The following is a 57,671-nucleotide window of genomic DNA, read 5'->3' on the forward strand; positions in this document are numbered from 1 at the left end:
TAATATCTAAGGTAGCAAATCAATACCAAACTGCTTTAACAATAAAGAAAACAACCAAAAACAAATTACCACTGCTATCGAACTTATAAGTAACGATAACCAAAAACTGTAGCGTTGCATCAGCATTGGAAAAAGTAAAAACATAGGTAATGTGGGAATTACATACCAAAAAGTGTACCACGCATGGTTTGCTATTTTCTCAGCAGGTTGTTTTTCAACATATAACCAAATCATTGTTAAAACTGTAACTGTAGGTAAGGCTACTATCATTGCACCCAGTTTATCACTTCGTTTCGCTAGTTCAGAAGCTGCGACAATTTTCGTTGCAGTGATCAAATACTTAGTTATTAGCCATGCCATGAATTGCTTCTCACATTAAAAACCGATTGCCTGTCGGTTTTTAATGTGGCAATATTACCAACGAATTTTTAAGAGTAACGTTTTATGCAGTTAGGTGAACTGGAAAAGTTAGTGCTTCAACATTTCTGGAATGTGAAAGAAGCGGATGCAAAGCAAGTACATAAAGTACTGGGGCTAGCTCGTGGTAATTCTTTAAATACCATCCAAAGCACGCTTGATAGATTATTTAAAAAAGAGCTGCTTAACCGCACTAAACAAGGCCATGCCTACTGCTATTCAGCTAGAGTAGATAGAGAGGGTTTAATTGCTCAGCTTATTTCAAATGTGACCAGTGACTTTGTTGAAAATGGTGAAAATAGCTTAATTGCAGCGTTCAGTTCAGCGTCAGCACAGCTTAATGACGAACAACTTGATACTCTTGAGCAACTGATTGAAAGACAACGCAAAATCAGAAAGGGAAAGTCTTAACTATGTTGGTTGGAGATATAGCAATTGCGTTAAATTTACTCAGTGTTGCAGTGCTTGCATTTGGGATCGGTATTGCTAGTGTTGCTGTTGTATCTCGTTTTGTTCTATCCAACCTCAAAAAAACTCATTTTAGCACTCAAATATTTTTATTATGGTCGCTGGTTAGTGCCCCTTGGTGGATAGCTATTTTCTGTATCGGCTATTTCTCGCCATACAAAATTAGTTTTGTTAATTCAACGTGGTTCGAGGAATTCGCTCACTGGCATCATATCTATATTTTTAGTTTTTCTAGTTGGCATTCTATAACACTATTTTTAGCTACAATTTATTTAGTTTGGCGCGTAATTAAGACAATCTTTGATAGAACCAAACAGTCCGTCGCATTATCGAATTTGCTAAGCTTTACTCATGCACAAAACGCTATAACGACTAATGGAAATCAATACTTATTGATGCCAGTTAAAATTCCAGTCGCATTTACCACAGGGTTCTTATCACCCAAGATCTACGTATCCACGGGGCTACAACGTCAAATTAACGATGAACAACTCAATATCATTGTTAATCATGAACTAGCCCATGTAACGGCAAGAGATCCCTTATTCAAAGTACTATTTACAGCACTTGCCAGCTTCTATCCATCACGTATAAAACAAACTTTAATCGAGCAATATGTATTATTAACAGAGAAAATAGCAGACTATGAGGTCACTAAAGAGTATGACAACCTAGATGTCGCACAGACATTAATTGATGTCGCTAGGCTTCAAAAAGCACTTCCTACTGATTACGATCAGGCGTCTGTTAGCTACTTCGGACATGATCACACGAGTCTTCGTGTTGAGCGGTTATTAAATCCAATAAATAAACCGTCACTTTCTACTATCATCGTAGCACTAGCATTATTGGCAACTATGCCAGTACTAGCGGCATCCACTGTCGATAGTTTTCATCATATTATTGAAACTTTTTTCATCCATTAATTAAGGATAGGGAATGAGATTTAACCTTTATAAAAGCAACGAAAAAAAACCGATAGGCTATCGGTTTTTTGTTCTTGGTTTGGCCGTAACAACAGGGCTTGGTTTAACAATGCCTACTCCCTCTTGGGCTAATTCGCAAACCCAGCAGCAAATACAGTCATCACATCAGATTATTAATCTGAGCAAAGCTGTGACCATGACCCTAGAAAGTCATCCTGAATTAAAAGCGCTGGTAGCTAAAGAAGCTGTGTGGCAAGGCAATATTGAGCAAGCTGCCATTGGAGAGCGCCCTCAAATAGGTCTAATGATTGAGGATGCGTTAGGGACAGGTGAGCATAGTGCATTAAAAAGTATGCAATCAACGCTTACATACTCTTGGCTCCTTCAACAAGAGCAAATTGAAGGCAGAGTAAATGCGGCAAAAAGCCAAGCAAGTGCAGTACATCTAGAACAGAAAATAAAAGCACTCGATTTATCTGCGATTGTTGCCAAGCTGTTTGTTGAAATCTTGATACAGCAAGAGCGTTTAAAACTTAATAAATTAGCGGTGTCTCAAGCACAGGAAGTGGTTGACGCAATCGATAAAAGAGTAAAAGCTGGCAAAAGTTCTAATGTTGAAATGAGGTTGGCTCAAGCTGAGCTGGTTCGAAGAAATCTAGCGGTTGAAGATTTAGAGTACGAATTAAAAGCCAGTCATTATCAACTGTCATCCCTATGGGGTAAGCCTCAGGCAGAGCTTAAGTTAACAGGTAACTTAATGCTTAAACCGGAAATACCCTCAGTAGAAGGCCAGCTAACCAAACTTAAGCAAATCCCGCAAATACAACAGTTTGTTAATGAACAACGAATCGCCCAGTCTCAAATGGAACTTGCACGTATTGAAGCAAAACCTCAGTGGCAATTTACTGCGGGATTAAGGCGATACGAAACGACCGATGATTTTGGTTTAGTGGCGGGTATCTCTATTCCTTGGGGAAGTGAAAATAGAAATGCAGGAACAATAGCTGCCTTACGTGCAAAGCAAGATGTGCTGGCAAGTCAGCAACAAGCCTTAATGCAGAAACTGGATGCACAGCTATATGTGCTACTACAAGAAATGGCGTATTCCCACCATGTCATTGAAACAATTCAAGCACAAATTATTCCCGAACTAGAAACCGCATTGAAGGAAGCAAGTCAGGCATTTGATATCGGAAAGCTGAGCTACAACCAGTGGAGTGATATCCGTAGAGAGCTACTTAGTGCCCAAAATCAGTTACTTGATGCTTATCAATCTTTGCACTTACAACATATTGAAATTCAACGTCTAACTGGCGTGTCCGTTAGTGATAGCGAGTAGAACAGTGAGCAATCTTATGAAAAATAAAAATATTCTGTCGTCATTGAGCTTGGCGATTATTATCGCATTAACAGGTGTCGCTGCACCTAATGCTGTTGCGGCATCAACACCTGCGGCTGAACAAGCTGAACCAGAGAAAGGTCCACACCGTGGCCGCATGTTACGAGATGGTGACTTTGCCATTGAACTATCTATTTTTGAAACAGGTGTACCGCCAGAGTTTCGCGTTTGGGCGACTAATGACGGACAGCCTATCGATCCACAGAAAGTCGATTTAAACGTAAAATTAATTCGTCTAGGCGATGGCACTGATGATATTAACTTTAATGTCCAAGGTGACTTTCTTCGTGGTGATATGGTGATTTATGAGCCTCACTCTTTTGTTGTAGCCATTGAAGCCACTTATCAGGGAAAAAAATACAACTGGCGATATGACAACTTCGAAGGTCGCACCACGATTGAGCAGGCAGTTGCCGATGCAATGGAAATCAACACTGAAATTGCAGGCCCAGCAACCATTCATCAAACCATACCCGCTTATGGCAAATTAAGTTTACCTGTGGATGCTAAGCGAAACATTGCAGCCCGTTTTGACGGTGAAATCACCAAGTTGCATGTCAATTACAGTGAAACCGTTAAAAAAGGCCAAACGCTATTCACTGTAGAAAGTAATGAAAGTCTTAAACCCTACGTTATCAAAGCACCAGTTAGCGGTGTCGTTACTCAGTTATTTGCAAACGCGGGTGAGCAAACAGGTGGTAGAACCTTACTGACCATTACCAATTTCACTCGCCATATCGCCAAATTAGCGGTTTATCCTTCGGACTATGCCAAGGTGAAACTGGAAACGCCAGTAACGCTAAACGTTGAAGGTCATGAGGAAAGCTTTGCAGGTAAGGTGACATTTATTGAGCCTAGCGTAAGAGATGATCAGGCAAGAATAGTTTGGGTCGAATTAGCTGATGGTCACTTTTCTGAAGGAAGTTTTGTAAAAGCTGACATAGAAGTTGCCACTATTGACGTGCCACTGGCTGTAAAACGTGTTGGCTTGCAAGGCTTTAGAGACTTTACTGTCGTTTACGCCAAAGTGGGTGAGCAGTATGAAGTTCGTATGCTTGAGCTGGGTCGAGCAGGAGGCGAATGGATTGAAGTATTAGGTGGCTTAAAAGTAGGAACGGAATACGTGACTGACAATAGCTATATCTTAAAAGCCGACATTGAAAAGTCTGGCGCGTCACACGATCACTAGGAGCGTAACAATGTTGGAGTCAATTTTACGCTTTTCAATAAAGCGCAAATTCCTTGTGATGGTGATGGTGTTAGCTGTGTCAGGTCTGGGAATTTGGAATTTTACCAAACTACCGATTGATGCAGTGCCCGATATCACCAATGTGCAAGTCATGATCAATACCGAAGCGGCTGGTTTTACTCCGTTAGAAGTTGAGCAAAGGGTAACCTTTCCGTTAGAAACTGCGTTGTCGGGTTTACCGGGGTTAACCTATACCCGCTCAGTTTCTCGTTATGGCCTATCTCAAGTGGTTGCAATATTCAGTGATGATACTGATGTCTATTTTGCTCGTCAGCTTGTTAATGAGCGTTTATCAGCGGCACGCGCTGAATTACCGCAGGGCTTAGAGCCTCAACTTGGGCCAATTGCTACAGGTCTAGGTGAAATATTTATGTTTACCGTTGATGCTGAGCCTGATGCGACACATGTTGATGGCACGCCTATTACACCAATGGATTTACGAACCGTACATGACTGGACCATAAGACCACAATTAATGCGAGTGCCGGGTGTAGTAGAAGTGAACCCGATAGGCGGATTCGAGCGTGAAATATTAGTCGCTTTCAAACCTGAAAAGTTACTTGCTTTTGGGCTGTCACAAGCCGAAGTGGTTGATGCAATTTCGAAAAACAATCAAAACCAAGGCGCAGGCTTTATTGAGCAAAATGGCGCACAGTGGCTGTTAAGACTACCCGGTCAGGTTGCCGACATGGAATCAATTGGTAATATTCCACTTAAGTCGGTTGATGGTTCATCACTTTACATTAAAGACGTAGCCGATATTGAAAATGGCAAAGGGCTAAGAACTGGCGCTGCTACACAAAATGGTCGTGAAGTGGTGATGAGTACGGTATTTATGCTTATTGGCGAAAATAGCCGCACCGTTGCCCATGCCGTGGGAGAAAAACTCAAAGAAATTAACGCCACTTTACCAGAAGGCATTGTCGCAACCGCTGTTTATGATCGTACTAAATTAGTTGATAAAACCCTACAAACGGTTCAACTTAACCTGACAGAAGGGGCGGTTCTGGTAATCGTTGTACTCTTTGTCTTGTTAGGGAATTTCCGAGCGGCATTTTTAACGGCCTTAGTGATCCCTTTTGCTATGTTAATGACAGTGACAGGTATGGTGCAAACTCGCGTGAGTGCAAACCTGATGAGTTTAGGCGCGTTAGATTTTGGTTTGTTAGTCGATGGAGCCATTATCATCGTAGAAAATTGTCTTCGCAGGCTAAGTCAGGCGGGAAACAATCCTTTGCCATTAAAAGAACGCATGGAATTGGTGTTCGAAGCAACGAAAGAAGTCATACGCCCAGCGTTATTTGGCGTGTTTATTATCACCGCTGTTTACTTACCAATTTTTGCCTTAGAAGGCGTTGAAGGCAAAATGTTCCACCCGATGGCGATCACAGTGGTTATCGCGTTACTTAGCGCTATGGTGTTATCGGTTACCTTTGTACCAGCTATGGTTGCGTTGTTATTTAAAAAGCCTGTGAAAGAAAAACATAGCCCAATAATTCGTGGTGCTGCTGTTCTTTACAAACCCTCTTTGAACTGGGTATTAAAAGCCCGTTGGTTAGTTGTTGTAGCCGCAACAGTATTAGTTGGCTTTTCAGGTTATCAGGCAACTAAGTTAGGCAGTGAATTTGCGCCTAATTTGGATGAAGGTGATATTGCCATGCACGCGCTGCGAATTCCGGGTACGTCACTGTCTCAAGCAATCGCGCTTCAGGAATCTTTAGAAGATAAAATTAAACAAATGCCAGAAGTTGAACGCGTGTTTGCCAAAATAGGCACAGCCGATGTTGCAACTGATGCCGTACCGCCAAGTGTTGCAGATAACTTTATTATTCTGAAACCTCGCGAGTTATGGCCTGATCCAGATAAAACAAAAGCACAAATCGTAGAAGAATTAGCAGCGCTCGTTGAACCTATTCCGGGAAACCGCTATGAGTTCTTGCAGCCAATACAAATGCGTTTCAACGAATTATTAGCTGGGGTCAGAGCTGAGCTTGCGATAAAAGTATTTGGTGATGACTTTGATACCTTGGCTACCTTAGGGGATGAGATTGAAGGTGCAATCACTCAAGTTGAAGGTGCCGTAGATATACAAGTAGAGCAAACCACTGGGTTGCCGATGCTTAGCCTAGTGCCTAATCGCGAAAAACTGATGCAGTTTGGCATTAACATTAGCCAAGTACAGTCGCAAGTGGCAACAGCTATGGGCGGTACAATCGCAGGTAAGTTTTATCGAGGCGATGTGCGCTCAGATATTGTAGTAAGGCTTGCAGAATCTAAGCGAAATAATATTGATGAACTGCCCTATTTGCCTATTAGACTAGCAGATGGTCATTCAGTACCACTTAAAGAATTGGTTGATATAGAGCTGATATCTGGTGCTAACCAAATAAATCGTGAAAATGGTAAGCGTAGAGTTGTTGTGACTGCCAATGTTCGTGGTAGGGACTTAGGTAGTTTTGTTGCAGACATCCAAGCAGCCATTAATGAAAATGTTGAAGTACCTTCTGGTTATTGGGTGGAGTTTGGCGGTACTTACCAAAAACTTCAATCCGCTTCAGAGCGCCTAAGTATTGTTGTACCAGTTACTTTAATCATGATCGTTGGTTTATTAATCCTCGCGCTTAACTCATTTAAAGATGCCATGATCATCTTTACGGGGGTTCCGCTCGCATTAACAGGTGGTATTGCTGCCCTGTTATTACGTGATATTCCGTTCTCAATTTCGGCAGCGGTTGGCTTTATTGCTTTATCAGGTATCGCCATTCTTAATGGCCTAGTTATGGTGTCGTTCATTAGAGAGTTACGTAAAGGTGGAATGGAGCTTAATAAAGCTATATATGATGGAGCTTTAACTCGTCTTCGACCAGTGCTAACTACGGCATTAGTCGCATCATTAGGGTTTATTCCAATGGCTTTAAACACGGGCATTGGCTCAGAAGTTCAGCGGCCTCTAGCGACAGTGGTCATTGGTGGCATTATTTCCTCAACGATTTTGACCCTGTTTGTCATCCCCGCCTTATACAGAATTTTACATAAAGAAAAGGAGTCTATTTTGACTGATGTTGAAGTATTGGAGTCGCAAGATGCCAAATAACATCATTAAAGCATTAACCTATTTAGCAATCGCGTTGCTGGCAGTTGTTAGCGTAGAGGCTTTTGCTCATGGTGTTGATGATACAACCAGAGCATTTTTAGAGCAAAATACAGGTGTTCAGTTTATTCCGTTTTTATACATAGGCGCTAAGCATATGATGACGGGCTATGACCACTTGCTGTTTTTAGTCGGTGTTATCTTCTTCTTGTATCGTAGCCGTGACGTACTGTTGTACGTCACCATGTTTACTATTGGGCATAGTACAACCCTGTTATTTGGTGTGTTAAGTGACATACAGGTCAACGCTTATTTAATTGATGCCATTATCGGTTTTTCCGTAATTTATAAGGGATTCGATAACTTGGGCGGCTTTAAGCGTTGCTTTAACTGGCAACCCAGTACTCAATGGGCTGTACTGATTTTTGGTCTGTTTCATGGTTTCGGTTTAGCGACCAAATTACAAGAATTTAACCTTCCAGAAAATGGTCTAGTGACCAATTTAGTTGCGTTCAATATAGGAGTCGAGCTTGGTCAATTTGCCGCTTTAGCGCTTATTTTAATTTTGATAAACGCTTGGCGAAAGTGGCCTTCATTCCAACGTTTTTCAACAGTAACCAATACCGCGCTAATGAGTGCAGGTGTGATGCTTATGGGCTTGCAGCTCACAGGTTATTTCACCCTTTAATCAAACTAGATAAATACAGAACATAGAAAAGAGAATTTTATGCAACATACAGTTAGTACAAAAACACTCATTAAGGCAAGCATTTCAGCAGTCGTTGTCGCAGCCATTGTGCTTATTACATTAATATTACCAGCCGAGTACAACATCGATCCTACAGGCATTGGCGGCAAGCTAGGGTTAACTGCGCTAGCACACGCTGCTGAAGCAGAGAAAACGCCAATAGAGGCGACTAAAGGCACTGATGACTTTCAAACGATAGAATTGACCGTCCCTGCGGGACGCGGCATAGAATATAAATTCTATATGAAGCAACATGACAAAATGACTTATGAATGGTTAACCGATGGTGCTCCATTGTATTTCGATTTACATGGTGAACCAGAAGGCGACACAACGGGATATTTTGAAAGCTATGTTATTGCCACTTCAGATGAAATGAAAGGTAGCTACACCACACCATTCGCAGGCTCTCATGGTTGGTATTGGAAAAACAATTCAGATAAGCCTGTTTCAATTCAGCTATTGGTTAAAGGCCAATATGAAGTGATTGGCCTTAAACAATAAGTAATACAACGTAACTCATTTCACAATAAACGGAGATTAATATGAACAAACTATTATCAATTATTACGCTTTGCGGTGCCTTGCTAACTAGTAATGTACAGGCACATGGAGATCATGGTGTCATCAGCGGTCAGAAAGCTGTTAGCATCGCTGCAACACATATTCAAAAGATGACGTTTAAAGACGCTGGTTTTGAAGTCGGTAAGTTAGATGAGTCATGGAAAAATATTGATAAGTCGCAACTTTCGATTGCTAGCGTTGAAGACAATTTCTATGTAGTTAGTGCATCTAACTCTACAACTGAAAGGAAACTATATTTCCAAGTCATTAAAAATGGTCAGGTCAAGGCAGTTAAATATATAAATGAATTTTAATTTTATTAGTATCAATTTGCTTTATTGTATTTGTTAAGAGCCATCGTTAGTGGGTGTTTCTTCATTAAATATTATCGCTTTTTCTCCTTCGATTTGTGAAGGTGCGTACGTTAAATGTCCACTATTTCCTAATGCATTTAAAATGAGACTAGTATTTGGTTTTCAGCTGCTAGATTAAAAGAACGGTATGTTAAGGTTTTTTGAGTTATTCGCTAGAATACCATAATAATTTTAAATGATTGCATCGGGAGGTTGAATTGAAGGGAACGTCTAACTTAACTATCGATTTAGCTAAATAAAAGCATTTAACCCTATTGGGAAAAGCTTTCACATGAGAAAGCTACTATGAACCAAGTGTGCAATTAAAAGTAAGGTTGCAATCCAGACTAAAATAAAGGCAATTGCGCTAATATAGCTGATTGGCCTTTCATTGCATTGTTGAGCTTTTATTTCTGCTGTTCGTAAGATTTTTTTTGGTGTTAAATAAATAATTAGTGCTAAACCAAGAGGCACTATTATAAAGTCATCAATCATCCCCAATATAGGTATGAAATCTGGAATTAAATCTATCGGGCTTAGTGCGTTAGCTGCGACTATAATTGCAATGGTTTTTATATACCAAGGTAGTGCTCGCTCGCGAGATATAAAATATACAACTAATGTTTGGCGCTTCAGTTCCCGTATTTTTTGTTTGAAATTTTGTAATATCATATATCACCCTTACCTACACAAGTTCATATTTGTAATTGATCGAAGATGAACTGACAGCTATTGGCAGATAAAAAGCCAATAGAGTAACAAGCTGAGTTATTCTTTTTTCAGAGAATACCAATGGTTTTTATATGCCAAACTTCCCCACAATACATGAGCCAATGCGATCTCTGAAGTGTCACGGTTAATATCTATTGGCGATATTTTGTTGAGTTCATAATTATATTGAAAGTTCAAAGGTGCTTTACTTGGCTGAAGGATGGTTACTTCATCATTAATCATATAAGCAAAATTCTCTGCATACTGCATCATTGCTCTGTTAGAAGCAGTCGGATCTGTAAGGTCTTGACCTAACATTGGTGAAATATTCTCTATACCCATTAATGACAAAAGTGTTGGCGCTAAATCTATTTGACTGACTATTCGCTTATCTAAAGTGGGTTCTTTACCTGAATTTAGGATCACGCCCGGAATGTGGAAATTGTTAATGGGAACAAGATCTTTGCCCGTTGCTCTTGCATCATGGTCGGCAACAACGAGAAATATTGTGTTTTCCCAATAGGCTTGCATCTTTGCTTTTGCAATAAATTGTCCTAACACATAGTCAGCATATTGTATGGCTTTATGACGCAGTAATTCTTTGCCATCATATTGTTGTAATTGTTCATCAGTGTATTGAATTGGTGAAACAATACTGTCAGGTATTTCAAAGGGATCATGGTTACTTGACGTAAATATGAAACTAAAAAATGGTTTTCCTTCGTTATGAAGCTTAGTTAATTCAATATCAGCTTGATTAAACAGATCTCCATCGCTTGCCCCCCAAGACGCTACAAATTGTGGGTTTTCAATATCATTAAAGTCAACAATGTCAGTAAAGCCGTTTCCTAAAAAGAAGCTTTTCATGTTGTCGAAATGACTTTCTCCGCCATATATGAATTGAGTCTCATAACCATTTTCTTTGAGCAGAGATGCAATAGTAAAGAAGTCCTTTTGCGATTTATCTAACTTAACAACGGCCCTAGAGGGAGTTGGAGTAAAGCCAGTTATAACCGCTTCAATACCTCTAACGGAGCGAGTACCTGTTGCGTACAACCGTTTAAATGCCCAGCCTTCTTGATTTAATTTATCAATTTCAGGTGTTAGCGGGATTCCACCAAGAGATGATACATATTGGGCACCTAAGCTTTCTTCAAGGATTATCACCAAGTTTTTTGGTTGTCCTTTAAAGCTCGGAGGGCGTTTAGTTAAAGTGGGTAAGTTATCGTTTTTGAAGCTTTCTAAAGGTTGTTTTGACTCCTGACGAACTAGTTCAATTACTCGATCATCTTCCATCTTGCCATATAGCTTGGCTGCATTTTTTTCATCACCGAATTGGTCGTATGCATGTGCAACACTATATGCAGAATTAAGGGTAAGAGAATTGATCAATGGATCTGTTGAAAAATACACAAAAGCAGGGTTAATAGGACGATGCCCTAATGTGCCTCTCGCGCACAGAAATACCAAAAGAAATAATGTGAAAAATGAAAGCAATTTTTTCTTCCATGTATATCTAGGTAACTGAGGAGGCTGTTGGACTACTAACTCCAGCTTTTGCCATATATATTTGCTAGGCAAAACAAGTAGAGAAAAAACGATAATCAACGTTAATAAGTGACCATTGATAAGCATTTTTGAAACCTCTTCAGGATAATTTAAATACTCAATAAATAGTCTATTTGGTCGAAAGCCGTATTCGGTGATAAATGCAGGGGTTGCAAGCTCAAAAAATATGAAAGCTAAGGCTGCGACGAAGAAGTAGCATTTTAAAACGGTAAACCATGCCTTTTCCATTTTGGTGCCTAAAAACCAAATATGGGCCAGCGCTGGTAAAGCAAAAATATAACCTACGGCACTAAGATCGATCCGAAATCCATTAATAACAAGGGTTAATAAACTAGATGGTTCTTCAAATCGATCTAGCTGCCAGAGTGAGAGTCCTAATCTAGATAACGTAAGAAATAGTAAGGTTGCAACTGCAAAAGCAAGAAAAGGTCTTAAAGCATAAAATATGGAAGTAAACATCGATGGGTCGCCCTGTATAAAACTCGATGTTTACAGTAGATAAAAAAGCTTAAGATCCGCTTAAGGCAAACTTAAAATTATCATTGCCTTACAGAAGAATAGCTATCCATGTAAGCAATGCAATTGTGATACTAATGAATACAGCCGCAGAGCCTAAATCTTTAGCCAGTCCAGACAAAGGGTGAATCTCTAGGCCAACTCTATCAACAACAGCTTCGATAGCCGTATTAATAATCTCAGTAAAAATGATGAATAAAACCGCAATAATGAGTATTAGTTGCTCTGCTAAGGTGATCTGAAACAAGAATGTGGCAGGAATGCTTACCAGTAGCAGTAATAGTTCTTGTTTGAACGCAGATTCATTTTTAGCTAACCATTTAAACGCCCTAAACGAGTTTAACGAGGCCAAGTAAATTCTGTGCAAGCCTTTTGGCTTATTTTTATTATCAAACATTTGTTAACTCTCTGAGTTGAAGATGTATTTGTCACTTAAAACGTAATTACTAATTGTTCCAGCCACTACACCTAATACAAAAGCAATATAGTGGAAGATTGGTAAAGGAAACAAAGCAACTATCATGGTAAAAACAGTAAAGTTTGGAATTAAAGATAAAAGAGCACTGATAAACGCTTTTGGTATCTGTACCTTGCTAGACAAGTGAAAGCGATCTTTAAAAGTAAACCGACGATTACCATAAAAAGTAACTAATACGGCAGAGAAAAAAGCATAACTTCTAACTACATATAGATTGTGGTCTAAAAAGTTTAAACCTATGTAAAAGATGCCGAAGTCAACTAAAAAGGCACTTCCTCCGACAATTAAAAACTGTAGAAATTGTTTTGAAATCAGCGATTGCATAGTAGCACTATTTTTCTTTTGTTGTTCTTAATCGATTCGCAGTGTTCCGTTAGGCGCTTGCTAGAATGGTACTTTTTAAGGTTGACCACTAGGTAATATTCTTTTTCTGGTGCATTGGCATTGAAGAGCATTGCATTTCCTTGCGAATAGTACCGCCCAGAAAAACTCCGTTTATCCAAATAGTAGATAGGAGTGGAATCATCTAGTTCGCTTAGTAGCCATTTATCACTCCTGTTTTTAAAGTCCTCTTGAGCAAATAGCAGCACAATAAAAAGCAAAGCTGGGGTTATAGAACCTAGCAACACAATGTTTCTATTACAGCGCTTAAGCCATATTGACAATATTAGTGCTAGTGCTGGTAAGCCCGGTAAAACATATATAGGTAGAACGTTTCCGGCGAAAGTAAACAAAATCATCGGGGATACTAGCCAGAAGCCGAGAAAGGATACTAACTGTTCGTCACCAGTGCACAGTGGGCTAGTCGTTGTGAAGTTCAGCTTGGATTTAAAGAGTTTGAAAAGTAGAACAAATGACCAAGGGAATGCTACCGCAAGCCAATACAACCATATAATCCCTCTCGGCTCGTCATGAGCAGTACCGTAAAGATCGCCTTCCCAGCCGCTTTCCACAAATCGAGACCAGTGTTCACCTATGATGAAATAATCAATAAAGCCGGGGGTCGCTTGCTCCGCCATAAAATACCAAGGGGCAGCAATCAGGAGAGAAATCGATAACCCTGAAAAAATAGGAACCTTCTTAAATAGTGCCTTAAAACCTTGAATCAATCCAAAGTTTAGGACTAACCAAGCTAAGATTGATAACCCCACGAGAACAATAATGATGGGACCTTTAGTGAGCAGTCCTATCCCGATCCCAACAAACCCTAAATATGACCAATTCTTGTCACCTGCCCACCCTAAATAGAAGCCAACCATAGCGAGCGTCATTGACAAAGTTAGCAGTGAATCGGTCATTACCATGCCACTTGCAACGTAAAACCCCAAAGAAGTAAGTAAGATAAATGTCGTTACTAGGGCAGATATTCCAACCCTTTTGGCAAATAGAAAAACAACCAACAAGCTCATTAACCCGGTTATTAAGTGTGGGAGCCTGATAGAAAATTCACTATTATCCAGCAAGCTAATAGATAGAGCGCTTGCCCATGTGTGCATGGGGGGCTTACCCCAAAATGGCACATCATAATCAAATTGCGGGGTTAACCAGTTGCTTGAATCAACCATGATACGAGCTATTTCGCCATATCGAGCTTCGGTTGTATCCATTAATGGATACATGCCAATTGATACTAGTCTGAATAATATGAACGCAACAAATGCCAAGAGTGTTAATTGCTTAATTTTCATCTCTTGACCTGTTTAACGGGAAACTCAACTCTTGTCACTGAACTTTCCATTGCTTCAGATACTACCTCATCTTTTATGATGAACCTTGGACGGTTTTTCACTTCGTTATATATTCGACCAACATATGAGCCGATGAGTCCAATAGAAAGTAGCTGAAAGCCACCTAAAGCCAGCATTGCAACCATAATAGTTGGGAAGCCAGTAACAGATTCACCAAAGAACATTGTTTTTAGAATTATCCATAAGCCGTATAAAAATGATGTAAAAGCGAGTGTACCTCCCAAGTAAGTCGCCAATTGAAGTGGTTTAGTACTAAATGAGGTAATACCATCAACCGCTAGACCAACTAGTTTTAAAAACGGCCATTTTGACTCGCCACACCAGCGTTTATCTCTTTCAAATTGTAAAGTTACTTGATCAAATCCCGGCCAACCTAACAACCCCTTCATGTAAACATTCTTTTCGCTAAGTTGGTTAAGCTCATTTACAACTCTTCGGCTCAATAACCTAAAGTCGCCAACATCAGCAGGGATATGGTAGTCGGAAAGCTTGTTAAGAATTTTGTAGAACATTGAGGCCGAGAACTTTTTAAACCAAGATTCACCGCGACGTATGCTTCGTTGCATGTTGACGATATCGAAACCGTTTTTCCATTTGGAAATCATCAAAGGAATGAGTTCAGGAGGATCTTGTAAATCAGCATCAATTAAGATGACAGCTTTGCCATTGGATTTTGAAAGCCCCGCACACATCGCTGCTTCTTTACCAAAGTTTCTGCTCAAATTGATTAAAAGTACTTTTGTACAGGTTTGCTTGAAGTCATTTATGACTGCGGTGGAACCATCTGTGCTACCGTCATTAACGTATATGATTTCAGATGATTCATGCACCGTATTTAATACCGATGTCAGCCGCTTATGAAACTTAGGTAAAACAGACTCTTCGTTGAATACGGGGACAATTACCGATACATCAATTTCTTTTGGACTTCGTTGTGGACTATTCATATCAGCATCTCCTCTTTTGGAATGTACTCATAGTTGCATTCCAAACTTAAGGGTTACTGAAAATTATCTGAAAACCTACATTGAGATAATATATCTTTATCTGCGTTATACGTTGTAGACCGCACTCCCGTGAGACCTAATAAAAGATCAAAGACGTTATCGTGAGAAACAGGAAGGTTTTCGGCTTCTTTCACGCACTTAGTATTAGTATTGTTACCAAATATTTTGACAATAAGTGGTATGTGTAATTGTTCTTTTGGTGCGAAAACATAGGGAATACCATGCAAGTATATTCCTTTTTCTCCCAATGATTCGCCATGATCAGAAGTATAGAGTAAAGCCGTCTCTATCCTAGAATTTATACTTAGTTTTTCCAGCCTTTCAATAATTTGAGCTAATACAAAATCAGTGTAAGCAATACTATTGTCATAGGCGTTTACAAGCTCTTCGCTGGTACAATTTTGAATATCACTACGTTGGCAATCTGGTATGAAGTACCGATGACCACTAGGATATTTTGTAAAATAATCAGGTCCTCGCGAACCTGCAATATGCAATATTATTAATGTGTTACTGTGGGTAATATTCGCTAGCTTTTGGTCGAGCTGTTTAATGATCGCTTCATCATAACAACGGTTTTCCTGACAAAGTTTTGGATAGTCACTCTGCGTAATTTTGTGTCGTTTTATGCGTTTACAAACACCTTTACAGCTCGTGTTGTCATTCGCAATCCACAACACATTAACACCCGCTAATTGAATAATATCTAGAACGTTTTGCTTTGCATTTGCTACGCGCTTATTAAAATTTTGCCTATCTAAATTGGAAAATATACACGGGATTGAAACTGCTTTAGACGTGCCACAAGAAGTCATGTTGGTGAAACTGATGACGTTCCAGTTTTTAGTATACAGGTTTGTTTGTTTTTCGTAGCCATTTAACGAAAAGTTTTGGGCACGAGCTGTTTGTCCTAGCACTAAAACAGTAACTCGCTCCTCATCATTGCTCATCTTGGGTTTCGTGTCTATTAGCTCAAAGTGAGGAGGTGGATACAGCACATTTCTCTGTAAGTATTTAGCTGACGAGTCTAGTAACGCATACGGTGTGAGGTAGCCAATGAGATCACCATTATTTCTGCCTACGGATGCATAATTTGAATAGAACACTAATGCAATAAATAGCAACACAGAAAAGCTACCTAATAATAGCTTTAGTCGAGCGAATAATTCGCCTGAGAAAGTGGAATATGAGAGCTTAACATTAAAAATAAAAATCGAAGGAATGATGCCAAATACGAGCAAGAATATTAGTGTGGAGTAGCTCATATATGAGAGCACTTCGGTCGCGCTATTATCAGTAATACTCTCGATCATCCCATAATCAAAAATAATTCCATAATTTAGAGATGCATAAAACACGACAGATGATAACAGTACCAATATAATCAACGTGGGCTTGGTAATTTTTCTAAATGCAAAAAAGCACTGAATCAATACGGACAGTGACAACAGAAATAAAGGAACCGACAGCAAGAACAGCACATTAAACTGATCTAATCTGGTTATAGCTTGTGTGGCTTTTATTAGGAAAGGAATATTGAGAATGAACGCAATATAGCTGCACACCAACAGAATCAATTGATTGGTAGTCAGCTTTATATCCACTAACGACTTTATCTTCTTTTGCATCTGTGTCCCTTAGAAAGAATACTTTGTAGTTATGCGAAATTCGATGTTGTTAACTTTTTCATCTGAGGTGACAGGCTTTAGTACGTCAACGTGAATTACTCGACCTTCGCTGGTTTGAGTAGAATAGAACCTAGCCCCTAGGCCGATAGATGTCATCCATGATTGTTTCTGATCTTCGATATTACTCGATTGACCGAAAACCCGGCCTGTATCAACAAAAGCAGCGCCCCCCAATTCAAGTAACTTGTATATATTGATGTGTGGATAATAACGGGCTTCGACAGTGAATTGAGTGCTCCGGTCACCGTGTAAATACTGTAGTGGATAACCTCTCAAACCTGTTTCGCCACCTAAAACTATTGGCCTATCCTTAAATTGATTATGACCAAGCTGAGTGACGTTCTTAAAATATGCTCCCCACTGCCCATTTATTTTATGAAAGTACTCATTTTTCGCTGAAAACAACGCTCTATCTTTGTTATTGGAAGAATCGTAAGCTTCCCCCTCAAAAGAAGCGGTAAATAACCAGTAAGAATTTTCAAATACATCTATTCCTTTAGATAATTTTGAGCGCCAGATAATCGTTGGAGAGGTAGAAGATTCAGAGATATCAGAGCCTATATCAGCGGTAACATGCCAACCTAAATTGAAATCTTCAATATGATTAATCAAGTTTATATTAGTGAGCTTTCGGTAATCTTTTTGTAGGTATTCTACCCGAAAAAATGGATAGCTAAATTCCCTATCTGAAGGAAGGTTTACTTCTCCTGAAACAGTGTTTATGTCGGCTTCCTCAAACAAATGCTGTTCATTTGTGTAACCAATGCCAAAGCGTAAAGTATCTGATTCGGTGTCATTGTCTAACCAACTCCAATTTACTGTAGACAGCTTTTGTCGATGTTTGAACTGTTGAAGAATTTCACCAGCTTTATATTGAGTATCTATTTGTGTAAAGTTGTTAAAACCGATATTGAAGGCATATTTAGTATCAGAGCCAACAAAGTTTTTTGTGAAAAATAGAGATTCTGATGTGCCATCATCATTGTTGGCAAAGTTAATGTGGGCATTAATATTGTTATTCAAAAAAAGTGGTATGGTTGATTTTATCTTGTAGCCACTACGTTGATCATTGGTATAAGATTCAATTTCTGCATCGATACCTAACCCTAGAAAATTTCTATCTTTAATGCCAAAGGCGTACTTATTTTTGCCACCTTTACGACCAAAATCTACGGTAGGCATCATGGACCAGTTATCCCACGTTGCAACCTTTACCTTTTTGCTGTTTTGTTCAAACTCAACCTTAGCATCACGAATGTATTTTTTGCCTCGTAAATGGCGCTCTAACTCGTCAAGGTCGCTTTGTTCAAGGTTACATTTATCAACAAAAAATGCTGCTTCATTTAGTAATGTGCTTTCTTGGGTCTTGATATGTAAAAGGTTACCCCATTCATGTAAGAATATCGTATCGAGTGTTTCCAAATCGAAAATGTCATTTATCTCAAAAGAAATATTTTCTTGTTGGCTGCATTCGTTTGAACCTTCAGCGTAACTTCCTGCGCTAACCATTATCAGAAAGATTGCTGAAGAGGCTCTAGTCAGTAGCGGACTCATAGAAGCACCTTAATTATCTATAACAAGGGTTCTATGCTAGGTTTTGAACCTTAAGATTTGCTTAGCTCAAACTGATAATTGCCAGAATTTAACCTGATACCGCACGGTAGGCGTTGCTGCTTAGCTCTATTGAATTGAGGAAATTATGAGTGTGGCAACCTCTTCTCCGCTTTTTTCTTGCAAAAGCATGACAGGAATATATTCTTAATCGGTTGCCAACCATATGTGGGTTTTTCTTGTGCTATTTTTTCTTACTCTGGTTAATTTAACGCAATTCATCTTGCCTAAAGGGGTATCGATAAAAGAGAATCCGCTATTTTTAAAGCTATATTCCTTAATTCCTTTTTCACCATATACGTCATAGCGCAATTGATTGTCATCCAATTGACCATGACTAGTTAAGGCGTTTAACCTTAGTACCTCATAAACTAGCAATGGGTCTAATACATTACTAGGTAACTCTCTATCCAATAATTGAGTACCTTTATAGACAGTCAAAATTTCTTTTTCGTAATCAAATTTGAGTCGCAAATATTTGTCTTTTTTGAAGGTTCTAGAGTCCTTCCCCTGATAACTTAATGGAATCGCTGATTCTCCATTCCACAAAAATTCACTTCTTTCCATCGTTTCAATGCTATAGAAAAATGCTGAAGCACTCGTGTTAAATGAAACTGAATGATAATTAGCGGTTTTCTTAAAGACTCTATATGCCTCCCCATATTTTTTATTACCTCTGTATACAGTGTATCTCGCTGTATATTCATTTAGTTTTATAATATCTTCATCGCTATGGTTCGTAGCAGCAGACGCATAAGTCTGTGCTGAATTACAAACCGTTAAGAATAATGAGATTTTTATAAGTGTATTAACTAGTCGCATGAAATTTAATCATCAATTATCTTTTGCGTCATGCAAAACATCGAGTTCAGCTTTATATACAGGGGAGTCGAGACCAAAAGCTCCTAAAATCGTGTGGAATACATTAAATTGGGAATGATTTGATGCCTGTTTAAGCGTACTCAAATCAAGTTTTTTTTGTTTGAGGAGTTCATCCGAAGTCCAAATCAAAAATGGAATGTTTTTTTGATAGTCTGGTGCAAAAGTGTTGGGTGTTCCATGCAAATATAGTCCATGTTCACCAAGCGATTCACCGTGGTCGGATATATACATCATCGCAGTTGATGCGCCTTTTATACTTTGTAGTTTTTCGATGATGCTTACTAGAAAATGATCGGTATATAAAATGGTATTGTCGTAAGCATTTATCAATGATTCTAAGCTACATTTACTAATTTCTTCATCACGGCATACGGGGGTAAACTGATTAAATTCCTGAGTGTATCGTTTGTAATAGCTTGGGCCGTGACTACCTTTAGTATGTAATACTAGAAAGATCTTCTGCTTGACTGATGATTCGATTACTTGAAAAAGGTTGGTTAGCAACACCTCATCTAAGTGACACCCATCACCAGTACAACTAGGTCTCAATTCATTTGCTTCAACGTAACGAGACACATCTATTGCGGGTTCACCCCAGTTGTTGGTTCGCCACTCTACCTCTACGCCATGCCTAGTCAAATACGTTGGAAGGGCTTCATAGTTTATATGTTTCTCGGTAGGAGCTAACATACAAGCAAGCGAGCCTGTGGTATATGTTGTACAGGACTTGGTATTACTTAGGATTAATAAGTTTTGTTGCTGTGCTAACTTAGGGTTAGTTGGTTTTGGGTAACCATAAAGAGAGAAGTTATCTGCACGTGCTGTTTCACCAATCACTAATACTACTATTGTTTTTTCGTCGTTGATCAACTTGCCATTTGGTAAGGCTAGCTGCCCCTCAGTAGACTTGTTTAGCGACGCATAGTGTCTAGCTGAGTTTATTATGTATGACCAAGGTAAGATCTTACCGCCAAGTACACTGGCGTGTTTATCTATCCAAAGCCAACTGGCTGCATTTAGATAAAGAAAAGTAAAAGAAGCAATTAATCCTATCAGCGCATTTCTAAACACTCGAATTCTATCTAGCGTTTCAATCTTAGGTCTGATCAATAACCACGCTGGTAATAAACCCACAATAATTGCCGCAAACAGTAAATTTATAGATAGTAGCTCTACAGATTCAGAATAACGGGTATTAAAAATATTGCCCATCATGGTTCTGTCGAGAACGACTTGATAGGTCATCATGTAATAAATAGCGATAGCGTTTATTACGGTTGTGATAGCGACAAAACCTTTGAGTATTTGTAACGAAATTAGGGCTAGCAATGAGCAGAAGGTAAATGTAAAAACAAAAACGATTGTAAAAACAGATGATAATATTGCAACCCCACTGAACGTGGATAGTTCTATATTCTTTAGAACGTATATCCAAAGTACTAGATTGAATAAAATCGTACTTAGAACGCTGCTAAATAGTATGTAATTGCTAGCCTTATTAGCACTAGGTGATAAAACGCGTAACGAAATCATGTATTAAGTGCTGCCTTTAGCGCTATATATGTGCCTACTATTGTGCTCACGATTATCGCAGCCCAAACTATTGCTAGCTCTGGTACTTTTCCGTTTACGGCGCTGAAAAGCAACACTCCACAGAAAAAAAGTACAAAGTACCCAAGATAAAGAGGCTTTGCTTTTGCCCAGTGCCACCAACCTGAATAACGCCGAGTTAGGTATTCACCACTAAAACCAGCAACTATTCCAAGTACAGCACCAAAGATGAGATCAGCAGGCCAATGTGCGCCCACGGCTACTCTTGATACTGCCGTTATAGAGGCAACTAGACACAATAGAGTGACTAAAAGGTACTTTGCATAGCTTCGCTTATAATCTGCGGTTGAAATAACAAACCAAATAGCAGACATGGCGGTAAAGATTGTTATTGTATGGCCCGACGGGAAACTGGTATGAGCGGTTAGTGTAGAGCCAATAATCGTAAACTGTTCAAGATCTAAAATAGCAGCGGGTCTGGGAATAGCGAAAAAATTCTTACCCGCGTGACTGAGGACACATGCAAGTGGAATTGCTCCAAACATAGCCGCCCAAGCTCTCTTATTAAAAAGGCAAATAAAGGAGAGTAAGGGAACAAGAACTAGCGCATCTCCTAGGTAAGTAACGTTATGCCAGAATATTTCAGGCAAAATTTGAAGCGCTTGATTACCCAGCGAAAAAACAACTGTTTGACTAGCAAGATAAGTATTCTTATCTAAGGCAATACTGAAAAGCACCAGTACTACAATCGAGAAAGCGAATATAGCTCTCCAGCTAGCAGTATTAAATTTTGTGTTAACTGTAACAGTTGCATATCTAGTAGACATAAAATCACCTCTATTTTGGTGATTTCATGCTAGCCAGTGAAACTTAAGATTTGCTTAGTTCAAACTGAAACTTTGATTAGTTTTGGATTAAAAATGAAAGCGTATTTTGGCGAAAATATTATGTGCATCTTTCGCCTCAATCGCTTGTTTATAAAGGTTACGTTTACCAAATTTGGCGATCTCATCTTCAAATTCACCACCAAAGCCATAGCTCAAATAAAAAGCGGTTAATTGGCTCAAGGCATATTTGTAGCGCATTTGGAATGCACTTTCGGAGAAAGAGAAATCATCTCGATCTCCAAAGGTTGATAAGTGTCCTTCAGCGTTAACGAGATATCGATTTAAATGTTTGGCTTTGCCAATTACTGATTCGAATTTTAATCGTAATTCTTGGTTGCCTGCGATTTGGTAATCAAGGCTTAACTCAATACTTTGTTCCGTAAAGTTGTATTCATCAACGGTGTTGCCTTCATCCCAGTCAAACCAACTATCACTATTGTATTGCGCAAGAGTAAAACCGACCAATATATTGTCGCTAAACTGCTGCTCGACACTAGACTCAGCGTTGTAAAACGCTCCCGAAAGCCCCTCAGTTCCCAATTCAAACTCAAAAGAAAAGGTTCCCCAATCATACTCTGGAGAACTAATTTCCAATTCAGCAATATAAAATGACGGAAGCCAAACAGATTGATTTCCCCTTGTCAGCAGATCGTCGAAGCCAGAAGTGCCATATTCAATACCAAACTGATATTCAAACTCGGAATCTGCAACCAGCTCAATACTGCTGGCTAAAATACGAGGTAACTTTTCACTGTCATAGTTGGTTTTTATTTCAGTTTCTATAGCAAATGTGACATCTCGAATCGACCATAAATCTAAGTCTGGAATTTGATATTCATACTCATATTCAAATTGTTTTCGGTTAATTCGTTTAACATAACCAATATCGTTAAGTTGTAATTCATCACCATAGCTAAAAACGCTAAACTCATGACTTTGCTGCTCTGATGACTCTACGCTGCCTGTTAACCACCATCCAGTGTCACTATTTGTTATTTGAGCCTGCTCTATTTGAGAATTGATAATGCCTAAATTCAGTTCAGCATCTTCTGAATATGCGTAATTGATGTCTGTAGAAATAATAGTTGCTTTGCGATCAATACTCGGTGTGTTGACATTGTTGATAGAAACCCCTAATTTGCTGGCATCAGTATGATATTGACCTCTCAATACCCAAAAATCTCTTCCTGAATTTCCATTATCTGAGCTTTCAAATGCTGAGAGTAAGCCTAAATCTAATTGCTCTGTGCCAAATGTATATTTAAATGCAGAATCTAAGTCACCAGCATAATCTTCGTCGTAATAAGATTCCCCACCAATTCTTGGTGTATGAACCACTCTTAAATTTTCAGGGCCGACAACATCAAAAATATTCTGATTGTCGTTGAAAAATGGACGTTTTTCTGAGAAAAAACTTTCGATGGCGGAAAAGTTAACCACTAATTCGTCTGACTCTACCTGACCAAAATCTGGATTGACTGTTGCACTTATTTGTTGATTTTTTGTAGGTTTCCAGAAAATCTCGGTGCCGATATCAGTGCTATTGTGATTATTTGCTATATCTCTGTTTACTGATATATAGGGAAAAATGTCAAAATTTGATTCAACCTTGATGACAGCTACTTCTTTGTTGAAATTTTGCAGAAAACTATTCATCGAGGGATTAGCAGGGATAGATGAGTAAGTGGCATTATTTGCCTCATCATAACGAGAGACTGATACTCCGAATTCATGTTGCTCTTGTATGCTAAAAGTCATAGAACTCCACGGGATATAAAGTTCTGTAATCCATGAATTGTCACGTGTTTTAACTGCATACTGCCAGTTATTGCTCCAGTCTAGATCTAACAATTTATTCTGTTTATATATCCCATCATAAAAGTAGCCTTGGTGATTAATCGCAAATACGTAGCTCGTCTGCTGGGTGTTATTCATATCCAACATAATTTGAATATGGTCGTTGGTGAATAGGGTGTCGTTTTCTTGAGTACGAACTCTCAAGGGACTTGCTTTTTTCTTCGCTGAAACTGCGACATATAACCCTTGTTCACTAGTCAATATTTGATAGTAAAAATTGCTATCTGACTTTAATAAAGTTTGAGGGATGACTTGATAATTGTCGGTATGTTTAACTTGTTCCTGCCACTGTTGTTCGTTCAAAGAGCCGTCAATAACGATATCTGAAGCGATAACAGATACAGGAGCAGTCAATGTGAGTAACGAAATCACGTACTTAATTAATGCTTTCATCACAGTACAATGCTAAAAGTTATACGATTCTGGTCGTCTAGAGACACCGAAATAGTTGCGCCAAGTCTTTGGCAATAAGACTTTACAATCGCTAAACCAAGTCCAAAACGTTCTGTTGAAGTTCTAGAGTCATCTTTTTGCCATAAAGGTTCAAAAAACTGATTTAAATCACCCTCGCAACAGTCTCCCTCGCACGTATTTGTAATCTCAACATGTGTTTTCCCTTTCCTAGTTTTGACTACAATATCGATGACCGTGTTTTCTGGGCTGTAGTAAATCGCATTACTTATTAGGTTTGAGAGTACTGTTTCCAGTGCAAACTTATTGGTAGTTATAATAAAAGAGTCGCTTTCAAAATCGGCATTAATTTGCCTATTCGATTTGTTTTCATAACTCAAAACGTTATTGAACATAGCTATTAAATCAACTTCGGTTGTTGGCAGTGCTTGGCTGCTATTGCTCTTTTGTAGTAATAAGATGCCGTTCACTATACTTTTTAGTCTAGTGGAAATCTCCTTAACATCATTGGCTAAGTTGTCGGTAATTTGCTTTTCATGGGGAAATTTAAGGGCAACTTCACTTAAACTGAGCAGCTCAGCGATAGGCGTTTTTAGCTCATGAGCAATATCTGACGTGACCCTTTGCTCCCGTTGGTAAAGGTTACGGTTATCTTGAATAAATTGATTTGTAGCGTTGGCGATAGGGATTAACTCTTCAGGCAAATTTTCAATGGAAATGTCCGCATTATCTGATGTCAGACTAACGTTGCTGAGTTCCTGAGTAAATTCATCAATCGGTTTTAAACTTCGCACCACTACCAGTGAAACTATCTTCCGAACCGTAAATACAGCAATTATTGAGGTCAAAATGAAAATGACATCAACAAACCAGAGAATGTAATTAAGGTCTTCTTTGCTCAGCGCGTAAGCGAACTCCATTGGCTTCTGATTTTTAGCGAATTCTTCTCTGGTAACACCCAATGCTTCTCGAATATCTGAATCAACTTGTGGCAAGAATTTGCTAAACAGCATTCTACCATCTCGTCCATCTGGTAGGGTTATATCTTGAATGATGAAGCGATCTAAATTTACATCTAATCTAGGAAGGTCTTTTACCTCAAAGAATTCCAGTGTATCTGAGCGTTCAAATACTTCATTGTTATACCAAAGCTGAAAGTACTCAGGGTTTTCTTTACCTTCAAATTCAGGCATGAATTCACCAGCAAAATCAAAATCTACTTCGTCTTCATCTTCTTCAACTAAAGTTTCTAGCAGGCCAACTTTATTGATCATCGCTCGATCAAATTCTTTACTAATCCACGTATCAACGCTGATATCCGTAGCCAACAAAATAGCTACTAGCAATATTGAAATTGAAATAGATAAATATCGACTGAGCTTTTTTTGAATTGAATTCACTATTTATTCTCTACAAAATATCCAAAGCCTCGCTTGGTTTTGATGGGCAGATCGTGACCAATTGCTCTCACTTTTTTACGAGCCGATGATAAGTGCGCTTCTAACGAGTTTTTGGCAATTGCATCATATTGTCCAGCTAAATATTCGCTAAGTTTTTCAGGTGATATGACTTTACCTTGATTGGTAAATAAACACTCAACAACTTTGTACTCATTAGGCGTTAAATTTGCGTCAGCTCCTCCACATGTAAGTTGCTTTAAGTGCAAATCTAAGGAGATTGTACCAATATTAATTTTACTGTCGTTAACATTTAAACTGCCTCGGCGCATCAGGCAAAGTAGTCGAACATGTAATTCGTCAAATGAAAACGGTTTAGTTAAGTAGTCGTCAGCCCCATTGAGCAAACCTTCAACTTTATCTTCAGTAAGATCCTTTGCCGATAGGATTAGTACGCGAATATCTTTATTCGCTTGCCTAATCGCTTTTAATATTGTCGTACCGTCAACCGAAGGTAACATTAGGTCTAGTACCAGTAAGGAATAGTCCCCAGCCAACGCCATGCTAAGCCCTTCAGAGCCATCACCTGTGTCATCAACCGTAAAGCCAAGGTTGGACAATCCAACTCTTAAGCTTCTTCTAAGTGATGTTGAATCTTCGATAATTAGAACTTTCAATGAAACGTACCTATCTACAAATATAAGTTAACATAACAACTTAAACTTAAGATTAGCTGAATTTATGCTTAAGATTGCTTGTAACTAACATTTCAAACAGTTTCTGTTAAGGTCTAACTTAAAATTATTCTTCATTACGATCACTATAAATAGTGATGTTTAATCAAATAATTCATATCTGCTTACATGGCATCAATTTACTTAGTCGGAAATTTGCATTAGTATTGGAGCTGTGTATTTGTAAGAGAATTTTATGTCTAAAGCATTTTCAAAAGTCGTAGTAATGACGCTTGTGCTGATTGCCTTTGTTGGGCAAGCATTTGCGTATTCTGCTATGTCTTGTGAAATGTCATCAGGTTCTCATGAATCACACATGAACATGGATCATTCCAAAATGAGCCATCATGAAGGAATGCATCATGGTGAAATGAATAAAAGCAGCAATGGTCAATCAGAAGATTGTTGTGATGTTGAATGTGTTTGTCCGGCAAATGCTTGTTCATCTTTGACAGTTCTAAATTCCAGTGTTGATTCGACAGATATTCAATTATTGAGTGAATCTGTCGCTGATTTACAATTTAATCAACCTCTTTCAATTTCAACCTCTCTTTATCGTCCACCGATTTTTGCCTAATACAGGATTAGTGCGTCCAAATTTTGCGCACATGTAATTAATTTTTCTGTTAGTCAATATAGCGTCGCAGCGCTATAGATATTTTCCAGCGATGTCTGGGGGCAAAAATGATCAATAAGTATTTAAAAATAGCAGTTGTAATGCTGCTTTCACCTGCGTTTGCAAACGCTAATGAACATGACCATGTAGACAATCACGACGTAACACCTTTGGAGTTAATCGTTTACAAAACCCCTACTTGTGGGTGCTGTAAAAAATGGATAACTCATATTGAAGACGAAGGGATCGTTGCGCATTCCAAAGATTTCCGAAACATCGGCAATATCAAAACTAAGTATGGTATTAAGCCTAATTACCGCTCCTGCCACACGGCAGTGAGCAGAAATGGATTTGCCTTTGAAGGTCATGTGCCTGCTAAATTTATTCAGCAGTTCTTATCAGAAGAGCACCCGAATGCGATTGGGCTTTCAGTTCCAGCAATGCCAGTTGGCTCTCCCGGTATGGAAGTTGGTGACCGCTTTATGCCATACAACGTGTTAATTCTATTTAAAGATGGAACGAGCGAAGTATATGCAAAAGTTAAGACATACGAGGAGCAATTCTAATGAAATTGAACGCTTCAAACCTTACTTCACTTTCAACTGCACTAATACTCGGCTTATCTGTATTCTCAGCTCAAGCTGAGAAAGTAGTGTCACTTGAACAAGCTATCACCTTAGCTCAGCAAAATGACCCTTGGCTTCATGGTAGTCGATTGAAACAAAGTGCGGTTGAAAATAGAAGTATCGCTTCAGGTACTTTGCCTGATCCGAGAGTATCGCTAGGGATAATGAATTTACCAACAGATACTTGGGATTTAGATCAGGAAGGAATGACTCAGCTAAAGGTTGGTGTTTCTCAAATGTTTCCGAGAGGAGATAGTCTAGAGATCAAACAAGACCAGTTAAAAATCGAGTCCACGAAATTTCCATTGTTACGCGAGAATCGTAAAGCGAAGTTGAAAAGCCAAGTGTCACAGCTTTGGTTAGATGCCTACTTAGCCCAACAAACCATTAAATTGATTGAAGCGGATTGGGCGCTTTTTGAGCAGATGGCGGAGGTGGCTAAAGCTAGCTACTCAAACGTTGTTGGTAAAACCAGACAGCAAGATGTTATTCGTGCTCAGTTGGAAATCGTGCAGTTAGATGACAGATTAACTTCGCAAAAGCAGAAACTAGAAACGACAATCGCTCGTCTTAATGAGTGGCTTCATATTTACGATTCTGCTCGCTTAAATGAATCATTCAACTTTGATGCACAACCACTAGAGTTTAGCGTTTCAAAAGAATTGCCTTCGATTCGATTAAAGAATCCAACCGTTCTTAAAGCATCTAATTACTCACGAAATCGATTGGCTCAGGAACTTGCGAATCATCCAGCAATACTTGCAATTGATGTGAAACGCAAAGCTTCAGAAAAAGGTGTTGAATTAGCTAAACAGCAATATGAGCCGCAATGGGGTGTCAATGCAAGCTATGCCTATCGTGACAATATGCCTTCCGGTGATAATAGAGCTGACCTATTTTCTGTTGGGGTAACTTTTGATTTGCCGTTGTTCACTGAGAATAGACAAGATAAGCAAGTTGCAGCTTCTATTGCTGAATCAGAAGCGGTTAAAACCGAGAAGTTATTGCTGACAAAACAAATGATCAGTGCGGTGGAAAAGGAGCTTAGACAGCTTAAACGCTTATCTGATAGACAATCTATCTATCAAGAACAACTCCTTAAACAAACTCATGACCAAGCGGAAGCGTCTTTGACGGCATACACCAACGATGATGGTGATTTTGCCGAAGTTGTTCGAGCAAGAATCGCAGAATTAAATGCCAGAATATCAGCCTTAAGAATTGATGTTGATGCCCTTAAAACAGTTGCTCGCATCAACTATTTCTTTGCGCATACTCAATCTAAATCAAATGCTGAACATAAGCCAATGCACACTCAGCACTTATCCAATCAGCAATTTGGAGAAAAATAATGTCAACGAATACAAAAACAGTTATTGCCATCATCATTGGGGCAGCACTAGGTGCTGGAGCATTAAGTTTATATCAAGGTACAGGTTCAAGCAGCAATGGCAATGAAGCTACATCAGCAGAGAAAAAACCGCTGTATTGGGTTGCACCGATGGATTCTAATTACCGCCGGGACAAGCCCGGTAAGTCGCCTATGGGGATGGATTTAATCCCCGTGTATGAAGAAGAATCATCTAGTGACGACTTTGGCCCCGGAGCAGTAAAAATTGCGCCTCATGTTGTGAATAACCTTGGGGTTCGCACTGCACCTGTTGAACTGAAAAATATGCATACTGAAATATCAACGGTAGGTTACGTTCAATATGATGAAGATAAGCTAATTCACATCCACCCACGTGTTGATGGTTGGATTGAAAAACTCTATGTCAAAGCCGCAGGTAATCCTGTAGAGAAAGGGCAGCCTCTGTACACACTTTATTCTCCTCAGTTAGTTAACGCGCAGGAAGAGCTGTTAATAGCGTTAAAGCGCAATAATAGTTCCTTAATTTCGGCGGCGAAAGATCGCCTTAAAGCGTTACAGCTTTCATCAGACTTCATTCAAAAGCTAGAAAAGACACGAAAGGTTCAGCAAACCATCACCTTTTACTCCCCTCAGGCGGGTGTTGTTGATGGCCTGAAAGTTAGAGAGGGCTTCTACGTCAAACCGGGTAATACTCTTCTAAGCATTGGTCAGTTAGATCAAGTTTGGGTTGAAGCAGAGGTGTTTGAACGGGATGCCGCCCTGATTAAAAAAGGTCTGCCAGTATCAATGACACTTGACTATTTACCCGGTGAGGACTGGGCTGGTGTCGTTGATTATGTCTATCCAACATTGAACAGTAAAACACGCACACTCAGAGTGAGACTAAAGTTTGACAACCCAGACTATCAATTAAAACCAAACATGTTTGCACAAGTCTCTATTCACGCTAATCAAGCTGATAGCACCATACTCGTACCTAAAGAAGCCGTCATTCGCACAGGTAAACAAGACAGAGTGGTAATTGCCTTGGGGGATGGGCAATTTAAATCTATTGAAGTGACAATTGGCCGGGTTGATATCGACAGCATCGAAATATTAGACGGCTTAAATGAAGATGATGTTGTGGTGACATCAGCTCAATTCTTGATTGATTCTGAATCAAGTAAAAGCTCTGACTTTAAACGAATGACTCATGATGAAATGCCAAATTCAGTTTGGATGCAAGGTGATGTTAATAGTGTTATGGCTGGACATCGAATGGTTAATATAACACACGGCCCTGCCGAAGCTTGGGATTGGCCTGAGATGACTATGGATTTTAATGTGACAGAGAAAGTCGATATCGATTCATTGAAGTCTGGTCAGTCGCTGCACTTTGAGGTGAGTAAAACCGAAGGTGGTGGCTATGAAATCACTGGTATTCATATCATGAGTGAGTCTGGTGATATGAGCGAAGAAGTACCTTCGGCATCAGTATCAGGTCTAATCAATGCGATTGATATTGATACCCGTATTCTAAATATTAGCCGAGGTCCGATAGAGAAATGGGATAGACCTGCTGCGACGATGGATTTTATCGTCGCGGACAATATAGAAATAGTTGATTTCAATGCTGGTGATAACGTCACTTTCACTTTTGAGGTGAGAGAGGATTTGGTTATCACAGAAATCTCCCTTGAATCAGATGATCAACACGAGCATGAACAAAAAAGTGCTGTTGACCATTCAAACCATTAAGTAGGGAGATAAATGATGATTGAATCAATTATTAGATGGTCGATAGGCAATCGCTTCTTCGTTATCTTAGCTACCTTAATTTTGATTGGTGGTGGGCTATTTTCAATAAAGAATACGCCTGTTGATGCACTACCTGATTTATCTGACGTTCAAGTAATAATTAAAACGAATTACCCCGGTCAGGCACCGCAAGTTGTTCAAGATCAGGTAACTTACCCTTTAACAACCGCGATGTTGTCGGTTCCGGGTGCCGTTACTGTTCGTGGCTATTCATTTTTTGGTGACTCATTTGTTTACGTCATCTTTGACGAAGACACTGACTTATATTGGGCAAGGAGCAGAGTACTTGAATATTTAAGTCAAGTAGCCCCTTCGCTACCCGCTAGTGCGCGTCCACAACTAGGGCCAGATGCGACAGGTGTTGGCTGGGTTTACCTATATTCTCTTGTAGATAAAACGGGCAACTTGGATATTAGCCAATTGCGTAGTATTCAAGATTGGTTCTTAAAATATGAATTGCAAACTGTCCCCGGAGTGTCAGAGGTTGCTGCCGTTGGTGGAATGGTTAAACAATATCAAATACAAGTCGATCCCGATAAGTTAAGAGCCTACGGTATACCACTTAGTCACATTCAAATGGCCCTTAAGCGTGGTAACCAAGAAACAGGTGCCTCTGTTGTTGAAATGGCTGAAGCAGAGTACATGGTTACCGCAACTGGCTATATCAAAAGTATTTCAGATATAGAGTTGATCCCTCTCGGTGTGAACGAACAAGGAACGCCCCTAACTATTGGCGATGTGGCAGAAGTCAACTTAGGTCCACAAATGAGACGGGGCATCGCTGAACTTAATGGTGAAGGAGAAGTTGTTGGTGGTGTGGTTGTTATGCGCTTTGGTGAAAACGCACAAAAAACCATTGATGGAGTAAAAGCCAAATTAGAAGAGTTAAAAAAAGGTTTACCCGAAGGAGTTGAAATAGTTACGGTTTATGATCGCTCTGGCTTAATAGGAGAGGCGGTAGAAAACCTATGGAGTAAATTGCTCGAAGAGCTTGCTGTCGTCGCGATTGTATGTGTTGCATTTCTGTTTCATTTGCGATCTTCGATTGTTGCAGTTGTCACTCTACCTATTGGCATCTTAGCTTCATTTATCATCATGCATATGCAAGGTATCAATGCGAATATTATGTCATTAGGTGGTATCGCTATTGCAATTGGTGCGATGACAGATGGCGCAATAGTGATGATTGAAAATATGCATAAGCATATGGAGAAGACACCGCTAACAGATGAAAATCGTTGGCAAATAGTCTCAAAGGCGGCAAGTGAAGTCGGTCCTGCATTATTCTTTAGTTTGCTCATCATTACAGTCTCATTCTTGCCTGTGTTTATCTTAGAAGCGCAAGAAGGAAGGATGTTTTCACCTTTAGCTTATACAAAAACATATGCAATGGCTGCATCAGCAGGCTTAGCGATAACATTGGTGCCTGTATTAATGGGGTACTTTATTCGAGGCAAAATTGTTTCAGAAAAGAAAAATCCGTTAAACCGATTGCTAATTGCTATTTACATGCCTGTTTTAAAGCAAGTAATGAAGTTTCCAAAATCGACAATTGTAGCAGCAATATTAGTGACTATCGTCGGTTTTTGGCCTGTTGATAAGATTGGTAGCGAGTTTATTCCTCCTCTAGATGAAGGAGATTTAATGTACATGCCGACTACATATCCGGGGATCTCTATTGGTAAGGCAAGAGAGATTCTACAGCAAACCGACAAGCTAATTAAAACAGTGCCTGAAGTTGAAACTGTATTTGGTAAGGTCGGAAGAGCTGAATCTGCAACTGACCCTGCACCGTTAACTATGATTGAAACCTTCATTCAGTTGAAGCCTCAAGAAGAGTGGCGTGAGGGAGTGACAACAGAATCTTTAAAAGCTGAGTTTGATAAGTTGGTTAAGTTTCCGGGCTTAACTAACGCTTGGGTTATGCCAATCAAAACTCGTATTGACATGTTAGCAACGGGTATCAAAACGCCAGTAGGGATTAAAGTAGCAGGATCTGATTTAAATACGATTCAAGAGATTGGACAACAAATAGAGCAATTGTTACCTGAGGTGACCGGGACCGCTTCAGTTTATTCTGAACGAGTTGCAGGTGGACGATATATAAAAGTTGATATTTCTCGTGAGAAAGCAAGTCGTTTTGGATTAAACATCGATGACGTACAACAAGTAGTTTCAACTGCTATTGGTGGGATGAATGTCACTCAAACAGTAGAAGGTCAAGAGCGTTATCCTGTCAACTTGCGATACCCACAAGATTATCGTGACTCTCCAGAGCAGTTGTCGCGCTTGCCTGTTGTCACTCCAAATGGACAACGCATCGCACTAGGTGACGTAGCTGAAATAAAAGTAGAAGTAGGCCCTCCGGGGATCAAGAGTGAAAATGCACGTATTAATGGTTGGACGTTCATTGATATAGAGGGCGTTGACGTAGGTACTTATGTTGAAAGTGCAAAAGAGCATTTAGCTAAAAATCTTATATTACCAGCAGGTTATTCGATTACTTGGGCTGGTCAATACGAATATATGGAAAGAGCCAAAGCCAAGCTTACTTACGTTGTTCCATTGACGCTCGCCATTATTGTTATTTTGCTTTATTTGAACTTCAGAGCGTTTAGCGAAGTTGCGATCATCATTGTGACTTTACCGATGGCAATGATCGGTGGGTTATGGTTGATGTATTTAGAAGGGTTCAACTTCTCTGTAGCAGTTGGTGTAGGCTTTATTGCTCTTGCTGGAGTAGCTGTTGAGATTGGCGTAATAATGTTGGTATATCTCAATCAGGCGCTCGCTGAACTTAAGGAAAAAGCGAAAGAGCGAGCAGAACTCATCTCAGAAGATGAATATCAAGATGCCTTATTGCACGGTGCTGGATTACGTGTTCGTCCTGTAATGATGACAGTAGCGACAATCATTATCGGCCTAATGCCTATTTTATATGGTACAGGAACAGGCTCTGAGGTAATGAGTCGTATTGCTGCACCAATGGTAGGTGGGATGACAAGTGCAGTCCTGCTAACTCTAATTGTTTTACCCGCGATTTATTCAATCGTTAAAAAGCCCGAAGTAAACGCCTTTAACAAGGAACTTTCTAACTCGGAGCTAAAAAACAATGCTTAGAAAAGCTAGGAAGTACCATAAATGGCTTATGGCATTTGTCGGAATACAATTTCTGTTCTGGTCTATAACTGGCGTGTATATGGTGACTATGGATATTCACTATATACATGGCGAGTCCTTAGCTAAGAGTGAGGAAGTTAAAATAGATTTAGCAAGTGTGAATTACTCCATTGCAAAGCTAGCTGCGGATTACCCTCAAGCTAGCCAAGTCACACTTACTCAAAGCATGGGCCGTCCTTTGTATTCTTTTATTAATGGAGATCAGGGGAAAGTTGCAATTGATGCTAAAACTGGGGTTGTTCAGGCCCTTGTAGATGAAATCAAGGCTAAAGAAATCGCGCAATATCACTATGCGCTGAATCATGACATCGACAACATAAGGTTGATTAAGTCAGCGAAAAATATGCCTGCTGAGTTGTCGCTAAGGCACTTACCTGTATGGAGAGTAACGTTTGACCAATTCGCAACACCGACATTTTATATAAGTCAACAAACAGGGGCAATTGTTGCCAAGCGTCATGATTACTGGCGCTTGTTCGATTGGATGTGGCGTTTCCACATTATGGATTACGATGATGGTGAAAATGTATCTAACTGGTTTTTGTTCTTGGTTGCAACTTTGGGGCTAATGGCCGCTATTGCTGGTGCCGTTTTGACGTATTTTCGAGTGTTCTCTGCAAATAAAAAGGAAATCATTTGATGCGACTATTTAAGTTAAATACATCAGTACACAAATGGCTTTCTTTAGTGGTTGGTTTACAACTGCTTATTTGGTTGGGAACGGGCCTTTATTTCAACTTGATGGATCACAGTAAAGCAAGTGGTAATGAGCTTAGAGTTCATTACCATCATGAAGGTAACATTGCAGACTTTATCTTTACACCTATTAAAGACATTACTAGTGAAGCACCTCAAGAAGTAAAACTTATATGGATTTTACATCAGCCTTACTATCATTTTGTGTTCGATAAGGGCCAGCATAGCTACCAAGAGCGCCGCTCAAAGCTATTTGATGCTGTAACAGCAAAGCCATTTAATCTGTCTGAAGAACAAGTACTAACTTTGGCAAAAAGCTCCTACTCAGGTGAGGGTAAGTTAACTACTCCAGTGTTATCTCAGCCTCCATTTTCTGACCACGTGAGGCAGCAAAATCCTATGTGGCAAGTTGTCGTTGAGGATGAGAATAATACAACTATTTATTTAGATAGTATTACAGGCCAAGTGCTTCGCCATGCCAATGATGATTTCAGATTGAAAGATCTGATGATGAAGCTTCACTTTATGGACTATGGCAATTCTGGCGGATCTAACCATTGGTTGATCATTGCATTTGCTTTTGCAACGCTATTCCTTTCAGTTACTGGTGTTACTTGGCTGCTACAAGAGTATCAAAATGGTTTTCTGAGATTAAGTTGGGGTAGTAACAGGAAAAAAGTGGCAGTGACTTTTTCCAATGAAAATACTATTACTGACATCTCAGCAGTTGGCCGCTCAACTGTATTAGAAGGGCTGGCTAGTTCACATGTATACCTTCCGTCAAGTTGCGGTGGTGGAGGTACTTGTGGCAAATGCGTGTTCTTAAGTTCAACTAAACTACCTATCACACTATCTGAGCAGGAACATTTATCAGATGAGCAGCTAAAGGAAGGCTATCGGCTTGGATGTCAGCATAGGTTCTCTGAAATTAGTTCGATTGAAGTTAATACTGATCTCAATATTGAAAATCATGAGCTAGTTGTGGTTGCGACTAATTTCATTACTCCTTTTATCAAGGAAGTGAAATTTAAAGTGAAATCAGGAAAACGATTGGCATTTAAAGCTGGTGCATATATGCAATTTGAAGTGCCAGCAGGGATGAATAGTTTACGCCCAGATGATATGCCTGAGAACTTTGAAGAATACTGGGAAAGTTACTCTCATGGAAGATTTTCTCATGACGGTGTAACTCGTCACTACTCATTCGTTAACTTTGACGAGGAATCAGATGAGTTAACGTTTAATATCCGCTGGCAAACTGCTAAGGATGGTTTTAGAGCAGGTATAGGTTCAAGTTACTTAGGTTCACTACAAGTGGGTGAAACTATAGCGGCAAAAGGTCCTTTTTCTGACTTTTACGCTACTTCAAATAATAAGGTTCGTCGCATTTTTATTGGTGCTGGATCAGGACTTGCCCCTCTGAGATCCATTATTTTTGAACAGTTGAAAAGGCACCATTTTCAAGGTGATATGATACTCATCTATGGTGCGAGAACCGAAGATGACTTGTTATACCAAAATGAGTTGAACTCATTGAGTGAGCAGCATAAAAACTTTTCTTATATTCCTACACTTTCTAACCCTTCAGAACAATGGCAAGGACACTCAGGTTATGTGCAGCATGTGCTATTGACTCATTTGGTTAAAGGAATAGAAGCCTTTTCAACAGAGTTTTACTTATGTGGTCCTGAAGCAATGATGAATGAGCTAGAAAGCATAATTGCAGACGTTGGTATACCCAGTAATCAAATTTTCAAAGACAAGTTTTGTCGTTAATTCCTAAATTAAAAATAGAGGTAAATATGAAAACATTAATTAAATTTTTAACAGTAATAAGCTTAGCATTTAGCAGTACAGTGTTTGCTCATGCAGGGATAAAACTTGAATCTAGTTTGCCTGCGAATAATGCAATGCTGATGGAAGCTCCACAAGAATTATCACTGACATTTAACAAAGGAGTTCGTTTAGTCAAAGTATCTTTAAAAAATAAGCAGGGTAAGAAAGTTAAGTTTGGATTCAAGCCATCAAAGCAAGCGTCCCAAAATTATACTTGGAAATTGCCTAAATTATCTCCAGAAAACTACGTGGTTGATTGGGTTATCTTAGGAAGTGATGGTCACAAAATGCACGGTAAGTTTGGTTTCATGGTTCATTAACGAAACCTAGGGTAGCACTATGGAAATGTATATCTGGAATACAGTCATTGTACTGTCAAAAATTGTATTTTACATCGGCTTTGCCTGTATTGCTGGTTATACATTTTTCAGGCAGATTTTTGTGCACGACGAACCTCATAACAATTCGGTAATAGCGAACCTAAAATGTATAAGGGCGTCGATAATCGTCGCTTTGATTGCAAATGCCATTTGGTTCTTCGCTAGTACTGGTGCGATGGCAGAAGAAGGCATTCAAGGTGCTTTTGACCCTGATATCTTAGACATAATGTGGGACTCTTCTATCGGTGATGGAACTTTACTTAGAGGTCTTGGATTAGTTCTAGCGATATTTGCGATAAAGTCACACATTAAATTCAAATCTGTCGTGCTGAGCAACTGCATAAAACAAAGCATTTTAGGGGTTAGCCTAATAGTGCTTTCATACACCTTTACCTTTATCGGCCATGTATCTGAGCTAGGAGTGTTCGAAAAAATATTGCTGATGCTCCATGTGCTCGTTATGGCTTGGTGGTTCGGAGCGTTGTTTCCACTTAAACAAGCTTGCCATGAACCGGACTATGAGCAGCTCTACTCATTGATGGACAAGTTTGGAAGGCAAGCAAGTATCGCGGTGAGTCTATTGTTAATTGCTGGCCTTTGGTTAGCTTTTCAATTAGTCGGAAATGTTGAAGAAATGTTTAGTTCAAGCTATGGGCAAACACTGTTACTTAAATTAGCTCTCGTGACTTCGATATTGGGCATCGCAGCTAAACATAAATTAAAACTCGTCCCACAACTTAAAAATAAAGATGGCAGAGAAGCACTATCTAAATCTATCTCGATAGAAATGGTAGTAGCTTTTGCCATTTTATCTGTAACGGCTGGACTTACTAGTGTTGTTGGCCCTGCAAATTAAAACTTAAAAGAGAAAATAAAAATGAAAACAATAAATATATTACTCGTTTTATTAATGACGTTTAGCTTCGCAGCAAGCGCTCATGGTGATAAGAACAAAGACAAAGGTTTGTTTAAAGGTATAGATACCCCTGCCGCAAAAGTTGTTTTGGCATTTCATCAAGCACTAGAAACGGGTAATAAGGATCTAGCAAGAGCACAGTTGGCTGATGATGTGACCATCTACGAGGGAGGTCGTGTTGAAAGAAGTGCTGATGAATACGCACATCACCATATGCTGTCGGATATGAAATATCTCGCATCTATGAAGAGCAAAACACTAGAACACCAAGTGACGGTACTTGGAAACACCGCTATATCTGCCTCACGTAGCCACACTCAAGGTACATACAAAGGCAAAGAGCGTGATTATCAAGGTATGGAAACAATGGTTCTCGAAAAGCAAAACGGTGAATGGAAAATCAAGCACATTCATTGGTCACACTAATTTAATAGTCAAACAACGGAGAATTTTAAATGACTAAATATATAGCAATAACGATGTTGAGTTTGTTGGCTTTTTTTGCAAATGCACATGATAAAAGCCACATGAATGACGAAAAGCAAATTACTCACATCATTCATCAAATTAAATATGGTTGGGAAAATGGCGATGGTAAGCCTTTTCGCAAGCACTTTCTTGATTTTAAAGGAGCAAGATATTTTGAATCAGGAGGTCAAAATGTTGGACTTAACGATTTAGTAGAACATCACGTAGAACCAGAAAAGGATGCGTTGGTTTTCTTGAGCTTGGATTTCTCCAATATCCAAATACATATTGAAGATGAATTTGCTTGGGCACTTGCGGATACAGCGGTAAAAGGTGAGGTGAGAAAATCAGGAAAAACTTTCGATAAAACAGGCTTCCAAACGTTTCTATTTAAGAAAGTAGATAGTGAATGGAAAGTGCTCCATACGCATTCCTCAGCAAGAAACCGCCGTTAGTTTATAAAAGCTGGAGTTCTAGCTAAGTCGATAAAAGGACTTATCGTTATCTAGGTAACATGTAGTCGATAATTATTTAAATAATTATCGTTTTGGTTGTTGTTTTTAAGTATAAAAAAATGAATTGTATTGTTAAATTAGTAAAAAATTCGATAAGCATTAGTTTAATTGTAAGTTTTAGTCATACGGCTATGGCAGAAGTAAATAGCCCAAATAGTATTGAACGCTTGACCATTGTAGGCAAATCCAATGGCATTAGTAATATTCCGGGAAGTGTTCAGGTTTTAGCTGAAAAAGAATTAGCCACCTTTGATTACTCTGACATTATGCGAGTACTAACGAGTGTCCCCGGTGTATATGTGTTAGAAGAAGACGGTTATGGTCTAAGGCCAAACATAGGAATGCGGGGGTCGGGCCAAAACCGGAGTGAGAAGATAACGGTTCTTGAAGACAATGTGTTAGCTGCACCAGCGCCCTATTCAGCTCCTTCCGCATACTACTTCCCAACATTTGGGAGAATTCAGCAGTTAGAAGTTCATAAGGGAGCATCGAGTGTACTTTATGGTCCTCGCAATATAGGAGGAGCTATAAATTTGTTGTCGAGGCAAATACCAGAAGAGAACCTTTCAGGCTTTTTTCAAGTGAACGGGGGACAAGATGGTTTCGCTAAAATACATACCTATGTAGGAGGACGAGGCGATAATATTGGTGGCTTGATTGAGGTTTTTAGTTATCAAGCTGACGGCTTTAAAGATATTAATCAAACGGAAGTAGATTCGGGCTTCAACAAAAATGATGTATTGATGAAAACGATGTTTAGCTCAGATGCTTTCTTTGGTACTTATCAAGAAATCGAATTTAAACTGAAGTATTCAGATGAAAAAGCCAACGAAACATACATGGGTTTAACTAATGACGATTACCAAAAAAAACCTTATAGCAGGTATGCCGCATCCCAGAAAGACAACATTGAAACAGAACACTTTCAATTTCAAGTAAATCACTTTGTGCAATTAAATAGTTTTTCTTCAATCGTTACAAGCTTGTATTTTAACGACTTTAATCGTAATTGGTATAAAGCGAGTAAAATTGGAGGGAAAGGTTTATCTGACGGTGGGATTGAGCTTGCGGCTATGTTTGATCATGGGTTGCTAGATGAACCGCTAAACGTCGATTTGAAAGCAAATAATCGAAGTTATATATCTAAAGGGCTTCAGTCTCACTTCGACTTCGATATTGAAGATCACAACCTAAAACTAGGCATAAGAGTTCATTATGATGAAATGGATAGATATCAGTGGATAGATAGCTACAGTCTGAATACAGATTCTTCCATGACATTAACCTCTGCTGGAGTAGCTGGTACTGATTCAAACAGAATTGATAGCGCCGAAGCCTTATCACTATTTTTATTAGATGAATATCAACATGACGATCTGAATATTCGGTTGGGGTTTAGATTTGAAGATGTAGATATAAAAAGAAAAGACTGGGGGAAGGCTGATCCAAGTAGAAATTACTTACCTAAAGAAGCTAAAAATTCGTCATCAGCTTTTCTACCCTCATTAGGCTTCACATGCGCTATGACAGATAATTTTGTTGTATTAGCCAACGTTAATAAGGGATTTTCTCCTCCAGCTCCCGGAAATGAGAGTAGTGAAGCTGAGAAAAGTACCAATTACGAAATTGGCTTAAGAAGTAGTCTAGGTTCTGTTAACAGCGAGGCCATAGTTTTTTATTCGGATTATAAAAATATGCACGGAAACTGTACGGTCAGTCAGGGGTGTAGCGATGATAATGTGGGTGACCAATATAATGCGGGTAAAGTGCAAGTAGAAGGGGTGGAGTTAAAGCTAGGGTATGATTTCACTGCGAGTAATATTCGTTTTCCTATAAATGCCTCCTATACCTATTCAAAGAGTAGGTTTAAGAATAGCTTTGAATCCAAGTTGGATACTTGGGGAGAGGTTTATTCAGGTTTTGAGTTACCGTATATCCCTGAAAATCAATTACAGCTATCACTAGGGGCACATGGAGAAAGCTGGGAAGGAAACTTACTCTTTAGGTATGTTGGGAAATCGCGTTCTTCGGCGGGTAAAGGACAAATACCAGTTGATCAATTAATCGAAGCTAGAACATTGCTAGATTTTCGAGCTATCTATGAACTATCTCATAAACACACAATGAGTATTAGTGTAGATAATTTATTAGGAAAGAAATACATGGTCTCTCGCGCACATGGGTCGATTATGGTTGGAAAACCGCGCTCATTAATATTGGGGTATGAATACTCTTTCTGATTTGAGTTTTATTAGAACGATTATTTTTTGTAGGAGTTAATTATGAAATTAGCTTATTTTGGCGGAGATGTATTTTTTTCCTGCTTCGAATCAATTTTAAATAAAGGCTTTGAAATTACTAAGGTATATATTAATGAGCCAATAGACAGTGCAGTCAAAATTTCACACTACTGTGAAAAATTAGGTATTGAACTGGTGTCAACTAGGCCCTGTTATGAGGATTTATTGCGGTTAATTGACGACGGAGTTGAACTATTTGTTGTTGCTAGCTACAAATTTAAATTACCTCAAACAAGAGTCAACTATGCAATCAACATTCACCCGACTCTACTGCCTGCTGGTCGAGGACCCACACCTTTACCTTATGTTGTTGAAGCCCCTGCTTTTGCTGGAGCAACAATTCACAAATTGGCAGGTGAGTTTGACGCTGGAGATATCATATTACAAGAGAAATTGAGCATTTCAGAAGGTGAATCCGTATCTTCTATAATGGTAAAAACAAGTTTACTGGCAAGTAAACTGTTGAAGAAATTTTTAAACAACTTAGAAGAAGCTTATAGCAACGCTATCCCACAAGACTGCAAGGATTTAAGTTATTGCCCAGCCTTATCTCTGGAAGATAGAGTGCTTAATTGGGATATGAATATTGAAGAGATTAAACGTTTAGTTCGACGGTTTGGTCACTGGGGAGTTTTTATGAAAATTGACAATAAGCCTGTATTAATAAACAACATTGAAGCGGTCTGCTTTGAGCATAATTATGAGACCGGAACTCTAATCTATGAAGACTGTGACTTACTGGCAATTGCTGTAATAGACGGTTTTTTATGTATCCCCAAGTGCAGAAGTATTCAGGGGTAGAGCAGCCATAACTCCATTTTAAGTTATTGGAATTTATTAAAGTGTAAACTATCGTGTTACTAAGGTTTATAGGAAAAAATGTTAAAACTGTTCAACTGGTTAAAAATAGTAATTCTTACGGTGTTAATGACGCAGCACAGCTATATTATTGCTAAACCAATGAACTGCATTGAACATTCCAAAGAGCCTTCAATTACAGAAATAACCCAAAGTAAAGAGCATAAGTATCAGAGTATCGATGTATCCAGCCATCAACACTTAAGTGATAATGACAATATGCAGCACAGTCATACTGATAAAGATTGTGAGAAATGTAAAGTTGGGAATTGTTTGTGTTGTGAAGGTGGCTTTTGTACAAGTTTTCTAGTGACCGCTTACCTATCCCAAGAAGGGCCTTCTTATTTTAAGGTAATTGATTTAGCATCAATTATGCACAGGATCTCATCTCCAAACTCAGGTATTCATTTTATACCCTATCGCCCTCCAATAATAGGCTAATCAAAGGGGTCTTTGACTAGTCAATACAACCCAATATTAAAACATCTTGTTTATTGAATCGGTTCATTAGTATCAGGCAGCTATTTACTGCTACGAAGGGCTTAACTTATGAAATGGTCAATAACATAGAACGAGAGTTGAGAGCTTCGCTTGGTAAGTTTTTTCTAAACATATTTCGCTTAGCAATTAGATAGTCAGTGAAAGTTCTTTCTATATATTTAAAGAAGGTAAAATGCAAAGGAACAGTTATATTGACTTGATAAGAGCTACCGCAATTACATTGATGGTGGCTTTTCATCTTATCTGGGATTTAAACCATTTTGGCTATGTTACAACAGACATACCTAATGGTTTTTTCTGGAAAGAGCTAAGAGCAGTAATCGTCAGCTTGTTCTTGTTTTCTGTTGGTGCCAGTTTGGTTTATTCCTACCAGAACGGTAATTTACCGAAGAAGTTGTATTGGCGGCTATTTAAGATATCTAGCGCGGCGTTCTTAGTGACCTTATCGTCACTTATTACTTTCCCTGAGCATTGGATTTACTTTGGTGTTTTACACTTTATTGCAGTCGCAACAGTATTGTTAGTATGGTTGGTCGGAAGACCTAAACTTGCTTTGCTATTATCTATGCTTACTTTTACAGCATATATAGTTTTAGATATACCTTGGAATTGGCCTTTTAACTATATTCAAGGTTACATTTCAAAACATCCTAGTGACTTAGTTTCTCTGTTTCCTTGGTTAGCTTTGCCGTTGCTTGGTATCTGGGCTACACATTTCAGAATCTTTGGTCTGGACCCAGCCAATCAAAAAGCAATACACCCTTATGTGACATCGCTTAGTCAACACTCTTTACTGATTTATCTGCTTCATCAACCTTTACTTTTTGCTGGTTTTAGCGCCATAGAATGGATCAATTAAATATGAAAGTCGTCTATTTTGGAAACAATCTATTTTCAAACTGTTTGGCACTTTTGATTAAGCAAGGCTTAAGTGTTGAAGCTGTTTATATCAATGATGTAGAGGAAAATGCAAGTATCGTTAAACGGCTTAGTGATATACATAAAATAGTAACACGTTCATTAAAACCGACGAAAGAAGAGCTTGATGAACATATAAAATCTGGAGTGACTCTTTTTGTCGTTGCTGACTATGGATATAGACTGCCGATAACAGATGTAAAATATGCTTTCAATATTCACCCCACGCTTTTACCTAAAGGAAGAGGCCCTACTCCACTAACATATTTAGTTGAGCTACCAGAATTTGCAGGCGTCAGTATACATAAACTCACGGATGTGCTCGATGGTGGAGATATCTTGCTCCAAGAGCAATTTGAAGTTGTACAAAATGAATCCATCTCCTCCTTAATGGTGAAGTCAAGCTTGCTAGCGGAATCTTTACTGCAAACCTTATTAAATGCTCTCGAAGCTATCTATGAGAGCGCTACGCCACAACAAGAACTGTTAGCTACTTATTGGAAGCATCCTAGCATAGAAAGAAGAATCATGTCGTGGCGCAATGACACTCAACAATTTAGGCAAGCAATACGTCAATATGGGCATTTTGGCATCTTAGTAAAATTGAAAGGAGAGCTTGTTATTGTCAGCCAATTAGAGATAACCGATTTCAAACATGACTACAAGCTAGGCTGCATAATTTTTGAAGATCAAGCGTTGATTAGTGTGGCTATTAATGGCGGCTTTGCTGTTCTTATTAAAAGTAGAATGGGGCTAGTAAACTCAGCAGTACTAGAGTAGTTAACATATTAAACGTGTGTACAAAATGCTTTGAAGCTGATTTTAAGTGCTGGGTTAGAACATAGGTTTTAGTTCAAAGTTTGTTCTAGATCATAAAATTGTTTTCATAAAGGGACTATTATTGTAGGTACTATAGAAGGAATTAACATGTTTAGACTTTTCAGGTGGTTTAAAATAGTAATGATTACCGTGTTGCTTACGCAGCATGGCTTTACTGTTGCTAAACCGATGAATTGTGAAGAACATCATAAGGACTCTTTTGATACGCAAATTATGCAACCCGCTAAAGATATGCATCATCAATCAATCAATGACAATAGTCACCATCACGTTGAAAATTCACAAGATGCTAAGCACGATCATGCTGATGAGGAGTGTGAAAAGTGTAAAGCGGGCGATTGTCTTTGCTGCGAAGGTGGCTTTTGTGCAAGCTTTCATTTAAATGCCTTTCTTGTGCAAGAGGAAGAAGCAAGTAGCAGCAATTTTAGCTTAGAATTAATTATTCAACGGATACCCCCGCCAGCCTCTGGCATCCATCTCTTACCTTATCGTCCCCCAATTATTGGCTAATCACGGGATCAGTGCGTCTTTTTTTCGCCAGTCCCATCAAAAATTGAACGATTTATTCATTGGTTTAAATAACCAACTGTTTTGAACAATCAGCACAATATTTTTGGGAGGCATGATGAACATGCTCAAATTATTGCCATTTGCAATAGCTACCGCTGTTGCGAGTGGGCAACTCTTAGCGAATGAACAACAAAATAATAGTCGCTTCGCGTTAGCGGGGTATGGAGACGTAAAATACGAAGACAGTAAATTGATGGATACAAGTGCATTCAGTGCGCGATTTGTACCTATATTCTTGTTTAGTCTCAGTGACAAAATGCATATAGAAGCTGAAACTGAAATCTCAGTCGATGAAAATGGGGAAACTGAAATCGAGCTTGAATACGCTGATATTCATTATTTCCTTTCAGATACAACTACTTTTACCGCAGGTAAATTTCTACTCCCATTCGGCCAATATGGACCGAATCAACATCCTAGCTGGATTAATCGCTCAGCGTTCTCTCCCGGTATTTATGGTGGGTTAGGCGGTCATGGTGGCTATCAACCTATGCAAGGTTTGTTACCCGTGATGAGTGATATTGGTGTTGGCATTCAACACATTATTCCTTTGGGTAAAAATCAGAAGATTTTCTTTGATGTATATATGACCAATGGTCTTGCTGCCGAGGCTCCACATGACGATGAAGAAGATGCTCATGATGATGAACCTGTATTGGATGAACACGAAGAAGAGGTTGTTGATGAACATGCGGAGGAGGAAGAGGAGCATGAAGAAGTAGATGCTCATGCTTGGGAACTTCCAGAACTCGCGTTTGAAGCGACGAGTGCGGATAACAATTCTAATAAAGCATTTGGCGGTCGTATTGCTTATGCCTTTCTTCCGGGAATTGAAGTCGGTGCTTCCTATTACACGGCAAAATACGATGAAAAGCTAGGATTTACAGCAACTGGCTTTGATATCAACTGGATTGGTAACCATTACATCGTCAGAGGGGAATTCATCAAAACAGAAACCGATTCCTTCGAAGAAGATGAACATGAAGAAAACAAAGTGATCACATTTGATCGCAATGGCTGGTATCTCCAAGCAACCTTTATGGCAGGAAAAATGTTCAATGTATTACAGGGAACAGATTTCGTCGTTGAATATGCCGAGACCAATAAAATTAACGAAGCGGAGCGTTGGGCTTATGGCATTAATTACTGGCTAGACAGCCGAGCAGTCATTAAGGCGACATACGAAGATACAACCGTTCAGGATGGTGAAGATGATAAGCGCTTCGCTATTCAATACAGCTATGGCTTTTAAGGGAGACACTTAAATGAAATCAATTATTCAAATATTACTGGTTATCAGTTTATCTCTTTTGTCTGCTTTTAGCATTTATGCCGAAGAGAAAATATCAGGTGCAGAAGTGATCAATAACAACTGTGCAAGATGCCATAACGCTCGTGCTGTTCATGAATTTTCTATTCCTGAATGGAAAGTCATTATGCCGCATATGCGAGAAAAGGCGCATTTAACAGGTAAAGAAACACAAGCTGTTCTTGAATTTTTGGAACTAACTAGCCAAAGCGTACCTTTGGCACAAAAAATAGCGCCAGAAAAGATAATAGCGCCTGACGGAAAGCAATTGTTTACTCAATTTGGTTGCCAAGGCTGCCATTCATTGAAAGGTGATGGTGGCACTGTTGGCCCAGCGCTAGATGAAACGATTAAAAACAAAGGGATCGGCTTCTTTATTAAGAAGCTCCAGAACCCTCAGTTTAATAACTCATCTTCTCCTATGCCTAAAATGCCGCTAAACGAGCAACAGATAAAAGCAATAGCTGAGTACATTAAATCATAAGGAAGCGCTTGACCTGTGTCTTAGACACAGGTCTAAGCTGTAGGTGAGAGTACAAACTTAAGTGAAAAACTAAGGAGTAAATGTGAAAGTAACAGAGCTGGCAAAAAGCCTTGGAACGACTGCTGATACGGTGCGCTATTACACGCGATTGGGACTGTTAAAACCTGCTAAGTCAGTGAACGGCTACAAGTCATACTCGAATAAGGAGGTATCGAGACTTAAATTCATTTTAAGTGCCAGAAACCTTGGTTTTTCCGTTGCTGATATCAAGCAAATTCTTAATGAATCTGAAGATGGTAAAAGTGCGTGCCCATTAGTCAGAAGCCTGATCAAAGAGAGGCTTGAAGAAACAGAAAAACAGTTTCAAGCAATGTTGGCACTTCGAGGAAAAATGTCTTCAGCTCTTTCTCAATGGGAAGAAATGGAAGACAAAGCGCCGACTGCAAACATGGTTTGTCATCTCATCGAAAACTTTGAGCAAATTAAAAAGGCATAGGAGGAAAAATGGTGACTACTAATACAAATATAGAAACCGAATCAGGCTGTTGCTGTCAGGCAAAAGCTCAATCCTCTTCGTGTAAAAGTAAGGAGAATACGTTGGAGAAAGTATCACATAACCAACAGCTCATCATTGAAGGAGCTGGGTGTGCTAGCTGTGTAGGCAAAATTGAAGGGGCGTTAAAGGCAACCCTTGGTGTAGTCAGTGCGGAAATGAATTTTGCTGATAGGACTGTAACAGTTTCTGGGACAGCTAAGACAGAAGAATTGATCAAAGCTGTTGAGTCTGTGGGGTATAACGCGAAGCCAATTGATGATAGCTCGGCAGCAGATGCGCTTGACGAGAAAGAAGCGGCTGATTGGGCATATTATAAAAAACTAATGCGCGATACGTTTATTGCCCTTTCACTCGGCGTTCCTTTGATGATCTACAGCATTGTGGTTGGAGAGATGACGGTTGAAACAAATCTTGAACGCATGTCTTGGCTGGTTGTCGGCATTTTAACTTTTGGTGTTATGTATTTTTCAGGTAAGCATTTTTATGTTGGCGCTTGGAAAAGCTTTAAAAACCACTCCGCTAATATGGACACCCTAATAGCTTTGGGAACAGGTACAGCTTGGCTGTATTCGATGGTTGTCGTGTTTGCACCTGACGCCGTTCCATTAATGGCACGGCATGTTTATTTTGAAGCTACCGCCATGATCATTGGCTTAATTGATTTAGGTCTGGCATTAGAAATAAAAGCCAGAGGTAAAACCTCTGAGGCCATTAAGCGTCTTATCGGCTTGCAGGCCAAAACGGCAACCGTAGTTCGTGATAGCAAAGAAGTTCAGATTGGTATTGAGCAGGTTTTACTTAACGATATTGTAAAGGTAAAACCGGGCGAAAAAATTCCCGTCGATGGTGTGGTATTGGAAGGGCACACCTCTATTGATGAGTCCATGCTGACAGGCGAGCCTATGCCTGTTGAAAAAGCCGAAGAAGATGAGGTTGTCGCTGGTACTTTGAACAAATCAGGCATGATTATGTTTAAAGCCACACGTGTTGGAAAAGACACGGCGCTTGCGCAAATCATCAATATGGTGAAACGAGCACAAAATTCTAAACCGCCGATTGGCCGCTTGGCTGATGTTATTTCAGCTTTTTTCGTTCCTGTTGTCATGATCATCTCTGTGTTAAGTGCGCTAGCATGGCTTAACTTTGGACCTGAGCCAGCAATTGCTTTTGCCATCGTATCAGCAACTACTGTACTCATTATTGCCTGCCCATGTGCTTTGGGCTTGGCAACGCCCATGTCTGTCATGGTCGGAGTAGGAAAGGCCGCAGAAGCAGGCGTGCTTATTCGAAACGGTGAAGCACTGCAAACCGCCTCTAAAATCACTGCCATGATTTTAGATAAAACGGGCACTATTACTGAAGGGGCACCTAAGGTAACCGATATTGTTTTAGCAAAAGCTACGGACGAAAAAGACGTACTACAGCTTGCTGCAAGTTTAGAGAGCGGCTCAGAGCACCCTTTAGCGCAAGCGATTGTTGAAAGTGCGTTAGATAAGGATATTGAGTTACTAAAAATTGAAGCGTTTAACGCCATTACGGGTTTTGGTGTAGAAGCAAGCTGCAACAATAAAGCCCTGCTTTTCGGAAACGATAAACTAATGAAGTTAAAAGGCATAGACCTCACTAGCTTTGTTGAACAAGCGCAGTCTTTAGCCAAAGAAGCCAAAACACCTATGTACTTTGCTGTAGATGGTGAACTTGCAGCAATCATTGCTGTTGCAGATCCTATTAAGTCAGACTCAATCTCTGCTATCAAACGACTTCAGGCTAATGGTATACGCGTCATCATGTTAACGGGTGATAACAAGGAAACCGCTGCTGCTGTTGCCAAAAAAGCGGGTATTAGTGAGTTTCTTGCTGAAGTGCTGCCAGAAGATAAAGCCAACAAGGTGAAAGAGCTACAAGAAGGCGGCGAAATTGTTGGTATGACAGGAGATGGCATCAACGATGCTCCTGCGCTAGCGTTAGCCGATGTTGGCTTCGCAATAGGCACAGGGACTGATGTAGCTATCGAAAGTGCTGACATTACCCTAATGCGTGGTTCACTTCATGGCCTAGCTGATGCCATAGCGGTAAGCAAAGCTACTTTACGAAATATAAAACAAAACTTGTTTGGCGCGTTTGTCTATAACATAGCCGGGATTCCTTTTGCTGCGGGGATTCTATATCCCTTCTTTGGCATTCTGCTTAGCCCTGTAATTGCAGGTGCTGCAATGGCGTTTTCGTCACTGACTGTAGTGTCAAATGCAAATCGACTTCGCTTGTTTAAAGCAAAAGAGCATTAAGGAGAAACACGATGATGGTAATTAACTTATTAGGCTTAGTGTTAATCGCACTGATTGTTTGGTGGTTTTGGCTATACAAACCCAATAAAACAATTGTTCAAGATAATGAAGTACTCATTGAAGTGAGGGATGGCGTGTATTCACCATCCTCAATCCAAGTGTCTGCTAGTCAACCTGTCACTCTGAAGTTTATGCGCAAAGATCAATCACCCTGCGCTGAAACAATGCTTATTCCATCATTGGAGATAAGCGAGCAGCTTAAATTAAATGAAGTTACTCAAATTACCTTATTGAACTTATCACCGGGAGAGCATGAGTTTCATTGTCAGATGCAAATGTATCGCGGTGTCTTAAAGGTTGTTTAGGAGGGTTTATGAACATGAAAAAAGTGACAGCCATTTTTGATGAAATGGTATTAGCGCGAGTAGAAGAGGCGCTACTTTCACATGGCTATAAAGGCTTTACTATCCATAAAGCGATGGGCAGAGGCGCATATGCTGATACCTACAATAGAAATCACTTATCAGCACATATAGTGATGACCATTTACGTCGCCTTCGACGATGCAGAACATGTTGCTGAAGTTTTGCTTGATGCAGCGCATACCAACGTTGAAGGAGAAGGATTAGTTAGCGTCTCTCCTGTGGATAATCTCTACTGGATAAATTCTAAGTCTGAAGCTTTAGCAGAAGATTTACGGTCAATAGGAGGCCAACATGAAAAATGAGCACCCTAAATTTTGGTCAACACCCACGGGTTGGGCTGCATTGGTGCTTATTGCCGCAGCCACCTATTTTTTAATCTTTGAACATGGACAGCATGTACTGCAATTTCTTCCTTACTTGATTTTATTGCTATGCCCGTTGATGCACGTATTTATGCATGGCAAACATGGCCACGATCATTCACATGCGCCTGATGAGAAAAAGGAAGAGAGCTTTCAAGAACTCACGGATAAAAATGCTGCCTATCGTGACGGCTACATACAAGGGTTAGAGGAAGGACGTAAGGAATTACATAAAAAGGAGAACCGTGATGAATGAGACATATGATTATGGCTTATGGTCAATGGTGATACTAAACTCAGCAATTTTTATCTTTTTTGCCTTTAGTTTTGTCAAACCAAAAACATCGACTGATTGGCGAAGTTTAGGAGCGTTCTCCGCCTTTATTGTCGCCCTATTTACTGAAATGTATGGCTTTCCTTTAACTATCTATTTTTTGTCTGGTTGGTTAACTGAAAACTATCCAGAAGTTAACTTCTTTGCGCATGAAAATGGGCACTTATTGCATACTTTCTTTGGATTTGAAGGTGATGCCCATTGGGACCCATTTCATATAGCGAGTATGGTGTTTATTGTCGCTGGCTTCTTTATGTTGTCTTCAGCATGGAATGTATTGCATCACGCGCAAAAACATCATCAATTGGCTACAACTGGATGGTATGCAAGGTGTCGCCACCCACAGTATGTAGCTTTCATTCTAATCATGTTCGGCTTTTTATTGCAGTGGCCGACCATCCCAACACTTGCGATGTTTCCAATTTTAGTCGTTGTTTACGTCAAACTCGCGAAGCGCGAAGAGGCACAAGCGATTGCTGAATTTGGTTCGGAGTACCACAGATATATGGAATCGACACCAAGTTGGATTCCAAATTTTAATAAGAACATAGAAGGTAAAAATCATGAAAACGTTAGGTAAATCAATTTTATTTGTCAGCTCTCTATTGGCGGCTACAAGTTTATTTGCTCAAAACAATGAGCATAAACATAAACGCGTGGAAAAATCTGATATGCATCAAGGCATGGCAATGTCGCATGAGAACATGGGAAAAATGCATAAAAAAATGATGGAAATGAAAAAGGAAGTTCATGCCATTAAAGCTGAAAAAGATCCTGAAAAGCAAAAGCAGATGATGGCTGAACATCACCGCTCAATGATGAAGATGATGCAATCCATGCACAAAAACATGGAAGCAATGCCAATGCATAAGCAAATCAAGATGGCTGAACATCATCTGGAAATGATGGAAAACATGATGCCTCAAATGAAAGAAAAGATGACAGAAATGAAAGGCAAAAAACAAAATCACTCTCACTCACATTAGGAGGTAAACCATGAGCGATTTAGATCATAGAGTTGGCGTTAGAGAGCAGAATTTAGTTGTTCGAAATTTAAGGCTAAGTAATGTCACAGAAGAAAACTGTGACGAGTTAGTAAAAGAAATTGATCAGCTTTTTGGTATTGATGAAGTTAGTTACAACATCAAAGAAGGTGAAATACACCTCGCATATGATGCGGCAAATATCAACCTTGATGGGATTGAGCAAGTTATTCGCAATCATGGTGCCGATGTTCATGATGATTGGTGGACGCACACTAAAGAAAGTTACTACAAATTTGTTGATCAGAATGTTAAAGACAACGCTGCTCATAAACCGTGGAGTTGTCACAAAGTTCCTCCGGGTGCAAGCCGGAAAAACAAGTAAGCTTACGATGAGCTTGCTCAGTTAATAATTTAGATGAGGAAAAAATGATGAAAACATCCAATATAAAAATTCTTTTGCTAGTTGTATTCGGTATCTTTTTGGCAGGTTGTTCCAATACTGCGTTTTATCACAAAAATATGATGAGAGGCCAAGTGGTTGAGCAGTCTACTGATCGAACTCTGATTTGTATTGGTGCTAAACATGGCGCAGAGATTGGACAAAAATATAGTGTTATTAGATTCCATGAGGAAATTGCGCCGGGTGAAGGTGATGATCCGTACACCATTGAAAAAGTGGGAACGGTACAAATTACTAAAATTGTGAATGATCACTTCGCAACGGTAAAACTCCTATCTGGTGACATTGCGGCGAAAGATATGGTGGAACTTGAAGACTAATGAAGTGGTGGCGAAAGCCACCATAGGAGAATAACGATGAAACTTAATGAAAAAGCTTTTGCGTTGGCTTGTGCCGCCGCCTTTGCCATTGTTTGGGTTGTGTGTTCAGTTCTGGTTATGGTGATGCCTGATATGATGTCCGGTATGACTGGAAACATGTTACATACTGATTGGAAAAGCATGGGCTGGCATATGTCCTTTATAGGGGTATTTATTGGTGGCTTTTTATGGGCGTTATTGATGGGGATCACTGGCTGGCTGATCGCTAAAATCTATAATATGCAATCAAGTTAGCAGAGAAGGTAAATTTTAGTGGAATTATCTCAAGGACATTATTTGAAGCAATGGTTGGGCAATACATTAATTATTGAGTTAATTGGTGAATTAACCGTTAACGGATTAAAACAATATTTGGAAGAGATTCGCGCTGAGCTATCTTCTGATAACCAGTCTGTTAATTTTATTTTGGATCTATCTTGTTTTAAGGGTGTAGTTGTTAGTAGTTGCTGTAACGTAGAACCAATATCAATGCAAATACGCTCTACTGGAGTTACTTCAGCGAGGAAAGCTATTGTTGGAGATAAGTCAAAAGTTGTTCAAATAGATATAACCGAGTTTCCGGGATGCTCTATTAATAATACTGAACACTTTAGTGACCTGAGTAGCGCGTTAAGGTGGATTCAATGATGCTTACTATTTGCCTGATTATTAAAAAGTATAAATAAAAGTAACGGATGTTAAACTAAAGATGGCATTTAGTTTCGTTCATGAACGAAATGTATTTTGTGGACTTTCGTTCACCTAATTGTTAAGGTGTACGAAAGTCACAGGTTTCGTACATATGAAAGTTGGTTTTGCAAGAGTCTCAACTAAAGAACAAGATTTGAATGTTCAACTGTCCAAGCTTGACGCTCATGGCTGTGAAAAAATATTTCAAGGCAAACAGTCTGGTGCTTCGGTTAGAAATGAAGAAAAGCTAAAGGAATTAATCGATTTTATCAGGGAAGGTGATGAAGTAATTGTTACCCGCCTTGATCGTCTAGGCCGATCATTAAAGTCTATTCTTGAGGCTATTGAAAGTATCCACAAAAAGGGCGCTTGTTTAAATATTATTGACGGCTCCCTTAATACTAAAAATGATAACCCGTTTGCCACCGCCATGATCAACCTATGTGGAGTATTCGCTCAACTTGAGCGGGATCTTATAAAAGCCAGAACAGCAGAAGGTCGTGAAGAGGCTAAGGCTAAGGGAAAACATATGGGCAGATTGCCTGCATTGTCAGACAAAGAAGCGAAAGAACTATATAAAGATAAATTATCTGGTGAATCGATTTCTGCATTAGCGAAGAAATATTCTGTTAGCCGCCCGACGGTTCATCGAACTATTGAAAGAATGGAACAGAAAAATAATAAATAAAAGGAGATGTTATGTGGTCTGATAAAGAATCAAAAATTGATTTCTTAAATTTTAATGAAACGGCTGAGTCGATTAAAGATCTTATAACTGAAAAGGAATTAATGCCTATTAGCATCGGTGTCTTTGGTGATTGGGGCGCAGGAAAATCGACGATTCTTGAACTTACCAAAGCATCTTTGGAGACTGATGAACAAGAATATATCCAAGTGCATTTCGATGCATGGACTTTCCAAGGATACGATGATGCTAAAGCAGCGCTATTAGAAACAATCGCATCGACTTTAGTTAAAAAAGCAGCGGACGATAAAAACCTAAGTGCAAAAGCGAAAGAGTTTGCTGGACGAATAGATAAGATCAGACTGATGGGACTACTAATGGATGGTGGTGCGGCATTAGCTGGTATACCAACTATGGGTGGTATACAAAAGATCATGGGACTATTCAGTGGTGGTGACGATGGTGAACTGGATGTTGATGATGTAAAAGGTGCTGTCGATGGCGCTAAGAATGTAGCGAAGAAAAACAAAGGTTTGATCAAAGATAAGAAATCATTCTCACCTCCTAAAGAAATTAAAGAGTTCCGAAAAGCATATTCTGATCTGTTAGATGAGTTTGATAAGCCACTTATTGTCTATGTCGATAACTTAGATCGCTGTTCTCCATTTAATGCCATTTCAACACTTGAGGCGATCAGGTTATTTCTATTTTTACCAAATACCGCATTTGTCATTGCTGCCGATGAAGACATGATCCGCTTGGCAGTGCCTGAGTATCACAAAGGTGCATCTCAACGACATCAAACTGATTATTTAGACAAGCTTATTCAAATTCCTGTGCATGTACCAAGACCCGGCGTTCTGGAGATAAGGGCATATTTAATGATGCTTACTGCTCAAGACCACGGCGTTACCGATGCGCAATTAGAAACGATAAGATGTGCCCTTGAAGAGTCATTAAGGCTGTCGTGGAAACAACCACAAATAACCGTTGATGAGCTACTTCAAGATCACGCAATCGAAAAGCATTCAGAACTCAGAAGTAAATTTGTAGTTGCTGAGCAGTTAGCTCCACTATTAGCTGAATCTACAAACATTAACGGCAACCCTCGCATAGTTAAGCGATTACTGAACCAAGTGAAGATGAGAAAGAAAACGGCTCACCGTCGAGGAATGCAGCTTGACGAAAAAACTATCACTAAGCTGGTCATTTTTGAGAGGTGCTTAGGCACTCAGGCTACTAACAAGCTTTATGAATTAATTGATAAGGAAAACGGATATCCAAAAGTATTAGCGGATCTCGAAAATTCAGAAGTTGAATTTGACGAAATAAAGTTACCTGAAGAGTGGAAGCTGGACTTAGCTTTTATTGATAAATGGTCAAAATTACCTCCAATGTTTACTGAGATGGATTTGACTCCAGCGGCATATCTGAGTCGAGAAAGCATTCCAATGGGCGCTGTAAATGCGGTAATGTCTGGAGCCGCTCAAAAACTTGTAGAAGAATTAATGAAGCAAAAGGTTAGGGTCAGTGGCGTTAACTCTACAGCTATTACCACAACACCGAAGGAAGAATATATGTCAGTCATGGATGGTTTGATTGAAAACTTTAAGTTGATTGGTGATTGGACCGAAAGACCAACAGGCATTTATGGAGCGGTACTACTTGCCAAGCAGGATGATAAATGTTGCTTAAGTCTTCTTACATTTTTAAAAAGCTTGCCCCGCCAAAGATGGCTTAATCCAATTTTAAAAGAACTAGAGGGAACTAAATAATATGGGTACGTCCGCATCGTCAACAGGACCGAATAACAAGAGTCCACTTATTCCATCTTGGGCAGAGCAAGGAGATCCAGTCACAATAGAACCTGCATCAGGTACTGATGGGGATGATCAAACTGGCTCTGATAATAATCAAGCTGATGATCAGAATGACAATAGCAATGATATTGACAATGACAAGGTTCAACAAGAAATCGGTGGTTCACCTACAGCAACACCGCCTCCAAATAGGTTTGCCAGTGCCAGAAGAGCATTTGGTAAATATGCACAAACAGGTGGCTCAACCTCAGATCTAAGGCGTTCATTAAAAAGTTACTCTAGAAAAGGCTCTGGCGGAGGTAAAAACACAAGCCGGAGACTAGCAAGCGGCATAACTGCTGGTTCTGGATTGCTTGGTGTCATGCGTGGCGACACCGTAACGATTAATAATCAAAGCTTGTCATTAGGTGATTTAACTGGGTTATCAACTGACCAAGCAATTGACAAAATTGCTAGTCATTTAGCACCTGATAATGCCGATTCGGATGCTGTTAGAGTTGCGTTAGATTACGCGTTAGAAGAAGCGCTACCCGATACTGAAGAATTTGATCCTAACAGTTTTACCGACGAAGTTATCCAAGAAGCCATAGGCTGTTATTTAACAGATCTTATATTTCAAGATGTTGTAGAAGGAATGGGCAGAGCTTGGTTTCACGTTGAGCCTGCAAGCAAGCATCATCAAATGGAAGTTGAATTAAGGGAATTAATAAAAGTGATCACGCAAGAGCAGTTAGACAAAGTAACTAATGGCAACCCCAGTACTATTAGCAAAGAAAATATTACTAAAATTCAAGCCGATGCTATTGCTATGACGGTTGATGAATGGGAGAGCTTTGATGACTAATTTTTATTTTAACCATGACCCAGCTAACTTGCCTGATTTTTCTGATGATTGTCATCCTGTCCAAATGTTTCATACGCATCAAAATGACATTACTAAGCACAGCTTAGTGTCAAAGCAATTGCTTCAAACAGTACGTGATTTAGGATTGCATGTAGATGCTGATGCAATAGACCTCATAACAATTGCAACCGCCGTTACCGCCGCTGATACATTTGAATTGAGGGATAATGCAGAAAATGCATGGGCTAGAAAAATGCACTTGCATGTTCCTGTTACCGATGAGGATATGTGGAATTTTGTAGAGCCTGAACTAAGTTCTTTGCTCAACTTTCTAACAGGGGACCAATGGCGATTTACGTTTGAAAAAACAACTATGGCAATGCCTGCTCCTAAAAATAGTGAGCAAGCGAAAGCAAAGGCAAAGTCATTAATTGGACTCAACTCAGTTTGCCTTTTTTCTGGTGGTCTTGATAGCGCAGTTGGTGCAATTGACATTTTAAACGGAGAGTCAGATTTAAAACCGCTTTTGGTTAGTCACGCTTATCGTGGTGATGGTGCGAAACAGGAAGATATTAAGCAATTATTATCCCCGCCATTCGGCGAATTGTCCTATTCAATGTCTCCTCACATAATTAAGCATTTAGAAGGTAAAACTGACATTAGCATGAGGGGAAGAAGCTTCAATTTTCTAGCTATGACGGTACTTGGTATATCAGCCTTAAGAAATGCTAATTGCGATAGCAGTATTGAAACCATTGTCGTCCCTGAGAATGGCTATATTTCTATAAATCCGCCGCTTACCAGAAGAAGGATTGGTAGCCATAGTACTAGAACTACTCATCCTAATTTTCTAAACAGGCTTGAATCTTTGCTTAGAGACACTGGGTTTCATGTCAAATTTGTAAATCCGTATCAATTCAAAACTAAAGGTGAAATGTTAGCGGAATGTTTTGATCAAGACGCAATTAGAAAAGCCGTTCCCTTGAGCGTTTCATGCAGTCATTGGCACAGAGAGCATAAACAGTGTGGGCATTGTGTACCTTGTCTTATTCGAAGAGCGTCAGTTTTTCATGCTGGTTTTACACAAGATGCGCCATACAAAACAAAGCGGTTGAAAGGGCTTATCAAAGAAAAAGATACGCGTGATGATCTCCAAGCGGTTCAAACTGCCATTATTCGGTTGAAGAAAACAGATAATTATCGTTCTTGGTTACGAATGTCGGGGCCGATACCGCAAGATAAACATATACGAGAAAAATTAGAATCAACTATTAAGCGAGGATTGGCAGAGGTTGAATTATTTCTCCAAGCGGATAAATCGTCATGATGGACCTTCATTGCCACGTTGATTTATATCCAGATCATCAAGAGGTATTGAACGACATAAAAAGCAGTAAGTATTACGTGCTATCAGTAACTAC

General features: G+C 39.4%; 58 protein-coding genes (1 of these 58 running past the window's edge). 43 read left to right on the forward strand and 15 right to left on the reverse strand.

The genetic code is table 11. From position 1 onward, the window contains the following. Positions 1–6 precede the first annotated feature (6 nt). Positions 7–360, reverse strand: a complete 354-nt coding sequence (locus tag LJ740_RS07935) for a DUF3147 family protein (protein WP_229528539.1) — start codon at positions 358–360, stop codon at positions 7–9. 84 nt (positions 361–444) lie between these two features. On the opposite strand from LJ740_RS07935, the gene LJ740_RS07940 reads away from it, so the two are divergent. Genes LJ740_RS07940 through LJ740_RS07975 form a run of 8 tightly spaced genes read left to right on the forward strand, consistent with a single transcriptional unit; the run spans position 445 to position 9,176 of the window. Next, positions 445–828, forward strand: a complete 384-nt coding sequence (locus LJ740_RS07940; protein WP_229528540.1) for a BlaI/MecI/CopY family transcriptional regulator — start codon at positions 445–447, stop codon at positions 826–828. 2 nt (positions 829–830) lie between these two features. Next, on the forward strand, positions 831–1,811 hold the full coding sequence (locus LJ740_RS07945; protein WP_229528541.1) for a M56 family metallopeptidase: 981 nt from the start codon (positions 831–833) through the stop codon (positions 1,809–1,811). A gap of 13 nt (positions 1,812–1,824) precedes the next feature. Continuing rightward, positions 1,825–3,150 carry a TolC family protein gene (locus LJ740_RS07950; RefSeq protein WP_229528542.1) on the forward strand — a complete coding sequence of 442 codons (1,326 nt, stop codon included), beginning with the start codon at positions 1,825–1,827 and terminating at the stop codon, positions 3,148–3,150. A gap of 16 nt (positions 3,151–3,166) precedes the next feature. Next, positions 3,167–4,399, forward strand: a complete 1,233-nt coding sequence (locus tag LJ740_RS07955) for an efflux RND transporter periplasmic adaptor subunit (protein ID WP_229528543.1) — start codon at positions 3,167–3,169, stop codon at positions 4,397–4,399. Between the two features lie 10 nt (positions 4,400–4,409). Beyond that, positions 4,410–7,553 carry an efflux RND transporter permease subunit gene (locus LJ740_RS07960; protein ID WP_229528544.1) on the forward strand — a complete coding sequence of 1,048 codons (3,144 nt, stop codon included), beginning with the start codon at positions 4,410–4,412 and terminating at the stop codon, positions 7,551–7,553. Continuing rightward, positions 7,543–8,238 carry a HupE/UreJ family protein gene (locus tag LJ740_RS07965; protein WP_229528545.1) on the forward strand — a complete coding sequence of 232 codons (696 nt, stop codon included), beginning with the start codon at positions 7,543–7,545 and terminating at the stop codon, positions 8,236–8,238. The genes LJ740_RS07960 and LJ740_RS07965 overlap by 11 nt, the downstream gene beginning before the upstream one ends. A gap of 39 nt (positions 8,239–8,277) precedes the next feature. Then, the gene (locus tag LJ740_RS07970) at positions 8,278–8,802 is read left to right on the forward strand and encodes a hypothetical protein (protein ID WP_229528546.1); all 525 of its coding nucleotides are present in this window, start codon (positions 8,278–8,280) and stop codon (positions 8,800–8,802) included. Positions 8,803–8,843: 41 nt separating this feature from the next. Further along, positions 8,844–9,176, forward strand: coding sequence for a DUF6488 family protein (locus LJ740_RS07975; protein ID WP_229528547.1), 333 nt, complete (start codon positions 8,844–8,846; stop codon positions 9,174–9,176). Between the two features lie 327 nt (positions 9,177–9,503). Here LJ740_RS07975 and LJ740_RS07980 read toward each other — a convergent pair whose 3' ends face one another. From LJ740_RS07980 to LJ740_RS08045, 14 genes are all read right to left on the reverse strand, one after another. Then, a complete protein-coding gene (locus tag LJ740_RS07980) occupies positions 9,504–9,887 on the reverse strand; it encodes a YkvA family protein (protein WP_229528548.1) in 384 nt (127 codons plus the stop codon). 96 nt (positions 9,888–9,983) lie between these two features. After that, positions 9,984–11,954, reverse strand: a complete 1,971-nt coding sequence (locus LJ740_RS07985; RefSeq protein ID WP_229528549.1) for an LTA synthase family protein — start codon at positions 11,952–11,954, stop codon at positions 9,984–9,986. Positions 11,955–12,042: 88 nt separating this feature from the next. Then, on the reverse strand, positions 12,043–12,408 hold the full coding sequence (locus LJ740_RS07990; protein ID WP_229528550.1) for a diacylglycerol kinase: 366 nt from the start codon (positions 12,406–12,408) through the stop codon (positions 12,043–12,045). 3 nt (positions 12,409–12,411) lie between these two features. Continuing rightward, positions 12,412–12,813 (reverse strand): GtrA family protein, encoded by a 402-nt coding sequence (locus LJ740_RS07995; RefSeq protein ID WP_229528551.1) that lies wholly within the window; start codon positions 12,811–12,813, stop codon positions 12,412–12,414. Further along, positions 12,801–14,177, reverse strand: a complete 1,377-nt coding sequence (locus LJ740_RS08000; protein WP_229528552.1) for an ArnT family glycosyltransferase — start codon at positions 14,175–14,177, stop codon at positions 12,801–12,803. The genes LJ740_RS07995 and LJ740_RS08000 overlap by 13 nt, the downstream gene beginning before the upstream one ends. Further along, complete coding sequence (locus LJ740_RS08005) at positions 14,174–15,184, reverse strand: glycosyltransferase family 2 protein (protein WP_229528553.1); 1,011 nt, start codon at positions 15,182–15,184, stop codon at positions 14,174–14,176. The genes LJ740_RS08000 and LJ740_RS08005 overlap by 4 nt, the downstream gene beginning before the upstream one ends. 53 nt (positions 15,185–15,237) lie before the next feature. Then, on the reverse strand, positions 15,238–16,872 hold the full coding sequence (locus LJ740_RS08010; RefSeq protein WP_229528554.1) for a phosphoethanolamine transferase: 1,635 nt from the start codon (positions 16,870–16,872) through the stop codon (positions 15,238–15,240). A 9-nt stretch (positions 16,873–16,881) separates the two neighbouring features. Further along, entirely contained in the window at positions 16,882–18,486 is a 1,605-nt protein-coding gene (locus tag LJ740_RS08015; RefSeq protein WP_229528555.1) for a BamA/TamA family outer membrane protein, read from the reverse strand. Between the two features lie 204 nt (positions 18,487–18,690). Further along, positions 18,691–19,365 (reverse strand): DUF3108 domain-containing protein, encoded by a 675-nt coding sequence (locus LJ740_RS08020; protein ID WP_229528556.1) that lies wholly within the window; start codon positions 19,363–19,365, stop codon positions 18,691–18,693. A gap of 12 nt (positions 19,366–19,377) precedes the next feature. Next, positions 19,378–20,958 (reverse strand): phosphoethanolamine--lipid A transferase EptA, encoded by a 1,581-nt coding sequence (eptA, locus tag LJ740_RS08025; protein WP_229528557.1) that lies wholly within the window; start codon positions 20,956–20,958, stop codon positions 19,378–19,380. Beyond that, on the reverse strand, positions 20,955–21,803 hold the full coding sequence (locus tag LJ740_RS08030) for a phosphatase PAP2 family protein (RefSeq protein ID WP_229528558.1): 849 nt from the start codon (positions 21,801–21,803) through the stop codon (positions 20,955–20,957). Before LJ740_RS08030 ends, eptA begins: the two co-directional genes overlap by 4 nt. Positions 21,804–21,890: 87 nt before the next feature. After that, positions 21,891–24,113: a DUF5916 domain-containing protein gene (locus LJ740_RS08035; RefSeq protein WP_229528559.1), complete on the reverse strand. Its 2,223-nt coding sequence runs from the start codon at positions 24,111–24,113 to the stop codon at positions 21,891–21,893. Beyond that, positions 24,113–25,531 carry an ATP-binding protein gene (locus LJ740_RS08040; protein WP_229528560.1) on the reverse strand — a complete coding sequence of 473 codons (1,419 nt, stop codon included), beginning with the start codon at positions 25,529–25,531 and terminating at the stop codon, positions 24,113–24,115. Before LJ740_RS08040 ends, LJ740_RS08035 begins: the two co-directional genes overlap by 1 nt. Then, positions 25,531–26,205, reverse strand: a complete 675-nt coding sequence (locus LJ740_RS08045; protein ID WP_229528561.1) for a response regulator transcription factor — start codon at positions 26,203–26,205, stop codon at positions 25,531–25,533. The genes LJ740_RS08040 and LJ740_RS08045 overlap by 1 nt, the downstream gene beginning before the upstream one ends. 253 nt (positions 26,206–26,458) lie before the next feature. Here LJ740_RS08045 and LJ740_RS08050 point away from each other — a divergent pair, with 253 nt between their 5' ends. From LJ740_RS08050 to qatD, 35 genes are all read left to right on the forward strand, one after another. Next, positions 26,459–26,839, forward strand: coding sequence for a hypothetical protein (locus LJ740_RS08050; protein WP_229528562.1), 381 nt, complete (start codon positions 26,459–26,461; stop codon positions 26,837–26,839). 107 nt (positions 26,840–26,946) lie between these two features. Continuing rightward, entirely contained in the window at positions 26,947–27,444 is a 498-nt protein-coding gene (locus tag LJ740_RS08055; RefSeq protein ID WP_229528563.1) for a DUF411 domain-containing protein, read from the forward strand. Further along, entirely contained in the window at positions 27,444–28,856 is a 1,413-nt protein-coding gene (locus LJ740_RS08060; protein ID WP_229528564.1) for a TolC family protein, read from the forward strand. The genes LJ740_RS08055 and LJ740_RS08060 overlap by 1 nt, the downstream gene beginning before the upstream one ends. Continuing rightward, positions 28,856–30,613 (forward strand): efflux RND transporter periplasmic adaptor subunit, encoded by a 1,758-nt coding sequence (locus LJ740_RS08065; protein ID WP_229528565.1) that lies wholly within the window; start codon positions 28,856–28,858, stop codon positions 30,611–30,613. The genes LJ740_RS08060 and LJ740_RS08065 overlap by 1 nt, the downstream gene beginning before the upstream one ends. Positions 30,614–30,628: 15 nt before the next feature. Then, entirely contained in the window at positions 30,629–33,793 is a 3,165-nt protein-coding gene (locus LJ740_RS08070) for an efflux RND transporter permease subunit (protein WP_038643444.1), read from the forward strand. Next, positions 33,786–34,493, forward strand: a complete 708-nt coding sequence (locus tag LJ740_RS08075) for a PepSY domain-containing protein (RefSeq protein ID WP_229528566.1) — start codon at positions 33,786–33,788, stop codon at positions 34,491–34,493. The genes LJ740_RS08070 and LJ740_RS08075 overlap by 8 nt, the downstream gene beginning before the upstream one ends. Next, positions 34,493–36,325 carry a 2Fe-2S iron-sulfur cluster-binding protein gene (locus LJ740_RS08080; protein WP_229528567.1) on the forward strand — a complete coding sequence of 611 codons (1,833 nt, stop codon included), beginning with the start codon at positions 34,493–34,495 and terminating at the stop codon, positions 36,323–36,325. Before LJ740_RS08075 ends, LJ740_RS08080 begins: the two co-directional genes overlap by 1 nt. 26 nt (positions 36,326–36,351) lie before the next feature. After that, positions 36,352–36,705 (forward strand): copper resistance CopC family protein, encoded by a 354-nt coding sequence (locus LJ740_RS08085; RefSeq protein WP_229528568.1) that lies wholly within the window; start codon positions 36,352–36,354, stop codon positions 36,703–36,705. Positions 36,706–36,724: 19 nt separating this feature from the next. Further along, a complete protein-coding gene (locus LJ740_RS08090; RefSeq protein ID WP_229528569.1) occupies positions 36,725–37,621 on the forward strand; it encodes a copper resistance D family protein in 897 nt (298 codons plus the stop codon). Between the two features lie 21 nt (positions 37,622–37,642). Next, positions 37,643–38,107, forward strand: coding sequence for a YybH family protein (locus LJ740_RS08095; protein ID WP_229528570.1), 465 nt, complete (start codon positions 37,643–37,645; stop codon positions 38,105–38,107). 29 nt (positions 38,108–38,136) lie between these two features. Then, entirely contained in the window at positions 38,137–38,604 is a 468-nt protein-coding gene (locus LJ740_RS08100; protein ID WP_229528571.1) for a YybH family protein, read from the forward strand. Positions 38,605–38,723: 119 nt separating this feature from the next. Continuing rightward, a complete protein-coding gene (locus tag LJ740_RS08105) occupies positions 38,724–40,904 on the forward strand; it encodes a TonB-dependent receptor family protein (RefSeq protein ID WP_229528572.1) in 2,181 nt (726 codons plus the stop codon). A gap of 42 nt (positions 40,905–40,946) precedes the next feature. Beyond that, complete coding sequence (locus LJ740_RS08110) at positions 40,947–41,765, forward strand: methionyl-tRNA formyltransferase (protein ID WP_229528573.1); 819 nt, start codon at positions 40,947–40,949, stop codon at positions 41,763–41,765. A 78-nt stretch (positions 41,766–41,843) separates the two neighbouring features. Next, positions 41,844–42,263, forward strand: a complete 420-nt coding sequence (locus LJ740_RS08115; RefSeq protein WP_229528574.1) for a hypothetical protein — start codon at positions 41,844–41,846, stop codon at positions 42,261–42,263. Positions 42,264–42,495: 232 nt separating this feature from the next. Then, positions 42,496–43,182 (forward strand): heparan-alpha-glucosaminide N-acetyltransferase, encoded by a 687-nt coding sequence (locus LJ740_RS08120; protein ID WP_229528575.1) that lies wholly within the window; start codon positions 42,496–42,498, stop codon positions 43,180–43,182. Beyond that, positions 43,170–44,021 (forward strand): formyltransferase family protein, encoded by an 852-nt coding sequence (locus tag LJ740_RS08125; RefSeq protein WP_229528576.1) that lies wholly within the window; start codon positions 43,170–43,172, stop codon positions 44,019–44,021. The genes LJ740_RS08120 and LJ740_RS08125 overlap by 13 nt, the downstream gene beginning before the upstream one ends. A 147-nt stretch (positions 44,022–44,168) precedes the next feature. Then, positions 44,169–44,591 (forward strand): hypothetical protein, encoded by a 423-nt coding sequence (locus LJ740_RS08130; protein ID WP_229528577.1) that lies wholly within the window; start codon positions 44,169–44,171, stop codon positions 44,589–44,591. A gap of 115 nt (positions 44,592–44,706) precedes the next feature. Further along, positions 44,707–45,903 carry a porin gene (locus tag LJ740_RS08135; protein ID WP_229528578.1) on the forward strand — a complete coding sequence of 399 codons (1,197 nt, stop codon included), beginning with the start codon at positions 44,707–44,709 and terminating at the stop codon, positions 45,901–45,903. A gap of 13 nt (positions 45,904–45,916) precedes the next feature. After that, the gene (locus LJ740_RS08140) at positions 45,917–46,444 is read left to right on the forward strand and encodes a c-type cytochrome (RefSeq protein ID WP_229528579.1); all 528 of its coding nucleotides are present in this window, start codon (positions 45,917–45,919) and stop codon (positions 46,442–46,444) included. 82 nt (positions 46,445–46,526) lie between these two features. Continuing rightward, positions 46,527–46,940 (forward strand): MerR family transcriptional regulator, encoded by a 414-nt coding sequence (locus tag LJ740_RS08145; RefSeq protein ID WP_138522053.1) that lies wholly within the window; start codon positions 46,527–46,529, stop codon positions 46,938–46,940. Between the two features lie 101 nt (positions 46,941–47,041). Next, complete coding sequence (locus LJ740_RS08150; RefSeq protein ID WP_229528898.1) at positions 47,042–49,285, forward strand: heavy metal translocating P-type ATPase; 2,244 nt, start codon at positions 47,042–47,044, stop codon at positions 49,283–49,285. An 11-nt stretch (positions 49,286–49,296) separates the two neighbouring features. After that, a complete protein-coding gene (locus LJ740_RS08155) occupies positions 49,297–49,650 on the forward strand; it encodes a cupredoxin domain-containing protein (protein WP_229528580.1) in 354 nt (117 codons plus the stop codon). A 14-nt stretch (positions 49,651–49,664) separates the two neighbouring features. Further along, positions 49,665–50,012: a P-II family nitrogen regulator gene (locus LJ740_RS08160; RefSeq protein WP_229528581.1), complete on the forward strand. Its 348-nt coding sequence runs from the start codon at positions 49,665–49,667 to the stop codon at positions 50,010–50,012. Beyond that, positions 50,002–50,328, forward strand: coding sequence for a DUF2933 domain-containing protein (locus LJ740_RS08165; RefSeq protein ID WP_229528582.1), 327 nt, complete (start codon positions 50,002–50,004; stop codon positions 50,326–50,328). The genes LJ740_RS08160 and LJ740_RS08165 overlap by 11 nt, the downstream gene beginning before the upstream one ends. Beyond that, on the forward strand, positions 50,321–50,986 hold the full coding sequence (locus LJ740_RS08170) for a methyltransferase family protein (RefSeq protein WP_229528583.1): 666 nt from the start codon (positions 50,321–50,323) through the stop codon (positions 50,984–50,986). Before LJ740_RS08165 ends, LJ740_RS08170 begins: the two co-directional genes overlap by 8 nt. Then, complete coding sequence (locus tag LJ740_RS08175; protein WP_229528584.1) at positions 50,970–51,392, forward strand: hypothetical protein; 423 nt, start codon at positions 50,970–50,972, stop codon at positions 51,390–51,392. The genes LJ740_RS08170 and LJ740_RS08175 overlap by 17 nt, the downstream gene beginning before the upstream one ends. Before the next feature lie 10 nt (positions 51,393–51,402). Then, positions 51,403–51,774, forward strand: a complete 372-nt coding sequence (locus LJ740_RS08180) for a cation transporter (RefSeq protein ID WP_229528585.1) — start codon at positions 51,403–51,405, stop codon at positions 51,772–51,774. A gap of 47 nt (positions 51,775–51,821) precedes the next feature. Continuing rightward, positions 51,822–52,172 carry a hypothetical protein gene (locus tag LJ740_RS08185; RefSeq protein WP_229528586.1) on the forward strand — a complete coding sequence of 117 codons (351 nt, stop codon included), beginning with the start codon at positions 51,822–51,824 and terminating at the stop codon, positions 52,170–52,172. A 36-nt stretch (positions 52,173–52,208) separates the two neighbouring features. Beyond that, positions 52,209–52,466, forward strand: a complete 258-nt coding sequence (locus LJ740_RS08190; protein WP_229528587.1) for a DUF5676 family membrane protein — start codon at positions 52,209–52,211, stop codon at positions 52,464–52,466. Between the two features lie 18 nt (positions 52,467–52,484). Next, a complete protein-coding gene (locus tag LJ740_RS08195; protein ID WP_229528588.1) occupies positions 52,485–52,859 on the forward strand; it encodes a hypothetical protein in 375 nt (124 codons plus the stop codon). A gap of 154 nt (positions 52,860–53,013) precedes the next feature. Next, complete coding sequence (locus LJ740_RS08200; protein ID WP_229528589.1) at positions 53,014–53,589, forward strand: recombinase family protein; 576 nt, start codon at positions 53,014–53,016, stop codon at positions 53,587–53,589. An 11-nt stretch (positions 53,590–53,600) separates the two neighbouring features. After that, positions 53,601–55,361 (forward strand): KAP family P-loop NTPase fold protein, encoded by a 1,761-nt coding sequence (locus LJ740_RS08205; RefSeq protein ID WP_229528590.1) that lies wholly within the window; start codon positions 53,601–53,603, stop codon positions 55,359–55,361. A 1-nt stretch (position 55,362) separates the two neighbouring features. Beyond that, a complete protein-coding gene (locus tag LJ740_RS08210; RefSeq protein ID WP_229528591.1) occupies positions 55,363–56,250 on the forward strand; it encodes a hypothetical protein in 888 nt (295 codons plus the stop codon). Further along, positions 56,243–57,577 carry a Qat anti-phage system QueC-like protein QatC gene (qatC, locus tag LJ740_RS08215; RefSeq protein WP_229528592.1) on the forward strand — a complete coding sequence of 445 codons (1,335 nt, stop codon included), beginning with the start codon at positions 56,243–56,245 and terminating at the stop codon, positions 57,575–57,577. The genes LJ740_RS08210 and qatC overlap by 8 nt, the downstream gene beginning before the upstream one ends. Further along, positions 57,574–57,671: the beginning of a Qat anti-phage system TatD family nuclease QatD gene (gene qatD, locus LJ740_RS08220; protein WP_229528593.1), read on the forward strand. 634 nt of this gene lie beyond the right edge of the window; the window shows 98 of its 732 coding nt (coding positions 1–98); the start codon lies at positions 57,574–57,576; its stop codon lies off the right edge, out of view. Before qatC ends, qatD begins: the two co-directional genes overlap by 4 nt.

It is taken from the genome of Planctobacterium marinum, from assembly GCF_020687805.1.
Taxonomy (GTDB): Bacteria; Pseudomonadota; Gammaproteobacteria; order Enterobacterales; family Alteromonadaceae; genus Planctobacterium; species Planctobacterium marinum.

Excerpts from the sequence above, each read along its gene's own strand:
- LJ740_RS07935 (WP_229528539.1), bottom strand. The coding sequence starts at position 360 with ATGGCATGGCTAATAACTAAGTATTTGATCACTGCAACGAAAATTGTC.
- LJ740_RS07940 (WP_229528540.1), top strand. The coding sequence starts at position 445 with ATGCAGTTAGGTGAACTGGAAAAGTTAGTGCTTCAACATTTCTGGAAT.
- LJ740_RS07945 (WP_229528541.1), top strand. The coding sequence starts at position 831 with ATGTTGGTTGGAGATATAGCAATTGCGTTAAATTTACTCAGTGTTGCA.
- LJ740_RS07950 (WP_229528542.1), top strand. The coding sequence starts at position 1,825 with ATGAGATTTAACCTTTATAAAAGCAACGAAAAAAAACCGATAGGCTAT.
- LJ740_RS07955 (WP_229528543.1), top strand. The coding sequence starts at position 3,167 with ATGAAAAATAAAAATATTCTGTCGTCATTGAGCTTGGCGATTATTATC.
- LJ740_RS07960 (WP_229528544.1), top strand. The coding sequence starts at position 4,410 with ATGTTGGAGTCAATTTTACGCTTTTCAATAAAGCGCAAATTCCTTGTG.
- LJ740_RS07965 (WP_229528545.1), top strand. The coding sequence starts at position 7,543 with ATGCCAAATAACATCATTAAAGCATTAACCTATTTAGCAATCGCGTTG.
- LJ740_RS07970 (WP_229528546.1), top strand. The coding sequence starts at position 8,278 with ATGCAACATACAGTTAGTACAAAAACACTCATTAAGGCAAGCATTTCA.
- LJ740_RS07975 (WP_229528547.1), top strand. The coding sequence starts at position 8,844 with ATGAACAAACTATTATCAATTATTACGCTTTGCGGTGCCTTGCTAACT.
- LJ740_RS07980 (WP_229528548.1), bottom strand. The coding sequence starts at position 9,887 with ATGATATTACAAAATTTCAAACAAAAAATACGGGAACTGAAGCGCCAA.
- LJ740_RS07985 (WP_229528549.1), bottom strand. The coding sequence starts at position 11,954 with ATGTTTACTTCCATATTTTATGCTTTAAGACCTTTTCTTGCTTTTGCA.
- LJ740_RS07990 (WP_229528550.1), bottom strand. The coding sequence starts at position 12,408 with ATGTTTGATAATAAAAATAAGCCAAAAGGCTTGCACAGAATTTACTTG.
- LJ740_RS07995 (WP_229528551.1), bottom strand. The coding sequence starts at position 12,813 with ATGCAATCGCTGATTTCAAAACAATTTCTACAGTTTTTAATTGTCGGA.
- LJ740_RS08000 (WP_229528552.1), bottom strand. The coding sequence starts at position 14,177 with ATGAAAATTAAGCAATTAACACTCTTGGCATTTGTTGCGTTCATATTA.
- LJ740_RS08005 (WP_229528553.1), bottom strand. The coding sequence starts at position 15,184 with ATGAATAGTCCACAACGAAGTCCAAAAGAAATTGATGTATCGGTAATT.
- LJ740_RS08010 (WP_229528554.1), bottom strand. The coding sequence starts at position 16,872 with ATGCAAAAGAAGATAAAGTCGTTAGTGGATATAAAGCTGACTACCAAT.
- LJ740_RS08015 (WP_229528555.1), bottom strand. The coding sequence starts at position 18,486 with ATGAGTCCGCTACTGACTAGAGCCTCTTCAGCAATCTTTCTGATAATG.
- LJ740_RS08020 (WP_229528556.1), bottom strand. The coding sequence starts at position 19,365 with ATGCGACTAGTTAATACACTTATAAAAATCTCATTATTCTTAACGGTT.
- eptA (WP_229528557.1), bottom strand. The coding sequence starts at position 20,958 with ATGATTTCGTTACGCGTTTTATCACCTAGTGCTAATAAGGCTAGCAAT.
- LJ740_RS08030 (WP_229528558.1), bottom strand. The coding sequence starts at position 21,803 with ATGTCTACTAGATATGCAACTGTTACAGTTAACACAAAATTTAATACT.
- LJ740_RS08035 (WP_229528559.1), bottom strand. The coding sequence starts at position 24,113 with ATGAAAGCATTAATTAAGTACGTGATTTCGTTACTCACATTGACTGCT.
- LJ740_RS08050 (WP_229528562.1), top strand. The coding sequence starts at position 26,459 with ATGTCTAAAGCATTTTCAAAAGTCGTAGTAATGACGCTTGTGCTGATT.
- LJ740_RS08055 (WP_229528563.1), top strand. The coding sequence starts at position 26,947 with ATGATCAATAAGTATTTAAAAATAGCAGTTGTAATGCTGCTTTCACCT.
- LJ740_RS08060 (WP_229528564.1), top strand. The coding sequence starts at position 27,444 with ATGAAATTGAACGCTTCAAACCTTACTTCACTTTCAACTGCACTAATA.
- LJ740_RS08065 (WP_229528565.1), top strand. The coding sequence starts at position 28,856 with ATGTCAACGAATACAAAAACAGTTATTGCCATCATCATTGGGGCAGCA.
- LJ740_RS08070 (WP_038643444.1), top strand. The coding sequence starts at position 30,629 with ATGATTGAATCAATTATTAGATGGTCGATAGGCAATCGCTTCTTCGTT.
- LJ740_RS08075 (WP_229528566.1), top strand. The coding sequence starts at position 33,786 with ATGCTTAGAAAAGCTAGGAAGTACCATAAATGGCTTATGGCATTTGTC.
- LJ740_RS08080 (WP_229528567.1), top strand. The coding sequence starts at position 34,493 with ATGCGACTATTTAAGTTAAATACATCAGTACACAAATGGCTTTCTTTA.
- LJ740_RS08085 (WP_229528568.1), top strand. The coding sequence starts at position 36,352 with ATGAAAACATTAATTAAATTTTTAACAGTAATAAGCTTAGCATTTAGC.
- LJ740_RS08090 (WP_229528569.1), top strand. The coding sequence starts at position 36,725 with ATGGAAATGTATATCTGGAATACAGTCATTGTACTGTCAAAAATTGTA.
- LJ740_RS08095 (WP_229528570.1), top strand. The coding sequence starts at position 37,643 with ATGAAAACAATAAATATATTACTCGTTTTATTAATGACGTTTAGCTTC.
- LJ740_RS08100 (WP_229528571.1), top strand. The coding sequence starts at position 38,137 with ATGACTAAATATATAGCAATAACGATGTTGAGTTTGTTGGCTTTTTTT.
- LJ740_RS08105 (WP_229528572.1), top strand. The coding sequence starts at position 38,724 with ATGAATTGTATTGTTAAATTAGTAAAAAATTCGATAAGCATTAGTTTA.
- LJ740_RS08110 (WP_229528573.1), top strand. The coding sequence starts at position 40,947 with ATGAAATTAGCTTATTTTGGCGGAGATGTATTTTTTTCCTGCTTCGAA.
- LJ740_RS08115 (WP_229528574.1), top strand. The coding sequence starts at position 41,844 with ATGTTAAAACTGTTCAACTGGTTAAAAATAGTAATTCTTACGGTGTTA.
- LJ740_RS08120 (WP_229528575.1), top strand. The coding sequence starts at position 42,496 with ATGCAAAGGAACAGTTATATTGACTTGATAAGAGCTACCGCAATTACA.
- LJ740_RS08125 (WP_229528576.1), top strand. The coding sequence starts at position 43,170 with ATGGATCAATTAAATATGAAAGTCGTCTATTTTGGAAACAATCTATTT.
- LJ740_RS08130 (WP_229528577.1), top strand. The coding sequence starts at position 44,169 with ATGTTTAGACTTTTCAGGTGGTTTAAAATAGTAATGATTACCGTGTTG.
- LJ740_RS08135 (WP_229528578.1), top strand. The coding sequence starts at position 44,707 with ATGAACATGCTCAAATTATTGCCATTTGCAATAGCTACCGCTGTTGCG.
- LJ740_RS08140 (WP_229528579.1), top strand. The coding sequence starts at position 45,917 with ATGAAATCAATTATTCAAATATTACTGGTTATCAGTTTATCTCTTTTG.
- LJ740_RS08155 (WP_229528580.1), top strand. The coding sequence starts at position 49,297 with ATGATGGTAATTAACTTATTAGGCTTAGTGTTAATCGCACTGATTGTT.
- LJ740_RS08160 (WP_229528581.1), top strand. The coding sequence starts at position 49,665 with ATGAAAAAAGTGACAGCCATTTTTGATGAAATGGTATTAGCGCGAGTA.
- LJ740_RS08165 (WP_229528582.1), top strand. The coding sequence starts at position 50,002 with ATGAAAAATGAGCACCCTAAATTTTGGTCAACACCCACGGGTTGGGCT.
- LJ740_RS08170 (WP_229528583.1), top strand. The coding sequence starts at position 50,321 with ATGAATGAGACATATGATTATGGCTTATGGTCAATGGTGATACTAAAC.
- LJ740_RS08175 (WP_229528584.1), top strand. The coding sequence starts at position 50,970 with ATGAAAACGTTAGGTAAATCAATTTTATTTGTCAGCTCTCTATTGGCG.
- LJ740_RS08180 (WP_229528585.1), top strand. The coding sequence starts at position 51,403 with ATGAGCGATTTAGATCATAGAGTTGGCGTTAGAGAGCAGAATTTAGTT.
- LJ740_RS08185 (WP_229528586.1), top strand. The coding sequence starts at position 51,822 with ATGAAAACATCCAATATAAAAATTCTTTTGCTAGTTGTATTCGGTATC.
- LJ740_RS08190 (WP_229528587.1), top strand. The coding sequence starts at position 52,209 with ATGAAACTTAATGAAAAAGCTTTTGCGTTGGCTTGTGCCGCCGCCTTT.
- LJ740_RS08200 (WP_229528589.1), top strand. The coding sequence starts at position 53,014 with ATGAAAGTTGGTTTTGCAAGAGTCTCAACTAAAGAACAAGATTTGAAT.
- LJ740_RS08205 (WP_229528590.1), top strand. The coding sequence starts at position 53,601 with ATGTGGTCTGATAAAGAATCAAAAATTGATTTCTTAAATTTTAATGAA.
- LJ740_RS08210 (WP_229528591.1), top strand. The coding sequence starts at position 55,363 with ATGGGTACGTCCGCATCGTCAACAGGACCGAATAACAAGAGTCCACTT.
- qatC (WP_229528592.1), top strand. The coding sequence starts at position 56,243 with ATGACTAATTTTTATTTTAACCATGACCCAGCTAACTTGCCTGATTTT.